At 66.7% G+C, this 57,671-nt stretch carries 52 protein-coding genes, 1 tRNA gene and 1 pseudogene (1 of these 54 running past the window's edge); 25 read left to right on the forward strand and 29 right to left on the reverse strand.

Annotated elements, in window-relative coordinates:
• Positions 1-358 precede the first annotated feature (358 nt).
• Positions 359-529, forward strand: a complete 171-nt coding sequence (locus A5759_RS25980; RefSeq protein WP_156616956.1) for a hypothetical protein — start codon at positions 359-361, stop codon at positions 527-529.
• 1,044 nt (positions 530-1,573) lie between these two features.
• Here the strand turns inward: A5759_RS25980 and A5759_RS16785 are convergent.
• A complete protein-coding gene (locus A5759_RS16785; protein WP_068199597.1) occupies positions 1,574-2,023 on the reverse strand; it encodes a hypothetical protein in 450 nt (149 codons plus the stop codon).
• 316 nt (positions 2,024-2,339) lie between these two features.
• Between A5759_RS16785 and mobF the strand changes: the two genes are divergently transcribed.
• From mobF to A5759_RS16800, 4 genes are all read left to right on the forward strand, one after another.
• Positions 2,340-8,159 carry a MobF family relaxase gene (gene mobF / locus A5759_RS16790; protein ID WP_197506085.1) on the forward strand — a complete coding sequence of 1,940 codons (5,820 nt, stop codon included), beginning with the start codon at positions 2,340-2,342 and terminating at the stop codon, positions 8,157-8,159.
• 259 nt (positions 8,160-8,418) lie between these two features.
• Positions 8,419-8,766, forward strand: coding sequence for a hypothetical protein (locus tag A5759_RS16795; protein WP_197506081.1), 348 nt, complete (start codon positions 8,419-8,421; stop codon positions 8,764-8,766).
• A 360-nt stretch (positions 8,767-9,126) separates the two neighbouring features.
• On the forward strand, positions 9,127-9,267 hold the full coding sequence (locus tag A5759_RS26475) for a helix-turn-helix domain-containing protein (RefSeq protein WP_255392533.1): 141 nt from the start codon (positions 9,127-9,129) through the stop codon (positions 9,265-9,267).
• A 196-nt stretch (positions 9,268-9,463) separates the two neighbouring features.
• Positions 9,464-10,654, forward strand: a complete 1,191-nt coding sequence (locus A5759_RS16800) for a tyrosine-type recombinase/integrase (protein WP_068199604.1) — start codon at positions 9,464-9,466, stop codon at positions 10,652-10,654.
• 78 nt (positions 10,655-10,732) lie between these two features.
• Here A5759_RS16800 and A5759_RS16805 read toward each other — a convergent pair.
• The 3 genes from A5759_RS16805 to pgm form a co-directional block, all read right to left on the reverse strand.
• Positions 10,733-10,805: transfer RNA gene (locus A5759_RS16805), tRNA-Ala, on the reverse strand.
• A gap of 55 nt (positions 10,806-10,860) precedes the next feature.
• The gene (locus tag A5759_RS16810) at positions 10,861-12,183 is read right to left on the reverse strand and encodes an MFS transporter (RefSeq protein ID WP_068199606.1); all 1,323 of its coding nucleotides are present in this window, start codon (positions 12,181-12,183) and stop codon (positions 10,861-10,863) included.
• Positions 12,180-13,814 carry a phosphoglucomutase (alpha-D-glucose-1,6-bisphosphate-dependent) gene (pgm, locus tag A5759_RS16815; protein ID WP_068199608.1) on the reverse strand — a complete coding sequence of 545 codons (1,635 nt, stop codon included), beginning with the start codon at positions 13,812-13,814 and terminating at the stop codon, positions 12,180-12,182. Before pgm ends, A5759_RS16810 begins: the two co-directional genes overlap by 4 nt.
• A 60-nt stretch (positions 13,815-13,874) precedes the next feature.
• On the opposite strand from pgm, the gene crcB (A5759_RS16820) reads away from it, so the two are divergent.
• The 6 genes and pseudogenes from crcB (A5759_RS16820) to mbtN all read left to right on the forward strand — a co-directional run bounded on the left by crcB (A5759_RS16820) (position 13,875) and on the right by mbtN (position 18,773).
• Complete coding sequence (crcB, locus tag A5759_RS16820; protein WP_068199610.1) at positions 13,875-14,273, forward strand: fluoride efflux transporter CrcB; 399 nt, start codon at positions 13,875-13,877, stop codon at positions 14,271-14,273.
• Positions 14,270-14,635 carry a fluoride efflux transporter CrcB gene (crcB, locus tag A5759_RS16825; protein WP_068199612.1) on the forward strand — a complete coding sequence of 122 codons (366 nt, stop codon included), beginning with the start codon at positions 14,270-14,272 and terminating at the stop codon, positions 14,633-14,635. The genes crcB (A5759_RS16820) and crcB (A5759_RS16825) overlap by 4 nt, the downstream gene beginning before the upstream one ends.
• A complete protein-coding gene (locus A5759_RS16830) occupies positions 14,632-15,699 on the forward strand; it encodes a DUF190 domain-containing protein (protein WP_068199613.1) in 1,068 nt (355 codons plus the stop codon). Before crcB (A5759_RS16825) ends, A5759_RS16830 begins: the two co-directional genes overlap by 4 nt.
• 56 nt (positions 15,700-15,755) lie before the next feature.
• Positions 15,756-16,025 (forward strand): acyl carrier protein, encoded by a 270-nt coding sequence (locus tag A5759_RS16835; RefSeq protein ID WP_082693853.1) that lies wholly within the window; start codon positions 15,756-15,758, stop codon positions 16,023-16,025.
• Positions 16,026-16,054: 29 nt separating this feature from the next.
• Positions 16,055-17,601: pseudogene (gene mbtM, locus A5759_RS16840) on the forward strand (long-chain-fatty acid--ACP ligase MbtM).
• Positions 17,598-18,773: a mycobactin biosynthesis acyl-ACP dehydrogenase MbtN gene (gene mbtN, locus A5759_RS16845; protein ID WP_068199616.1), complete on the forward strand. Its 1,176-nt coding sequence runs from the start codon at positions 17,598-17,600 to the stop codon at positions 18,771-18,773. Before mbtM ends, mbtN begins: the two are co-directional and overlap by 4 nt.
• A 27-nt stretch (positions 18,774-18,800) precedes the next feature.
• On the opposite strand, the gene A5759_RS16850 is transcribed toward mbtN, so the two are convergent.
• The 3 genes from A5759_RS16850 to A5759_RS16860 all read right to left on the reverse strand — a co-directional run bounded on the left by A5759_RS16850 (position 18,801) and on the right by A5759_RS16860 (position 20,570).
• A complete protein-coding gene (locus A5759_RS16850; protein WP_068199617.1) occupies positions 18,801-19,409 on the reverse strand; it encodes a GNAT family N-acetyltransferase in 609 nt (202 codons plus the stop codon).
• A gap of 64 nt (positions 19,410-19,473) precedes the next feature.
• Complete coding sequence (locus tag A5759_RS16855; protein ID WP_068199619.1) at positions 19,474-20,169, reverse strand: proteasome protein; 696 nt, start codon at positions 20,167-20,169, stop codon at positions 19,474-19,476.
• Between the two features lie 32 nt (positions 20,170-20,201).
• Positions 20,202-20,570, reverse strand: coding sequence for a DUF488 domain-containing protein (locus tag A5759_RS16860; RefSeq protein WP_068199622.1), 369 nt, complete (start codon positions 20,568-20,570; stop codon positions 20,202-20,204).
• 19 nt (positions 20,571-20,589) lie between these two features.
• On the opposite strand from A5759_RS16860, the gene A5759_RS16865 reads away from it, so the two are divergent.
• A complete protein-coding gene (locus tag A5759_RS16865; RefSeq protein ID WP_068199624.1) occupies positions 20,590-20,784 on the forward strand; it encodes a hypothetical protein in 195 nt (64 codons plus the stop codon).
• 2 nt (positions 20,785-20,786) lie between these two features.
• On the opposite strand, the gene A5759_RS16870 is transcribed toward A5759_RS16865, so the two are convergent.
• Together A5759_RS16870 and A5759_RS16875 are read right to left on the reverse strand one after the other, a co-directional pair.
• On the reverse strand, positions 20,787-21,326 hold the full coding sequence (locus A5759_RS16870) for a TetR/AcrR family transcriptional regulator (protein ID WP_068199627.1): 540 nt from the start codon (positions 21,324-21,326) through the stop codon (positions 20,787-20,789).
• Positions 21,310-21,765, reverse strand: coding sequence for an SRPBCC family protein (locus A5759_RS16875; protein WP_068199629.1), 456 nt, complete (start codon positions 21,763-21,765; stop codon positions 21,310-21,312). Before A5759_RS16875 ends, A5759_RS16870 begins: the two co-directional genes overlap by 17 nt.
• 72 nt (positions 21,766-21,837) lie before the next feature.
• Between A5759_RS16875 and A5759_RS16880 the strand changes: the two genes are divergently transcribed.
• On the forward strand, positions 21,838-22,557 hold the full coding sequence (locus A5759_RS16880) for a TVP38/TMEM64 family protein (RefSeq protein ID WP_068199632.1): 720 nt from the start codon (positions 21,838-21,840) through the stop codon (positions 22,555-22,557).
• Here the strand turns inward: A5759_RS16880 and A5759_RS16885 are convergent.
• The 5 genes from A5759_RS16885 to A5759_RS16905 are packed head-to-tail and all read right to left on the reverse strand — an operon-like array spanning position 22,554 to position 26,452.
• Complete coding sequence (locus tag A5759_RS16885) at positions 22,554-23,156, reverse strand: carboxymuconolactone decarboxylase family protein (protein WP_068199634.1); 603 nt, start codon at positions 23,154-23,156, stop codon at positions 22,554-22,556. The two genes, A5759_RS16880 and A5759_RS16885, sit on opposite strands and share 4 nt — an antisense overlap.
• A gap of 1 nt (position 23,157) precedes the next feature.
• Positions 23,158-24,021, reverse strand: a complete 864-nt coding sequence (locus A5759_RS16890) for a TIGR03619 family F420-dependent LLM class oxidoreductase (protein ID WP_068199635.1) — start codon at positions 24,019-24,021, stop codon at positions 23,158-23,160.
• Positions 24,018-24,848 (reverse strand): TauD/TfdA family dioxygenase, encoded by an 831-nt coding sequence (locus A5759_RS16895; RefSeq protein WP_068199636.1) that lies wholly within the window; start codon positions 24,846-24,848, stop codon positions 24,018-24,020. Before A5759_RS16895 ends, A5759_RS16890 begins: the two co-directional genes overlap by 4 nt.
• On the reverse strand, positions 24,849-25,172 hold the full coding sequence (locus A5759_RS16900) for a hypothetical protein (RefSeq protein WP_068199637.1): 324 nt from the start codon (positions 25,170-25,172) through the stop codon (positions 24,849-24,851).
• On the reverse strand, positions 25,169-26,452 hold the full coding sequence (locus tag A5759_RS16905) for an SRPBCC family protein (protein ID WP_068199714.1): 1,284 nt from the start codon (positions 26,450-26,452) through the stop codon (positions 25,169-25,171). The genes A5759_RS16900 and A5759_RS16905 overlap by 4 nt, the downstream gene beginning before the upstream one ends.
• Before the next feature lie 130 nt (positions 26,453-26,582).
• Here A5759_RS16905 and A5759_RS16910 point away from each other — a divergent pair, with 130 nt between their 5' ends.
• The 4 genes from A5759_RS16910 to A5759_RS16925 all read left to right on the forward strand — a co-directional run bounded on the left by A5759_RS16910 (position 26,583) and on the right by A5759_RS16925 (position 29,629).
• A complete protein-coding gene (locus tag A5759_RS16910) occupies positions 26,583-27,500 on the forward strand; it encodes a LysR family transcriptional regulator (RefSeq protein WP_068199638.1) in 918 nt (305 codons plus the stop codon).
• A gap of 147 nt (positions 27,501-27,647) precedes the next feature.
• Entirely contained in the window at positions 27,648-28,361 is a 714-nt protein-coding gene (locus tag A5759_RS16915) for a Crp/Fnr family transcriptional regulator (protein WP_068199717.1), read from the forward strand.
• A gap of 47 nt (positions 28,362-28,408) precedes the next feature.
• On the forward strand, positions 28,409-28,612 hold the full coding sequence (locus tag A5759_RS16920; protein WP_156616957.1) for a hypothetical protein: 204 nt from the start codon (positions 28,409-28,411) through the stop codon (positions 28,610-28,612).
• Positions 28,613-28,765: 153 nt separating this feature from the next.
• Complete coding sequence (locus tag A5759_RS16925; protein WP_082962173.1) at positions 28,766-29,629, forward strand: SigB/SigF/SigG family RNA polymerase sigma factor; 864 nt, start codon at positions 28,766-28,768, stop codon at positions 29,627-29,629.
• 6 nt (positions 29,630-29,635) lie between these two features.
• On the opposite strand, the gene A5759_RS16930 is transcribed toward A5759_RS16925, so the two are convergent.
• Positions 29,636-30,067 carry a Zn-ribbon domain-containing OB-fold protein gene (locus A5759_RS16930; RefSeq protein WP_068199639.1) on the reverse strand — a complete coding sequence of 144 codons (432 nt, stop codon included), beginning with the start codon at positions 30,065-30,067 and terminating at the stop codon, positions 29,636-29,638.
• Between the two features lie 89 nt (positions 30,068-30,156).
• Here A5759_RS16930 and A5759_RS16935 point away from each other — a divergent pair, with 89 nt between their 5' ends.
• A complete protein-coding gene (locus tag A5759_RS16935) occupies positions 30,157-31,350 on the forward strand; it encodes a thiolase family protein (protein WP_068199719.1) in 1,194 nt (397 codons plus the stop codon).
• Between the two features lie 2 nt (positions 31,351-31,352).
• Here the strand turns inward: A5759_RS16935 and A5759_RS16940 are convergent, their stop codons facing one another.
• The 3 genes from A5759_RS16940 to A5759_RS16950 form a co-directional block, all read right to left on the reverse strand.
• Positions 31,353-31,736, reverse strand: coding sequence for a DUF4267 domain-containing protein (locus A5759_RS16940; protein WP_068199640.1), 384 nt, complete (start codon positions 31,734-31,736; stop codon positions 31,353-31,355).
• Between the two features lie 58 nt (positions 31,737-31,794).
• Positions 31,795-32,223, reverse strand: a complete 429-nt coding sequence (locus A5759_RS16945) for a VOC family protein (protein WP_068199724.1) — start codon at positions 32,221-32,223, stop codon at positions 31,795-31,797.
• 69 nt (positions 32,224-32,292) lie between these two features.
• Positions 32,293-33,135 carry a PHB depolymerase family esterase gene (locus A5759_RS16950; protein WP_231984676.1) on the reverse strand — a complete coding sequence of 281 codons (843 nt, stop codon included), beginning with the start codon at positions 33,133-33,135 and terminating at the stop codon, positions 32,293-32,295.
• Between the two features lie 219 nt (positions 33,136-33,354).
• On the opposite strand from A5759_RS16950, the gene A5759_RS16955 reads away from it, so the two are divergent.
• Positions 33,355-33,888 (forward strand): GAF domain-containing protein, encoded by a 534-nt coding sequence (locus tag A5759_RS16955; RefSeq protein ID WP_197506083.1) that lies wholly within the window; start codon positions 33,355-33,357, stop codon positions 33,886-33,888.
• Positions 33,889-33,926: 38 nt separating this feature from the next.
• Here the strand turns inward: A5759_RS16955 and A5759_RS16960 are convergent, their stop codons facing one another.
• Positions 33,927-35,258 (reverse strand): APC family permease, encoded by a 1,332-nt coding sequence (locus A5759_RS16960; RefSeq protein ID WP_068199642.1) that lies wholly within the window; start codon positions 35,256-35,258, stop codon positions 33,927-33,929.
• A 237-nt stretch (positions 35,259-35,495) separates the two neighbouring features.
• On the opposite strand from A5759_RS16960, the gene A5759_RS16965 reads away from it, so the two are divergent.
• A complete protein-coding gene (locus A5759_RS16965) occupies positions 35,496-36,929 on the forward strand; it encodes a DUF4185 domain-containing protein (RefSeq protein WP_068199643.1) in 1,434 nt (477 codons plus the stop codon).
• A gap of 15 nt (positions 36,930-36,944) precedes the next feature.
• Here the strand turns inward: A5759_RS16965 and A5759_RS16970 are convergent, their stop codons facing one another.
• The 5 genes from A5759_RS16970 to A5759_RS16990 all read right to left on the reverse strand — a co-directional run bounded on the left by A5759_RS16970 (position 36,945) and on the right by A5759_RS16990 (position 45,517).
• Entirely contained in the window at positions 36,945-37,265 is a 321-nt protein-coding gene (locus tag A5759_RS16970) for an STAS domain-containing protein (RefSeq protein ID WP_068199652.1), read from the reverse strand.
• Complete coding sequence (locus A5759_RS16975) at positions 37,265-41,431, reverse strand: SpoIIE family protein phosphatase (protein ID WP_068199654.1); 4,167 nt, start codon at positions 41,429-41,431, stop codon at positions 37,265-37,267. The genes A5759_RS16970 and A5759_RS16975 overlap by 1 nt, the downstream gene beginning before the upstream one ends.
• The gene (locus tag A5759_RS16980; RefSeq protein ID WP_068199656.1) at positions 41,428-41,778 is read right to left on the reverse strand and encodes an STAS domain-containing protein; all 351 of its coding nucleotides are present in this window, start codon (positions 41,776-41,778) and stop codon (positions 41,428-41,430) included. The genes A5759_RS16975 and A5759_RS16980 overlap by 4 nt, the downstream gene beginning before the upstream one ends.
• 109 nt (positions 41,779-41,887) lie before the next feature.
• Positions 41,888-42,556, reverse strand: coding sequence for a PAS and ANTAR domain-containing protein (locus A5759_RS16985; protein WP_082962170.1), 669 nt, complete (start codon positions 42,554-42,556; stop codon positions 41,888-41,890).
• Positions 42,557-42,607: 51 nt separating this feature from the next.
• The gene (locus A5759_RS16990) at positions 42,608-45,517 is read right to left on the reverse strand and encodes an RND family transporter (protein ID WP_068199658.1); all 2,910 of its coding nucleotides are present in this window, start codon (positions 45,515-45,517) and stop codon (positions 42,608-42,610) included.
• Between the two features lie 645 nt (positions 45,518-46,162).
• On the opposite strand from A5759_RS16990, the gene A5759_RS16995 reads away from it, so the two are divergent.
• Positions 46,163-47,800, forward strand: a complete 1,638-nt coding sequence (locus A5759_RS16995; RefSeq protein ID WP_156616959.1) for a hypothetical protein — start codon at positions 46,163-46,165, stop codon at positions 47,798-47,800.
• A 64-nt stretch (positions 47,801-47,864) separates the two neighbouring features.
• Here A5759_RS16995 and A5759_RS17000 read toward each other — a convergent pair whose 3' ends face one another.
• A complete protein-coding gene (locus A5759_RS17000) occupies positions 47,865-49,625 on the reverse strand; it encodes an amidohydrolase family protein (protein WP_068199675.1) in 1,761 nt (586 codons plus the stop codon).
• Positions 49,626-49,717: 92 nt separating this feature from the next.
• On the opposite strand from A5759_RS17000, the gene A5759_RS17005 reads away from it, so the two are divergent.
• Together A5759_RS17005 and A5759_RS17010 are read left to right on the forward strand one after the other, a co-directional pair.
• On the forward strand, positions 49,718-51,061 hold the full coding sequence (locus A5759_RS17005; RefSeq protein WP_068199677.1) for an aromatic ring-hydroxylating dioxygenase subunit alpha: 1,344 nt from the start codon (positions 49,718-49,720) through the stop codon (positions 51,059-51,061).
• A complete protein-coding gene (locus tag A5759_RS17010) occupies positions 51,036-51,668 on the forward strand; it encodes a TetR family transcriptional regulator (RefSeq protein WP_068199731.1) in 633 nt (210 codons plus the stop codon). Before A5759_RS17005 ends, A5759_RS17010 begins: the two co-directional genes overlap by 26 nt.
• Positions 51,669-51,672: 4 nt before the next feature.
• On the opposite strand, the gene A5759_RS17015 is transcribed toward A5759_RS17010, so the two are convergent.
• The 4 genes from A5759_RS17015 to A5759_RS17030 are packed head-to-tail and all read right to left on the reverse strand — an operon-like array spanning position 51,673 to position 56,539.
• Complete coding sequence (locus A5759_RS17015; protein ID WP_068199682.1) at positions 51,673-52,083, reverse strand: Zn-ribbon domain-containing OB-fold protein; 411 nt, start codon at positions 52,081-52,083, stop codon at positions 51,673-51,675.
• A 3-nt stretch (positions 52,084-52,086) separates the two neighbouring features.
• Complete coding sequence (locus A5759_RS17020) at positions 52,087-53,295, reverse strand: thiolase family protein (protein WP_068199683.1); 1,209 nt, start codon at positions 53,293-53,295, stop codon at positions 52,087-52,089.
• 20 nt (positions 53,296-53,315) lie between these two features.
• Positions 53,316-55,535 carry an acyl-CoA dehydrogenase gene (locus A5759_RS17025; RefSeq protein ID WP_068199684.1) on the reverse strand — a complete coding sequence of 740 codons (2,220 nt, stop codon included), beginning with the start codon at positions 55,533-55,535 and terminating at the stop codon, positions 53,316-53,318.
• The gene (locus A5759_RS17030) at positions 55,532-56,539 is read right to left on the reverse strand and encodes an NAD-dependent epimerase/dehydratase family protein (RefSeq protein ID WP_068199685.1); all 1,008 of its coding nucleotides are present in this window, start codon (positions 56,537-56,539) and stop codon (positions 55,532-55,534) included. The genes A5759_RS17025 and A5759_RS17030 overlap by 4 nt, the downstream gene beginning before the upstream one ends.
• A gap of 122 nt (positions 56,540-56,661) precedes the next feature.
• On the opposite strand from A5759_RS17030, the gene A5759_RS17035 reads away from it, so the two are divergent.
• The gene (locus tag A5759_RS17035) at positions 56,662-57,234 is read left to right on the forward strand and encodes a TetR/AcrR family transcriptional regulator (RefSeq protein WP_068199702.1); all 573 of its coding nucleotides are present in this window, start codon (positions 56,662-56,664) and stop codon (positions 57,232-57,234) included.
• Positions 57,231-57,671 carry the 5' portion of an alpha/beta fold hydrolase gene (locus A5759_RS17040; protein WP_082962174.1) on the forward strand. It continues 426 nt past the right edge of the window, so the window shows 441 of its 867 coding nt (coding positions 1-441); it begins with the start codon at positions 57,231-57,233; its stop codon lies beyond the right edge, outside the window. Before A5759_RS17035 ends, A5759_RS17040 begins: the two co-directional genes overlap by 4 nt.

Raw genomic sequence — 57,671 nt, forward strand, 5'->3', positions numbered from 1 at the left:
TCGCCCGAAGATCGCGTGACGAGTCACGGCAACCGGGAGTGAAGACAGTGATTCATCTGATGCAATATGCAGACAAACTTCGTGGATAACATTCGTTATCCATCAACCTCCTTCATGCGAGCGCCCCAACATAGCCATCGCGCCGTGCCCTACTACCTCGTCGAGATCACCGAGCTGCAACACCCCTCGCGCGATGGGAGAGCGGCCACGCAAGACGGATAACGCTACAACTGCCCCGTGAGCTTACGAGGGTGATCGCACCATCGAACAGCATCCCGAGCTGGACGGTTACCGCGAGCTATTCACCAATGATGGGATTCCCGAGCGCCGTCGAGCCTGCGATATCCACCCAGACGACTTGGCTGGTGACCGCAGTGACGACCTTCTCGAGTCGTTCCCCGCCAGCGCCAGCATCGCCTCCATCTACCATGCTGCGCACTACGCGCGCGTCGACAGCCTCACCCGGGGCCGACTGCCAACTGACTTGATCAGCCACAGCGACTCGCTGCGCATCCGCACCAAACAGTGACGGCTGGCACGAAACGATTGGGCAGCACCGCATCTGCTCGGCTCGCACGGCGTGCGTCTCCACCTGGCTGTGTGGTTCGACAACCACACGACACGTCCACCCCACACGCCGTGCTGCTCATGAGCGGTCCACGGCAGCCCCACCCACCGACCGCTTCTTCGACTTGCTCAGCTCATCGCTGCGACACCGGCCGCCACTCGGCTTCCACTGCCCGCCCAGGGGGCGGTATCCGACGCCCATACGCCAATCCTTCGCAGGCGCCCACATGCACCGCAGCATCGGCTGATCGCAAGCAGCGCCGCCTGCACCGCGGTTGCGGCCGGCCCGAGCCGTTTGATACCGCCTAGTGAAGTGCCACTGACGGTTGCCGCCGTACCCCCCCGACTGTCGAAGCGTCGCACCGCATAGCGTCCACGGTGCGACGCTTCTGCGACATGCGCTCCATGTTGTCGCCCTAAAACCTGAAAGGACATGCAGCCGTGCTGGCCTGTCGTGTGCGATCTTGACGCACGCCCGGGTTGCGGCCCTCGCGCGGCCCCAGCACGCGTCGCGACCACACCCTTCGATCATCAATACGTAGCGGCGCGAACACACACAGCCCCCCGACACGGGTGAGGTAGCAGCGCCTACAACCTCGGCAGTGATTGCACCTGCCAAGATTTCGCAATCGGAAGTCATTTGCCCGCATGCGACGTGACTGCGGATGCGGCCGTCTCACGGCATGCAAGACGTTGATCAATGATCGGCCTGCCCGCGCTCCTCGTTACCGCCGACTCTAGATCGCTGTTCTGACATCAGCCGTCTCAAACGACCACGAACACCACCGACGGAGGAGCGGCGGTGTAGGCGAACCGGCAGGGGTCCGGAAGCGTTCAGGCGTTACATCCCCAATCGCCCCTACGCGCACCATGAACACGCACTGCTGAGCGCGCCCGCCCAACCAAGCGAGGATGGATCGTGCTGCGCGAAGGAAACAGGCGCACCTCTGCGCCAGGTGTGCCCCTAGCGCCAACCACGGCCAGCGCCGGTCATGCCACGGCCACATCACGCAGGCGCGGTGCCGTCACCGCCATCCCTGGACCCCGCCTGGGCGCCATCGCAGCACGGTGCTTGCAAACCGCTACTCGCCGTGAGCTTTCGGGGTTTGGGTGCGTGCCGCAGCATCGCACGTATCTCTCCAATGCCGTCGCCAGTCAGATCAGCGATCGTCGTCAGGGTCTCACCATTGCCCTGCATGAGTTTGAGCGCCGCGCCGGCCTCAGCGCGATGAATTGCGCGCCGCCTGTTGGCCTCGGCCCGCACCTGGTCGCGGAGCTGGGTGAGCCGTTCGCGCTCCCACGGGTCAACGTCGGCCAGCTTGGTCTTGGCGACCATGTAATTCGCCGCGTTCTCGATGTTGGCTCGCTCCCGTGCGGCACGGGCCTCGTTGGCGCGCCGGGTCGCCTCACGTGCCCGTCGTCGCGCTTCCACTTTGGTCGAAGTGCTTGCTGTCATATCCGGGAGCTTAGAAGCGACCGAGCTGTCTTAGCCACTACCACAGCCACATTGGCACTCCGCGAATTTTTTTCAACGCAGACCGTGCACGCATCGCTCCGCCGCTGGCGAGCCCGACCGCAACGTCACGACCTCCTCTAGAGCCACTGAGCTCATCCGCTCACAGTCACTTCCCGCAGCGCCACCGACAGGCCACACACCTCTTGCACTCAGGAAGCCGTTGGTAACGGTTTGATAACAGCCTCCGGTTTGGTGGTGGCTTCGCTGCCCGAGGGATTCGTAGCGTGCGGCCCATGTGGACGTCTGGGTGCGTGTCATGGTGATGACGCTGCACAAGCTGACCGCCGGGGACGGATACCTGTACCTGGTGCGGCAGGTCGCTGCCGCCGACAGCACCGAGCGAGGCCGCTCGACGCTGGCCGACTACTACTCGGCCAAGGGCGAGACGCCGGGTCGCTGGCTGGGACGCGGTCTGGCGGGGCTGTCGGACACTGGGCGCTGCGAAGTCAACACGCAAGTGCGGGACGAGATTTGGAGCGTTGGGCCGGGATCGGATGTCAGCGAAGACCAAATGCGCGCCCTCTACGGATTGGGTCTGCACCCCAACGCTGACCGGATCGAAACCTTCGTGGCCGGCCGCGGCATGGCCGCCCAGCGGTCTGCCAGCCGTCTGGGGCGTGAGTTTCTGGTACACGATGGGGAACCGGAGTTCGCGCGGCGTGTGGCGGTGGCCTTCCGCGATCACAACGCCGAAGTCGGCGCGCATTGGAACGCCACCATCGCTCCGGAGATCCGCGCGCAGATCCGCACCCGCGTGGCCATGGAGCTGTTCTCCGAGGAGTACGCCCGCCCGCCCGCCGATGACCGCGAATTATCGGGGTTCATCGCTCGCAACACCCGCGCCCGTACCACCGCGGTCGCCGGCTATGACCTGACGTTTTCGCCGGTAAAATCGGTGTCGGCGCTGTGGGCCATTGCCCCGCTGACCGTGGCGGAGCACATCGAAGCCGCCCACGACGCGGCAGTCGCGGACGTCTTGGAGTGGCTGCAAGATCACGCCACGTTCACCCGCACCGGCGCCGGCGGTGTCGCCCAGGTCGACACCGAGGGGCTCATCGCCGCGGTGTTCACCCACCGCGATTCCCGCGCCGGTGATCCCGACCTGCACACCCACGTGGCAATCTCCAACAAGGTGTCCCACGTCGACGCCACCGGCGTACGCCGCTGGCTGGCGCTGGACGGCCAACCACTGCACCGAGTCACCGTGGCAGCCTCGGAGTTGTACAACACCCGACTGGAAGCCCACATGATCGCCGGCCTGGGTGTGCGCTTCGCCGAACAGTCCCGCGGACACGGCAAGCGGCCGGTCCGCGAGATCGCAGGAATGTCAGCGGAATTGATGTCGCGGTGGTCGAGTCGTCGCGCGGCGATCAAGGGCCGCACCGCCGAGCTGGCCAAGCAGTTTCAGACCGATCACGGCCGCGAACCCACCAACACCGAAATCATCGCGCTGGCGCAGCAGGCGACGCTGGAATCGCGCGAAGCCAAACACGAGCCGCGCTCACTGGCGCAGCTGCGCCAGACGTGGCGCACCCAAGCCGCTGAGGTGCTCGGCCGCAACGGTGTGCAACGGATGCTGACCGACACACTGGCCCACGCCGATCGCACACACCCGGGCACCAGAATCGATGACCGGTGGATACTGGCGCGTGCTGGCGAACTGATCGCCACCGTCAGCCAGGCACGCGCGATCTGGCAGCCTCACCACGTGCGCGCCGAAGCCCTCCGCATAGTGCGCCGCCACAACATGTCGCACGATGTCGCATTGGTCCAACGCCTCACCGATACCGCGCTCGGCGAAGCGTTTTCGGTGCCGCACGCCCGGATCTGCGACGGCGAGTTGGGCGAGCCTGTCGCATTGCGTCGCCGCGACGGCGCCAGCGTCTACAGACGCCACGGCGTCCAGCTCTACACCAGCCGCGACACGCTGGCCGCAGAACGGCGCATCCTGGTCGCTGTCGCACGCTTGGACGGGCGGTGCGCCAGCGACCGCGATGTCGAGCTGGCACTGGCCAACTCCACGGCACGCGGACGCACACTCAACGCCGGCCAAGCCGCACTCGTGGCAGAGATGGCCACCAGTGGACGCCGTGTCGCACTCGCGCTCGCACCGGCGGGAACCGGCAAAACCACAGCGATGGCCGCCCTATCGCATGCGTGGCGCCACTCAGGCGGACACGTCATCGGACTCGCCCCGACCGCCGACGCCGCGATCCTGCTCGGCGACGAGCTCGGCACCATCACCGACACCCTCGACAAATACGTCTGGTCCACCGACCCCTCCTCCCCTGCCGCGCGACCAGACTGGTTTCACCGCGTCGGGCCCGACACCCTGATCGTCGTCGATGAAGCCGGAAAGGCCGCCACCGCGGGCCTGGACGCCATGATCACCGACGCGCTGCACAAAGGCGCCAGCGTGCGCCTCATCGGTGACGACGGCCAGCTGTCGTCCATCTCGGCCGGCGGCATCCTGCGCGACATCGCCGAAGCCACCGACGCCCTCACCCTGAGCGAAGTCGTACGGTTCAAGTCACCGGCCGAAGCCGCCGCAGGCCTGGCGCTGCACGACGCCGACCCGGCCGGCATCGGCTTCTACATCGATCATCACCGCATCCACGTCGGCACCGACGAGACCGCCGCGGACATGGCCTATCAGGCATGGCGGGCCGACCTGGCCGCCGGCGCAGACTCCATCCTGCTCGCACCGACCAACGACATCATCAACGAACTCAACGCCCGCGCCCGCACCGACCGACTGGCCACCGAGCCCGAGGCGGCCGACACGGCCACAGTAGTACTGGCCGATCAGTTGCACGCTAGCGTCGGCGACACCATCCGCACCCGCAAAAACAACCGTCGAATCACCATCGGGCGCAACGACTTCGTGCGCAACGGCTACCGCTACACCATCACCGAAGTCCTCACCAACGGCGCGGTGAAAGCGCGGCATGTGCGCAGCGGACGCATCGTCACACTGCCGGCGGACTACCTCGCCGAACACGTCACGCTGGGCTACGCGGCCACCATCGACTCCGCCCAGGGACTGACCGCAGGACGCCGCGACACCACGGGAACCTGCCACATCGTCGGCTCCGACATGCTGACCCGCCAGCACCTCTACGTCGCCATGACCCGCGCCACCGACGAAAACCACCTCTACCTGTCCACGGCCGAAGGCGATCCGCACCGGCTGCTCTCCCCCAAAGCCACCCACCCCGACACCGCCGTCGACGTCCTGACCCGGATTTTGGCCCGCGACGGCGCCCAAGTCTCGGCCACCACCGCCGCCCGCCGCGCCGCCGACCCGGCCGCCCGGCTGCAGGCCGCCGCCGACATGTTCTACGACGCGCTGGGTGTGGCGGCCGAAAACCAGCTGGGAGCCGGTGCACGGGATCGCTTGGACGCCATCGCCGACGAGGCAATCCCCCGGTTGAGCCAGCGTGAGGCCTGGCCGGTCCTGCGACACACCCTGTCCGTCCTGGCCTTGAGCGGGGCTGATCCCCGCGAGCTGCTGATCGAAACGCTGGCCAAGGGCAGCATCGACGACGCCACCGACCCCGCCGCAGTCCTGGATTACCGCATCGCCCCCGCAGGTACCCACTCCGCAGGCATCGGGGTCCTGCGCTGGCTACCCGCCATACCGCCGGCACTGGCCGACGATCCGCAATGGGGCCCCTACCTGGCCCGCCGCGAGCAGCTCGTCCACGGCTTGGCTGACCAGATCCGCGCGCGCGCACGCAGCTGGACCAACGCCACCGCCCCCGCCTGGGCGCGGCCGCTGATCACCGTAAACGCGGCGCTGACCGCCGAAATCGCCGTATTCCGCGCCGCCACCGGCGTCGCCGACGCCGACACCCGTCTCACCGGCGCCCGCCAATACCCGGTGCGGACCCGCGCCGTGCAAGCCGCCCTGCAGCGCCACGCCGCCGCAGGCATCGGGCAGCGCAGCGCCGACACCACCCGCTGGAACGACCTCCTCGACGCCATCGACCCACGCCTACGCGCCGACGCCTACTGGCCACAACTGGCCGCCCATCTCGCCTACGCCACCCGCACCACACCAGACCTGCGCCAGGTCATCACCACCGCCGCCCACCAGAAGCCCCTACCCGACGAACTGCCCGCCGCCGCGCTGTGGTGGCGCATCTTCGGCGCAATCTCGACCACCGCCACCCTGGCCACCGCGCGCTCTCGGCTTCGGCCCGCCTGGATCACCGACATCGACGCCGTCTTTGGCGCCGTGCTCGCCGAAACCATTGCCGCCGACCTGCACTGGCCCGGCCTGGTGGCTGCCATCAACGCCGCCGACCCCCACACCTGGACACCCCGCGATCTGCTGCACCTGGCGGCCGAACACCTCGCCGATGCCGAAGACACCGACCACCCGATCCCGCCGGGCGACTACGCCCGCCTGATCACCTACACCGTCGATACCTATACCCACCGCCAGCACGCCGGCGACCCGTACAACATTCCTGATCCCCAGGACGCCCCACCAAGTCCGGACGACGAAGAGCGCTTCCCACCCGACCCCCGACACCCCGGATTCAACGAGGAGCCACCCGTCTCAGATGTCGACACAGCCTTGCCCGTCGACGTGCGCGCATTCGAAAACGGGACGGCTCACTTTGAGGGGCTGCGATTTGAGGAGCTCTCCACCCAGCGGCCATCACGCGAATTACCCATCACGATGGAGCTTTTCACCCAGTTAGGCCAGGAATACCGTTCGATCTGCAACGCCATCACTGCACTGGAAGCCGACATCGCCGCCGGTAACGGGCCATCCATGCGTGCGGCCGCCGACGACCTGCTCCGCATGCGTCAGCAGATTGATACCGACCGCCCATACGGCCACGCCGTCGCCGCGGTGATGGCGCAATGGTCGGACGCCGACGCCGTCTATAACGACAGCATGCTTCTCGTCGAGCATGCACGCACCCGTCTACTCGCACTCACATCCACGCCCGGTGCCGATGAGGTTGACATCGCCTCCGCCCGACAAGAACTCGCCTTCTACATTGCGCTGCTTCCAGACCAGCCGCCATCAACGCAGTACCAGCAGGCTCTCACCCAAGCGCAAGCCGCCCGCAGCGCAGCCGCCGGGGGACCGATCGTCACCGAGGCCGACATCACCGCCGCACGTGATGTCGCCGAGGCCGCCGACCGAGCAACTCTCCACGAACTGCGCACGCGCCGCAAAGCGCTGCGCGGCCGGCTGCAACGCGCCGAGCGCGATATCGCCGCAGCCTTCGCCACCGCACACACCCATACAACCCAGACCCTGGAACAGTTACTCGACACCGCGCATTCCGAGGTCAACCTGCTCGCATCCGCCCGCCATCTGGACACCCAACACGCCCCCCTGCTCATTCCCGAATCCGCACTTAACCAACACGATCCGGCCATCGCCGCACGAGTCAAAGGGCTTGCGGCCCAGCCCTATCGACTCGGATACGTCCACGCCGACAGCACTGACCCTGACACCACCGCAGCCCTGCAGACGCTACGTACAGCAGCCAACGAAAATAATCGAAACATATTGTTTATCAGTGCATCTGATAATATCGTGGCCACAGCACGAGATGCTGAACTGGCCGACACCTACACCACCTTTGATGACGATCTCGCCGACAAACTATGGTCATCGGGACCCGACGCGATCGTCATCATCGACAACCCCGCCACCATCGACCCCGAACAACTCGCCACCACCACCAACTACATCACCATCAACGGCGCCCGCGCCATCATTCTCGACCCCGCCGACGGACACATCGGTCCCGCCACCTCCGCGCTGCACCTCCTAGCTACCACCCTCCCCTGGAGCACAACCCTGACCGCCACCCAGGCTGCCGCCCAGGACCGTCCCGACACCCCAACGCCAGCTGTCACAATGGCCGACCGCCTCGGCCGAAGCCATCTCGACGAACGCTGGCGCGTCCTACTCGCCCACTACGACGCAACAGCCCGTGCCATCCGATCCGCGCACCGGCTCCACCTCACCCTCACCTGGCACAACCACTCACACAACCGCGACGAACCCGTTCAATCGCGCAGCGTCGGCATCGACGACTGACTCGACAAGCAGTCCTGCCGAACCCCATCCCCGCACCGCACGACGCAATCCACGATGCGTAACGGCGAGCGACCGGACGAGGCCCTAAGTGGCTGACAGCCGGCATTTCGCCCCGGATTCCGGCGGACAAGCGAGTAACCTCAAAGCCAAGGACTCGTCCTTCTCCCCAGCCCAGAAGGAGGACCGAGTAATGAGCAGACCGATCCGACATCGGGTAGCCACCAGGATGAGACGGGCTCGCATGTGCACCGTCGAGTACATGCCACTAGAGACCGACCCGAGCATCCTGCACGCCGTAAAGACAGTCTACACAACCGATCTCGGACTACCCGACGACTGGACCGACGCACAACGAGCTGAGTTCATCGTCGCCGAGGCTGAAAAAATCACGTGGATGGTGCGGGCAGAAGCGAGCGCCCTCGGCGACCAAAGCATCGAGCAATGGACGCGGCGACACGACGGCCGTGCGCCCGACCCAAGGGTTCGAAGCGCGTTGAGAATTGCGGCACGAGCCCAAGCGCTTCACATCGTTCTAAATACCGAGCTTTACGAACTCATCGCCTCAGACACCGAAGACGAATATCCGGAGCGAGTCCGGACAGCATGATTACTGGCGAGGGTAACTCTGAATTGTCGTGACGTAGATGCGCACTCAATGGCGTTGTTCGGGGCCCTACGGAACAACAATCAGCTCCCACCGTTACGAGGGATACGTTGTCCTCATTGTCTCGATCTAATGCGGACAAACGACGAAATCCGGAATAGCTCAGGTATTTCGAAACAACCTTGCTTCTAGTAGTGGACTCGGCTCGTCGGCCGTCATACTTTGGAAGAAGCTGAACGGGCCTTTCGAAACGCTCCGAAGCCAACAGCTGAAGACCGAGGCGCCTCGCCGCCTTGGTGGACCTTGAGGAGGTGAATAGCGTTGACTCTTAGTCCTTTCGATGATCTCCCCTTCCTGCTGCCGGTGCCCCGCGCCGCGGTGCTGCTGGGGATCAGCCGCGCTTCGGCGTATCGACTCGTGGCTACCGGCGAACTGCCGTCGAGACGACTTGGCGGGCGCGTTTATGTCGTTACCGCGGAACTGCGTCAGATTGTTGCGGCATAATCAAACTGACCGCTCGCCGTGGCGCGTCACTGCTCGCGTCGAGCGCGAACTTTGGTACGCAGCGGCGAGCAGGTGATGGTTCGACCCGACAGCCAGGAGAATGAACGCCACAGGCGCGCCTGCTTGGCTACGACAATGTGCTGCGGACAGAAGACCGGCAGCAAAACAGGGACCGTCGCAGCCAAGGAGGACCCTAGTGAACGACGCGCAATCCACACGTCCGCCCCAGACGCGCAGCGAACGGACCGACAGCTCAATCAAGCGACTGCCCAACGGCGCTGGCTGGCGGGCGCGGCCGACACTCGGGACCGACCCCGTGACCGGTAAGCAGGTCAGGCCCACCAAGGTGTTCGCCACCAAGAAGGCTGCGCTCGACTGGGTGACCGAGCAGCGCCAGCAGTGGAGGTCGTCGACGTGGGCGCCGAAGTCGAGGCAAACCTTCGACGAGGTCGCCGATCACTGGCTTACCGTGCGAGAAGCAAACCCATCGATCGGGCCGAATACCGTTCGGGCCGACCGAGAGTCGCTGGCTTACGCCCGCCGGGCCTTCGGCGCGGTCCAGGTGCAGAAACTCACTCCCGCGACGCTGGCCGACTGGTCGGCCGCCCTGAAGGGTAAGGACGGCAACACGCTGGCGCCGGCCACCAAACGACGCGCGATCATTCGATTGAAATCCGTAATGGCTCATGCCCGCAAGATGCGCTGGCTCACCTACGATCCCGCGGCCGAGCTCGAGTCACCAGAACAGAAGTCAATCACCGCCACCGACGCGGGCGACATCTGGACGGCCGAGCAGATGGGCCAGTTCCTCGATCACGTCGCCGCCCACCGCCTCGCCGGCTGCTTCGCTCTCACGCTGCTCGGGCTGCGCCGCGAGGAAGTCGGCGGGCTGCGCTGGTCCGACCTCGACCTACATACCGGCGCTCTGCACATCCGCCGGGCCCGCGTAGACGTAAACGGTAAAGACACCGTCGTCCCAACGAAGACCGACAGGTCCGCGCGCGAGTTACCCCTACCAACACGCGAGCTCGCGATGCTCAAAGCGATGCGAACGGTCCACCTGCGCGAGCGGCGGGCCGTCGGCCGACCACTCGACGACGGCGACCTACTGCTTTCGCGGGAAGACGGCACGTGGCTGCCGGTGCGCGACTACTCGCGCGAGTTCGCCGTCCAGCGCAAGGCTGCTGGACTACAGGCGATCACACTGGGCAAGCTGCGGCATTCCAACATCTCGCGGATGCGCGCGGCGGGGGTCGCCGCCGATGTCGTCGCCGCATGGCACGGCCACACCGAGCGCATGACGCAGGCGGTCTACGGCCGGGTGACCGACGACCGCCTGACTGCGGCGTCGACGGTGTTCTCCGCACCAGCGGTAGGACAGAGTTAGGACAGAGAACCGAACCGTGAAGCCTCCAGCGAATCCGGGAAACGGCTACATCAGAGTTCAAAGCCGTACGGTGTCAAGTGGAGCTAAGGGGACTCGAACCCCTGACCCCCACACTGCCAGTGTGGTGCGCTACCAGCTGCGCCATAGCCCCTGAAGTCGTGCCCATCGAAGTTACACCACCTGCCGGAAGCGCTCAAAATCGCTGGTTACGGCACTTCCCCACCGGCCTCGGGGCCGATTGCCCGCGCCGGCGTGTGCTCGGCGGGCCGGCCCCGCGTCTCCGGGGCGAACACCCATCCCAGCGCGGCCAACCCCAGGATCGCCCCGCTGACCACGAACGCCGCGCCGAACGAGGTCTGCTCGGCGATCTGGCCCACCACAAGCGATCCGATGATCGAACCCAGGTCGGCCATCATCTGGAAGACCGCGACCGCGGTGCCGCCACGCGCCTTGTTCCCCACGATGTCGGCCACCGCGGCCTGCTGCGGCGAGACGAAGATGCCCGTCGCCGCACCCGTGATGTACGCGGCGACCAGGAAGATCGGCAGCGACGTCGTGAAGCCCACCAGAATCGTCGACACCGCCGACACCGTCAGCCCGACGATCAGCAGCTTGCGCCTGCCGATCCGGTCGGACAGATACCCGCTGGGAATCACCACTGAGACGTTGCCGATCGCGAACGTCGCCAGCGCCAAGCCCGCCGCACCCGCCCCGTAGCCGAGGCCCTCGACCACAAACAGCGGCACCAGAGCGATGCGCAGCCCGAACGCCGCCCACCCCGTGCTGAAGTTCGAGAACAACGCCGCACGGTAGGCGCGGTGGCGCAGCACCTGACGTATCGAGACCGCCGCCTCCGCCGTCTCCTCCGGCGCCGCCAGGGTGCTGCCGCGCAGGCTGACGAACACCACGCCCGCCGCGACCAGCAGCGCCGCACCGTAAATCACAAACGGCGCCGCCAACCCGAAACCCGCTGTGAGGCTGCCCAGCACCGGCCCGCCGACCGAGCCGACCAGAAACCCCGTCGAGAACAGGCCCGCCACCCGTCCTCGCGCGTTCTCCGGTGAGATCCGGATCATCAGCCCCAGAGACGACACCGTGAACATCGCCGAGCCCAATCCGCCCAGCGAGCGGAACGCCAGCAGCTGCCAGTACGTCTGCGCGAACGCGCACGCCCCGGTCGACAACGCGACGATGATCAGGCCGCTGATGTAGACCCGTCGCTCCCCCAGCCGCTGCACGAGCAAGCCTGCGGGCGGCGCGGCGATCAACCGCATCAACGCGAACGCCGTGATGACGAATGTGGCCGCGCTGATGCTCACCCCGAAGTGACGGGCGTACTGCGGCAGCACGGGCGCCACCACGCCGTAGCCGAGCGCCACCACGACGTTGGCGCCGACGAGCAGCCAGACCTCGCGCGGGAGCTTCGGCTTGGCCTCCGTCTCGTTGGCCCCAACCTGGTTGGCCCCAGTCCGGTCGGCCCCCGCCGCATCGGGCCCCGTCGAGCTGTCGCCCTCGGGTTCAGAACTCACCCGATGACCTTATTGACCACCTCGCGCGCCGCTTCCTGCACCTCCGCCAGATGCTCGGGCCCCTTGAACGACTCGGCGTAGATCTTGTAGACGTCCTCGGTGCCCGACGGCCGCGCCGCGAACCACGCGTTCTCCGTCGTCACCTTCAACCCGCCCAGCGGTGCCCCGTTGCCCGGCGCCGTCGTCAACTTCGCGGTGATCGGTTCACCGGCCAGCTCGGTCGCCGAGACCTGCTCCGCCGACAGCTTGGACAGTCGCGCCTTCTGCTCACGGTCGGCCGGCGCGTCGACGCGCGCATACGTTGGGGCGCCGTACTTCTCGGCCAGCTTGCCGTAGCGCTGCGACGGCGTCTCACCCGTCACCGCCAAGATCTCCGAAGCCAGCAGCGCCAGGATGATGCCGTCCTTGTCGGTCGTCCACACCGACCCGTCGTGGCGCAGAAACGACGCCCCCGCGCTCTCCTCACCGCCGAAACCGATTGTCCCGCTCAGCAACCCGTCGACAAACCACTTGAACCCGACCGGCACCTCGACCAGTTCGCGACCCAGCCCGGCGACCACCCGGTCGATGATCGACGAACTGACCACCGTCTTGCCGACCGCAGTCGACGCCGGCCATGACGGCCGGTGCGAGAACAGGTACTCGATCGCGACCGCCAGGTAGTGGTTGGGGTTGAGCAGCCCGCCGTCTGGGGTGACGATTCCGTGCCGGTCGGAGTCCGCGTCGTTTCCGGTCCCGATTTGGTACCGGTCTCGGTGCGCGATCAGCGATGCCATCGCGTTCGGCGAGCTGCAGTCCATCCGGATCTTGCCGTCGGTGTCCAGCGTCATGAACCGCCACGTCGCGTCGACCAGCGGGTTGACCACCGTCAGATCGAGGTTGTGGCGTTCGGCGATCGCGCCCCAGTAGTCGACGCTCGCGCCGCCGAGCGGGTCGGCGCCGATGCGGATCTTCTCGGCGCTGATCGCGTGCATGTCGACGACGTTGGGAAGATCCGCGACGTAGGCGTCGAGGTAGTCGTGGCGCTGCGCGCTCTGCAGCGCCCGCGCCAGCGGCACCCGCTTGACCCCTTTGAGCCCGTCACGCAGCAGTTCGTTGGCCCGATTGGCGATCGCACCCGTGGCGTCGGTGTCGGCGGGCCCGCCGTTGGGCGGGTTGTACTTGAATCCGCCATCCCGAGGCGGGTTGTGCGACGGCGTGACGACGATCCCGTCGGCCAGGCCACCCTCGCGACCGCGGTTGAACGTGAGGATCGCGTGGCTGACCGCCGGCGTCGGCGTGTACCGATCGGCCGAATCGATCATCGCCACAACGTCATTGGCTGCCAGCACCTCCAACGCCGACACCCAGGCCGGTTCGGACAGCGCATGGGTGTCGCGGCCGATGAACAGCGGACCGGTGGTGCCCTGCGCGCCGCGATACTCGACGATGGCCTGTGTGGTGGCCACGATGTGCGCCTCGTTGAACGCCGCGTCGAGGCTGGACCCGCGATGCCCGGACGTGCCGAACGCCACCTGCTGGTCGACGTTCTCGGGGTCCGGTTCTCGGGTGTAGTACGCCGTCACCACCGAAGCGATGTCGATGAGGTCCTCGGGCTGGGCCGGCTTTCCGGCTCGGGGGTGGGGCGCCATGTACCCGATTCTGCTCCTTGCTGCCATGCGGCGTGCTCGGGTGCGGCCATACTTTGCCTTGTGCTTGGTTATGACGGCCGCGAACTGCTCGCCGTGTTCGTCGGCGGTGCGCTGGGCACCCTCGCCCGCGCCGCGATCGAGACGCTCCTCGCGCCCGAACCCGGGCACTGGCCGTGGCCGACGTTCGCCGTGAACATCGTCGGCGCATTCCTGCTCGGCTACTTCACCACTCGACTGCTCGAGCGGCTTCCGCTGTCGAGCTACCGTCGGCCGCTGCTCGGCACCGGGCTGTGCGGCGGTTTGACCACGTTCTCCACCATGCAGGTCGAGATCGTCAGGATGCTCGAGCACCGCCACTACGGGCTGGCGGCCGGATACCTGACCGCCAGCGTCGCCGCCGGCCTGATCGCCGTGTACACCGCGACCGCGCTGGTGCGGCGGGTTCGGGTGCAGGGATGACCGTCGCGGTGTGGGCGGGTGTCGTCGTGCTCGGAGGTGTGGGCGCGGTGCTGCGATTCATCGTCGACCGCACCGTGTCGGCACGGGTGGGTGGCGTGTTCCCGTACGGCACGCTGGTGGTCAACGTGAGCGGCGCAGTAATCCTCGGCGTGCTGTCCGGCCTCGCCCTGAGCCCCCACCTCGCGCTGCTGTTCGGCACGGCATTGATCGGGTCCTATACGACGTTTTCGACCTGGATGCTGGAGACGCAGCGCATCGGCGAAGAGCGGCAGGGCCTGCCCGCGGCGGCGAACATCGTCGTCAGCCTGGCGCTCGGCGTCGCGGCCGCGGCCTTCGGCATGTGGTGCGGGGGCAACCTGTGAACGTCGACTACCTCAAGCTGACCACCTATTTCGGCGAGCGCCAGCGCGTCGGCGACCGCTTCCTCGCCGACGCGCTGCTCGATCTCTACACCGATGCGGGCCTGGCGACCAGCGCCGTGCTGCGCGGCATCGCCGGGTTCGGACCACGCCACCAGGTGCGTACCGACCGGACGCTGAGCATGTCCGAGGATCCGCCTATCGCGGTCGCGGCGGTGGACGTCACCGACAAGGTCGCTCCGCTCGCGGACCGGGTCGCCGCGATGACATCTCGTGGCCTGGTCACCCTCGAACGCGCGCGATTCACTGGCGGTGCAGCCGCCTCCGCGGTGGCGCTACCGGAGACCACGAAGCTGACCGTCTATGTCGGCCGCCAGGACCGCATCGCCGGCCGACCAGCGCATCGGGCGATCTGTGACACGCTGCACGATCTCGGCTTCTTCGGCGCCACCGTGTTCCTCGGCGTGGACGGCACTTGTCGTGGTCTGCGCAAGCGGGCCCGGTTCTTCAGCAGGAACGTCGATGTGCCCGAGATGATCATCGCGACGGGCGGGGCGGCACAGGCGCAACGAGCGATCGAGTATCTCGAACGAGAACTGCCCGCTCCCCTCTACACGGTCGAGCGGGTGCAGGTCTGCAAGCGCGGTGGGCTACTGCTCGCCCGCCCGCCCGCGCTGCCGCAAACCGACACGGCCGGGCGTCAGCTGTGGCAGAAGCTGATGATTCACACATCGGAAGCGACCCTGCACGGCCGCGTGCCCATCCACCGAGCCCTCGTGCGCCGGCTGCACGAGGTGGAGGCGAGCGGCGGCGCGACGGTGCTCCGCGGCATCTGGGGATTCCGGGGCGGACAAAAGCCGCACGGGGACCGGCTGATTCAGGCCGCCCGCCAGGTGCCTGTCACCACGATCGTCGTTGACAGCCCCGCCAGAATCGCGGCAGCCTTCGACATCGTCGACGAGTTGACCACCGAAGACGGGTTGGTCACCAGCGAACTGGTTCCGGCCCTGGTAGCGATCGACGGTGGCGAACGTCGCGGAAGCCTACAACTGGCCCGATACCCCTGACTTGCAGCGGGGGTAAGCCTAGCCTTACCTGATCCGACGTAGTACCGTCGCGTGCCGTGAACCCGTCTACTCCAGAAGCCGTCAGCGTCGCGCTGGCCGAGATCCTGCGCGACGACATGAACGTCGACGTCCGACGAGTCACCCGCGACTCCCGCCTGATCGACGACGTCGGCCTCGACTCGGTCGCGTTCGCGGTGGGGATGGTGGCCATCGAGGACCGGCTGGGCGTGGCGCTGAGCGAAGAGGACCTGCTCAGCTGCGACACGGTCGGCGATCTGGAAGCGGCCATCCTGGCCAAATCGGCTGCCGCATCCACGAACTCGTGACCGAGCTCGCCGCAGCCCTGTCGGCGGCGATGTCGGGGGCCTCGACGACGTTGTCCGTCCTCGACACGGAAGCCGGCACGTGGGCACACCATCCGTGGCAGGAGGTCCACGCGCGTGCCGAGAACGTGGCCGAGCGGATCGCCGACGACGAATCCAAAGCCGTCGGCCTGGTCGGTGAACCCACCGTCGAGTTCGTCGCGGCCATTCCCGGCGCGTTCTTCGCCGGCGCCGGGTTGTCGATCCTGCCCGGACCCATCCGGCGCGCCGACCCCGAACAGTGGGCGCAGACCACGCTGGACCGGTTCGCCTCCATCGGCGTGACGTCGGTGTTCAGCCACGGTGACGAACTGGCGCTGTTGAGCAAGCACGCGGACACGATCGCCGTTCACGACCTCCTCGAGGTCGGCCACCCGCACCGCTCCACATCCTTCCGTGGCCCCGGCACCGCAGACGTCGCGATCCTGCAGGGGACCGCGGGGTCGACGGGAACGCCTCGCACGACACAGATTTCGCCAGCCGCGTCGCTGGCCAATCTGCGCGGGCTGATCGAGCGGGTCAACGTCAACGACCGGTCCCGACTGCACAGTTGGTTGCCGATCTACCACGACATGGGGTTGGCCTTCCTGCTGACCGCGACGCTCGGCCAGGCCGATCTGTGGCAGGCGCCCACGTCGGCATTCGCCGCTTCCCCGTTCAACTGGCTTCAGTGGCTGATGGAAAGCAAAGCCACGATGACCGCGGCGCCGAACATGGCCTTCAACCTGATCGGCAAGTACGCGGGCCTCGTCAAGGACCTCGACCTCAGTCACCTCGGTTTCACGCTCAACGGCGGAGAACCGGTGGACTGCGCCGGCTACCAGCGCTTCGCCGACGAAATGGCACGCTTCGGGTTCAACCCCAATTCCCTCGCCCCGTCCTACGGATTGGCCGAATCCACTTGTGCGGTCAGCGTTCCCCAACCGTTCACCGGCCTTCGCGTCGACGACGTACAGGTCATCAGCGACGGAGCGAGACCACGCGCCGCTTCGCCGTCCTCGGTCACGCCATCCCGGGCATGGAGATCCGCATCAACACCGACGCCGAGCACACCACCGAGGTGACCGGCCGCGAAGTCGGTGAGGTCGAGGTTCGCGGCACGTCGCTGATGACCGGATACGTCGGCGAGGCCCCGATCGACCGGAACGCGTGGCTGCCCACCGGAGATCTCGGCTATCTCACCGACGACGGACTGGTCGTCTGTGGTCGGGCCAAGGAGCTCATCACGGTGGCCGGTCGCAACGTGTTCCCCAATGAGATCGAGCGCATCGCCGCCGAGATCGACGGTGTCCGTGACGGTTGCGTGGTGGCCGTCGGAACCGGCGAGTCCTCGGCGCGGCCCGGGTTGGTGATCGCCGCGGAGTTCAAGGGCGACGACGAGCCCGGCGCCCGCAGCCAGATCGTGGCCCGCGTCGCGTCGCACTGCGGCGTGGTGCCCGCCGACGTGGTGTTCCTCAAACCCGGTGCGCTGCCCCGCACCTCGTCGGGCAAGCTTCGCCGGCTCGAAGTCAAGCGCACGTTGGAGGGAGCAAGCCGATGACGGCCACCGCCGACGCACCGGACGCACCGCCGCTCGAGGACTACCGCGACCTGCTCGAGCGGGTCTTCGACGATCGCGTCACCGTGTGGACGGCGGAAGCCGAAGAGACGGAACGGTTCCCGCGCAAACTCATCGAGTATCTTGGCGAGTCCGGCGTGTTTGCCGCCAAGTGGCCGCCGGGAGAACAGCATCCCGACGTCGCGAAGGTCATCGAGCTCGCCCGCAAGCTGGGTTGGCTGGGCTCGGCCGGCATCGGGGTCGGCGTGGGACTGCACGACTCGGCGATCGCGATCCTGCGCCGCTTCGGCAAGTCGGATTACCTGAAGGAGATAGCCGAGCAGGCGATCCGCGGCGAGGCGGTGCTGTGCATCGGCGCCTCCGAGCAGTCGGGCGGATCCGACCTGCAGATCGTGGGCACCGAAGTGCGTTCTGTCCGCGACGGTTTCGAGGTCAAGGGCATCAAGAAGTTCGTCTCGCTGTCCCCGATCGCCGACCACGTCATGTGCGTGGCCCGCAACGTCGACCACGACCCCAACAGCAAGCACGGCAGCATCGTGGTGATCGCAGTGCCGCTTGCCCAGTGCGAGATCCAGACGCCGTACCGCAAGGTCGGCGCCGGTCCCCTCGACACGGCCGCCGTGCACATCGACACCTGGGTGCCCGCCGACGCTCTGGTCGCCCGTGCCGGCATCGGCCTGGCCGCCATCTCCTGGGGGCTGGCCCAGGAGCGGATGTCGGTGGCGGGGCTGGTGTCGACGTCGGTACAGCGGGTCATCGGAATCACGCAGGCGCGCATGATGGTTCGCAGACAGTTCGGCAACAGCCTGTGGGAGCATCAGGCGCTGCGGCTGCGGATGGCCGACCTGCAGGCACGCGTCGACATGCTGCGCTACGCACTTGACGGGGTCGCCGCGACCGGAAAGCTCGACCTTCGCACCGCAGCCGCGATGAAGGTCAACGCCGCCCGCCTCGGCGAAGAGGTGATGAACGAGTGCATGCACCTCTTCGGCGGGTCCGGCTATCTCGTCGAGGAGACTCCGCTCGGAAGATGGTGGCGGGACATGAAACTGGCGCGCGTCGGCGGGGGCACCGACGAGGTGCTGTGGGAGTTGGTCGCCGCCGGGATGAAGCCCGACCACGACGGCTACGCCGAGTTCAACCAGCTGCCCTGAAACCGCTCGGTCGGGCGACCGTCGGCGCTACGCGCGCGGCAGTGCGTACAGCGCCATGCGCCTGTTCGACATGTCGTGCTCCCCGAGGAACTCGCAGCCGGCGTGTTCGCAGACATCGCGTGCGCCCTTGTTCCGGTGGTCCGGATCGAACATGATGCGGCGGCACTGCGGGTCGAGCTCGAAGATGTTGGCGGTCAACCGCGGTAACAGGATCGGCGCGATACCGCGGTTGACGAAGCGCAATTCCGCGATCGCCGCGTGCATCCCGATGTCGTGAGGTTCGGCGTCATATCGCGGAGCGATCGAATCCTTGGCGGCCCGGTACAACTCGACGTAGACGAAGGGTTGCCCTCGGAACGAGCCGACGAACGGCCTGGAGTACTCGCCTGCCAACTGTGCGCTCAGATACCGGTGCCACCGCTCGGGGGGCCAGTCGTACTCCCAGGCCTCGACAAGGTGCGGGCGGTTCATCCACTCCGAGATCATCTCCGCATCCGCGTCCGGATCGGCCAGCCGGACGAAGTACGGCTCGGCGAGCACCGGCGTGGGTGGTGCCGCGACATCACGTACCGCATCGGAAACGTCGGTCAGCTCCCGCGGAAGGACGGGCGTGGGTGCATCGTCGATCTCGGTCATCGCCCGCCGAGCCTACCGGAACGACTAAGGCAAGACTTACCTTCCCCGCCTGGACTTCTGCCCCTCAATTGAAGAGGTCGTCGAGGGCCCGCTGTTCGAGTTCGGTCCACCGGCGCACGTTGTCGCGGACCTCGGCGACGGCTTCCTCATCGAAGTGCCGGGCCCCGTCCGGCGTGATCCGGCAGAGGTCCATCGGCCCACCGACGCTCGGGGACGACGCGTCCAGCGCGTCGAGCACCCGCAGCGCGGCCACCAGGCCATAGTCGACGCTGCGTTCGCCCATCTCGAAGTGCGCCAGAAGCGCATGGGCCTGCTGAGCCATCGGCGATCCGCTGCCCACCGCATGGAAACCGATCTCCTCGTAGCGGCCGATCAACCCGTGTGGATCGATGTCGACGATGAACGGGTCTCCGTTCGCGTAGCCTGCGGCGAGAACGTAGGTGGCCGGGGTTGCGCCGGGCTTACCCGCAGGCACGTCTTCGATGAAGTTCGCGTAGTGGTGCTTGAGCACCGGCAGGACTCGACCCTGCAGGGCATGGCCGATGTCGGGCGCTTCCACGATCGCATCCGGTTCGTTGTCGAAGATCTGCTCGAGGTCGTAAAGCACCGCACGCGACCCGCTACCGCCCCACGCGGCGCGTTTTCCGAGCGGATGCAGCTTCTGAGCCGGATAACTGAGTCCCCGCCCGGGATCGGTGATCTGAGAGTCGGAGGCCATCGCGATCCCGTCGGCGCATCGGATGGCGAGTACGACGGTCATCGCGGCAGTTTCGACGGCATGTGCCGATCGTCTCACGCCGTCCGGGTCAGTAGGTCGCGCAGGACGGCCGCATGGCTTCCGTCGACGTCGCGGGTTGCGGTCGTGAGGACCACCGGACCTTCGGCCGCCAGGCCGCGCAGTTCGTCGAGCGCCCGCGCAGTCTCCTCGGTTTCCAGTTCGGCCGTGTAGCGGGCGACGAACTCGTCGAACCGTTCCTGCCGGTGCGCATACCAGCGCCGCAGCTCGGTCGACGGCGCCACCGCCCGCAGCCACTGCCCGACCCGCGGATCGTCCTTGCGGATTCCTCGCGGCCACAGCCGGTCCACCAGAACCCGGGTGCCGTCGTGCTCTCCCGGCGGGTCATAGACCCGTGCAACCTCGACGCTTGGCCGGCCACCCATGCGGTGAGATGGTAGGGGCATGGCGGTGGACCGAGTGGCGGATCTGCAGCGATGGCAGGACTCCGGCGCCATCTGGGAAGTGCGGATGCGACGCGAAGGCAGTGTGACCGTCGCGCTGCTGCGCTGCGACGGCGGCGAGGAGGTCGACGTGTTCACCTCCGAGGACCCCGGACTGCTCGCGTTCATCGGCGAGCGTCGAAGCAGTGAAGACTGACGTCATCGACGCTGTGCGCGGACCAGGTCGGCGAACGCGGCGGCCGCGGCGTCCACGCCGTCGAGGTCCTCGGTAGCGACGAGGTCCAGCAGCAGGCCGCGGGCCACTGCGAGGCCGAGCCGCATCATCGCCGGGTCAGCCGTGCCACTCGGATCTCGCGACAGCCAGTCCTCGACCGCGGCGGGCAGCATCCGCGCGAACGGTTCCTCGCCCTGCACCCCCCGCGCGTAGCACTCGAAGAACAGCCGCTCGAACGGGCGGAGATCGGGCCTTCGTAGATTGGCCCACATCGCCGCGATCGCCTCGGCGGGATCGGCCGGCAAGTCGTGGGCCAGCGCCATCTGGCGTCGCTCGACCTCGCCGACGATCGCCAACAGCAGTTCCTCACGCGACCCGAAGTGGTGCAGCAGCATGCGATGACTGGTGCCGACCGCGGCGGCGAGATCACGAAGCGGTCGGTCGCCGATGCCGTTGCGCGAGACCTCCGCGACGAGCCCGTCGAGCAGTTCCTGGCGACGATGGGCGTCAGGCGGACGGGCCATCGAGCCGGTGCAGCCGCTCGCAGCGTGCCTTCAACCCCTCGGCTTCGAGGTCGAGGTAGCGCTTCGTCATCGACCGCATCAGCAACCCGACCAGGGCTCCGACCCGGCCTCGTTGTTCGAGCCGTTGATGGATACGCGTACGCCCCTGCGAGTCGGCGCTGACGGGGCTGACGTCGTGGCGGGCCACCGTGAGCCCGCCTGGCGAGCGCTGCACCCAGGTCCACGAGGCGCCGGGCACCACCTCGGTGACCTCCCAGACCAGCTTCGGCATCCGCGGTTGCTTGATCTCGAACCTATTGCCCACGGCCAACTCTCGGCTGTCCAACGCCACGAGTCGGGTCACCGAGGCGGTCCACTCCGGCCAGCGCTCGACATCGCTGAACACGTCCCATACGACGGCGGCGGGTGCGTCGATCTCGGCGCCACACTCGGTAATCATGTACCAAATGGTACATCCGCTGCGTCACCGCGGGAAGTGTGTATCCGCGCGTGCGGCAAAATTGGCCTGGACATGACCCTCAGCGACCGCCCCGCGACCCGTCGGTGGCACATCCTCCGACTCGTGCTGTTCGTGGCGTTCCTACTCGGGTTGTTCTACCTGGTCGCCGTTTCCGGCGTGGTCGACGTCGACCATGTCCGCCGCACAGTGGCCTCCACCGGCCCGATCGCACCGCTGGTCTACGTCGTGGTGTCGGGGCTGCTGGGCGCGGTGTTCGTACCCGGGCCGATCCTCGCCGCCGCCAGCGGAGTGCTGTTCGGCCCGGTCGTGGGCACGTTCGCCACCCTCGGCGCGACGGTCACCACCGCGTGCGTCACCAGCCTGATCGGTAGGCGCGCCGGACGCGACAGCGCCCGGGCACTCCTCGGCGAGGAACGAGCGGGCAGGCTCGACGATCTCATCGCGCGCGGAGGCCTGTGGGCCGTCGTCGGCCAGCGCTTCGTTCCCGGCATCTCCGACGCGCTCGCGTCCTACGCCTTCGGCGCGTTCGGAGTTCCGTTGTGGCAGATGGCCGTCGGTGCGTTCATCGGGTCCGTCCCCCGCGCGTTCGTGTACACGGCGCTGGGGGCGTCGATCGCGGATCTGTCGTCACCGCTGGCGTTCACGGCGATCGCGGTGTGGTGCGTCACCGCCGTCGCCGGTGCGTTCGCCGCGCACCGGGGCGTACGGAGTTGGCGCAGACGCACTCGGCGCAGCGACGACGAACCGGCACCCGAAGCGGAGGACCCCTAGTCCGGAAGCGTCGCGCTGCCGGGCGGTGGGGCGAGCTGCCAGGTGTCGCAGGCCATCGCGAGCATCGCGTAGGTGCCGACGACGAAGATCAACTCCATCGCCTGGTGGGTACCGAGTTCGTCGACGAGACCCCGCCACCTGTCCGGGGTAGCGCGGCCGCGGGCGAGCAACTCGTCGGTCGTCTCGAGCACCAGCCGGTCCACTCCGTCGAACTCGGCGTTACCGCGTGCGATCCGGGCGATCTCGTCATCCGACAAGCCACCCGCCTTGGCGATCTTGACGTGCTCACCCCAGAAGAACGACGAGCGCCGCGCATGGGCGAGCCGCAGCACGGCCAGCTCGCGCAATCGCAGTGGCAGCTCGCCGCGATGAAGCAGAAACGCGTTGTAACCCAGGAACTTACGCGCCATCTTCGGGTGCCGGACCAGCACACCGATGATGTCGAAGTTGAGCGGATCCCTGGGCTCTCCCGAGCCGGCCCGTGGAACGTCGTCGCCTGGAACGCCCATCAGTGCGCCGACGGCGGCATACTCGTCGTCGCCCCATTCCTCGGCGGTCAGCGGCGTCAACAGCGGATGGCCGATCGCGTCTTGCGTCATGTCACCTCTCGTCGTCTTGGCGGTGTAACTCCGCGAGTGCGTGAATCTGCTCGAGGTAGTGCTCGAGCGACCGGTGGACGAACCGCGCGGACACGGTCGTGGTGCCCGCATCCGCCATCTCGCGCAGCGTCTTTCGAGTCCCATCGGGGTCGTCGACCGGGTCGAGCGGGCGGTCGGCGGCCAGCACGACCTCGAAGCCGGCCGGTATCTCGCGCGCCTTGAGCCACTCCCCTGCGGTCGCGACCGAGATGCCGAACGGCGCCCAGCCTTCGGCTAGCGTGAGTGCCCGCCGTAGCGACCGTTTGGTCCTGCCGCCCACCCAGATCGGCATATGGGACTGCAGCGCGCACGGGTCGACGATGAGCCCGCCGAACGAGTAGAACTCCCCGTCGTAGGAGGGCTCGTTGCTCGCCAGCGCGGCGCGCAAGGCGCGCAACGCGTCGTCGGCGCGCGGGCCGCGATCCTCGAACGGCGCACCGAGGAGGTCGAACTCCTCCTTGAGTGAGCCGACACCGACACCGAGGATGAGACGCCCACGGCTGACGTGATCCAGTGTGCCGTAACGCTTCACGATGGCCAGCGGATGGTGGTATCCCAGCACCAGGGTCATCGTGGCGAGCCGGATCCGTTCGGTGCGGGCGGCCACGTAACCGAGGGTCGCCAGCGGATCCCAGTACCTGGCGCCGCGCCGTCCAGCCTCCGATGCCGGGATGCCAATGTGCTCGCTGCAGGTCAGGTGGTGGTAACCAAGCCTGTCAGCCGCTTCGGCGACGCGGCCGATGTCCTCGACTCCTGCGTCGCGCTCCCACGTCAACGCCGCCCCGGCGACGTTGGTGACGACCGGTGTCGCGATGCCCAGCTTCAATTCAGTGGCTCTTCGCCCGCCAGGATGGTCCGGTGCATCAGGCGACCGCTGTCGGCGGCGTAGGGCAGGGCACGGTGCATGGTGCCGGTGTTGTCCCAGATCAACAGATCGCCGACTTCCCACTCGTGGCGATAGACGTATCGCGGTTGGGTGGCCCAATCACGAAGCCGGGCAAGCAGAGCGCGGCTCTGTTCGACGGGCATGCCGACCACGTAGTCGGCTGTCGCGCCGAGCAGCAGCGACTTGCGGCCGGACTGGTGCGTCCACACGATGGGGCACGCCTTGGTCGGGGACTTCTGCCAGAACGCGATCTCGTCGTAGCTCATCTCGGGTGTGACATAGTACTGAGATCGCTCGGCGCTGTGCACGACCCGAAGATCGGCGATCAGATCCTTATCGGATTGCGGTAAATCGTCGTATGCGGCGTAGGTGTTGCAGAACTCCGTATCGCCCCCGGTATCAGACAGCTTTATGGCTCTGAGCAACGTCGCCAAATTCGGATAGGGTTGCAGGGAGCCGTCGAAGTGCCAGAACAGCGAGCCCTTCAGGTATTTCGCGCGTTGGTTGACGTTCTCGTCGAGCGAGATCTTGTAGATCCCCTCCTCGCCCTCGTTGGCCACCACGGTGCCCAACGTTGCGGCGATCGCGACCTGTTGCTCGTCGCTGATCTGCAACCCGCGGAAGAACACTACGCCGCGTTGTTCCAGTGTGTCCCTAATCTTCTCGGCGGCGCGACCGCTCAACAGGGTGTCAAGGTCGGTTCTGATCTCGCTGCCGATCCTCGGGGTCAGGTCGACGACGTCCAGTTGTGCGGAGGTCAGGCTCACTCAGCTCACCCTCGTCAGTATCGTGTTGGCCGAATGTTTGACTCGCGGTTGGTTCCACAGCTCGACCGCGAGTGAGATCGTGATCAGCGAGTAGAGCAGGTTGCGCAGGTTGGCGACGTCTTCGGGCAGCGGCTCGGCGTAGTCGAACTTGTCGACGTAGGCAAGAGCTTCTTCGGCGTATGGGAAGATCTCGTCGTAGAAGGCCCGGATGTGTTCCATGGAACTGTTGACCCGCTTGACGTAGCGCGCGTGGCCGTCCTCGATGGCCCATTCGGGCACGAGGTGTTCGAGGTGCGAGAACCCCGGCGGCAGAGTCGTGTTCATCGCATCGCCTTCTGCTCTTCGCCGGCCTTGACGTAATCGCCAACGACCTTGTGGAAGTGGCGAAGCAGAATCTCCTCGTCGTTCATCGTGAAGTGGGTGAGCGCGCCGCTGTTCAGCATGGCCTGCAGACCCTCAGACGGGCTGGCGTCCTCGAGGATGATGTCGTTGAGGAACGTGACCGTCAGCTCCTGGCCCAGCCGCTCCCTGTGCGTTCTCGGCGGCTGGTAATAAGCCTCGGTTTCGAAGATGTGCGAGTGCGGCCCGGTGGGCCAGTGCGTGTGGACGGTGAATCCGGACGCACCGAAGATCAGCACGAAGTTCGGGAAGAACTGGAACGAGTCGAAGCCGTACTTCTCCGACCGTGTGGGGTTGATACCGGCAGGCATCGGCCCGCGGTCGGCCTTCTTGTTCCACGGCCCGGCCGCGCTGGCCTCGAAGACGCACTCGATCGGCTTGGAGTACGGCGTCTTGCGGGATGGTTCACCGGAGAACGAGAACATCCGGTGCGGGCCTTTGAGCCGATAGGCCAAAGCGTCGGTGAACGGATTCGGTTGGTCGAACGCGTCGCGGGCCTCGGCTGTGACCGCGCCGAACGAGGACGCGTGCAGGTACGGCCCGTGATAGCTCTCGGCGAACCCGTCGAGGAAGATCTTCCAGTTGCACTGCAGTTCGGCCTTGAGCTTGTAGACCTGATGCGGGCCGGCGAACGGGTACCCCTCGATCTCGTGCGCCAGCTCGCCCAGGAACTCGCGGACCGTCTCGGTGTTGTGCGGGTCGAGGTTGATGAAGATGAAGCCCTCCCACACCTCGCACTGGATGGCTGGCACCCGGCAGCTGTCCGCGTCGAAGTCGAGCAGCAGATCCTTGCGGGTGGCCGAGTGCAGTGAGCCGTCGAGCTTGTAGCGCCATCCGTGGAAGCGGCAGTACAGCAGCGGTGCGCGACCTTCGACCTCCTGGAATGGGTCGTCCTCCCACAGCATCTTGTTGCCCCGGTGCGGGCAGATGTTGTGAAACGCCCGGACCACGCCGTCCTTGCCCCGCACGATGATCACCGAGGTGTTGAGGAACGTCAGCTCGCGGGTGAAGTAACTGCCCGACTTGGGCACACGCTCGATGCGGCCCATGTAGAGCCACGTCTTCTTGAAGACGTGCTCGCGTTCCTTTTCGTAGAACTCCTCGGAAACGCAGTCCTGAAGCGACACAGGACCACGACCCAGCTCGGGGTAGGCGTCGGTCCAGTGTCCGCTGGCGGGCTTGGTCACCAGGCTGTCGTGACTCAACGGTCTCTCCTGCGTCGGGCTGAAGACGGTAGGGGTGAAGGTACCGCCGCCGATATGGCCGAAACAGGCCCGCGCGCGCAACACCCTGTTGCATATTTGGAACACCGCAGAGGGAAAGAACGCTAGAGCCATGGAACAGAACCTGCCCTTCGACGTCGACGCCCTGCTGATCTTCGGCAAGGTGGTGGAGAACCGAAGCCTGTCGAAGGCGGCCGCACTGTTAGGAATGCCGAAGTCGACCGTCAGCCGCAAGCTGACCAGGCTGGAGTCCGACCTGGGCATCAAACTGCTGCGCAAGAACACCCACCAGCTCACCGTCACCGATCTCGGCGAGCAGGTCTACGCCCACGCGGCCAACATCCTGACCGAGGCCAACGGTGTCCGCGCGCTCGTCGAGGGCAGCAGACAGGAGCCGCAGGGCGAACTGCGGGTGGCGATCCCGGTCTTCGTCGGCATCGACTACGCCTCCCGCGTCGGTGCGGCATTCCTTCAGCACTATCCGAATTCGCAGCTGGACATCCGGCTGGTCGACCGGGTGGTTGACCCAGTCCGCGACGGGTTCGACGTGGTGTTCAGCACCGGACCGCTACAGGACTCCACGCTGATCGCGCGCAAGGTCTTCGACCTCGAGCTGTTCTTGTGCGCGTCACCGGATTTCCTTGCCCGACTGCCCGAACCGGTCCGCGACCCCGCACAGTTGAACACGCTTCCGTTCATCGACTTCGGCTTCGGCGGACCTCGCAAGCTGACGGTCACCGCAAAGGCCGGCCTGCGCGAGCTGACACCGCCAGTCCGGGCGCGCGCCAACAACTTTCAGGTGTGTAAGCAGTACATCATGCAGGGCCTCGGGATCGGTGCGATGCCCACCCAGATCATCTGCACCAACGAGCTGCGCGAGGGCACCCTCGTGCCGGTGTTACCCGAGTGGCGCCTCGAGTCGCTCGACGTGCACATGATCTATCCGTTCGAGTTGTCCTTCTCCACCCTCATAAGCGCGTTCTACGAGACGGCATGCGAGATCATCGTCGAGAACTCTGCGCGCCAGTAGCCGCGGGTTGCCGGCCACACTTCGCCACGTGCATGCCCCGCCGTCACCCGCGGATGCGTAGTCCGATTTCGCCTACGACGCGGTAGCGTTTATCCCGGTCACAGCCGGGTAGCCCCGCACGCAACTGGGTTGGGAGTGGGCATGCTGATGGTCGCCGGCGCCACGGAAACGGGCGCGAGTCGTGGCAGTGAAGCCGTGCTGGCTCGCTCGGCGATCATGCGGGGGTTGGCGCCCGCGGACAAGGCGGCTCTGATCGACCGATTCGACTACGCCCGGTTCGGGCAGGGTGAGTGCATATATCCCGAAGGCCAGCCCGATCACCGGCTCTACGTCGTCATCGAGGGCAAGGTCAAGATCGGCTGGCGGTCGGCGGAGTTCCCCGAGAAACTGCTCGCCGTCCTGGGCCCCTCGGAGATCTTCGGCGCCGAGTCGATGTTCGATTGCGCGCCTCGCACCGGTTCGGCCACGGCGCTCACCGCGGTGCTCGTCGCCGTCATCGACCGTGATGCGTTGCACGATTGCATCGATGGCAACCCGCACATCACCGAGCAGCTGATGCGCCTTCTCGCGCGAAACCTACGACGCGCCGAAGACCTGATCACCGACCTGAACTTCACCGACGTTCCCGGCCGGATCGCCAAACAGCTTCTCCACCTCGCGCAACGATTCGGTGTCCGACAAGATCGGCAACTGCGCCTCGACCACGGCCTCACCCAAGCCGAAATCGCCCAATTAGTCGGCGCGTCAAGGGAATCGGTCAACAAGGTGTTGTCGGAGTTCGTCCAGCGCGGCTGGATCACCGTCTGCGGTAAGAGCCTGGTGATTCACCAGACCGAACTCCTCGCCCGCCGGGCACGCTGACGCGCGAGCAAACTTTTTCGCGGCCGGGGGCGTTGTAACGACCGTCGGTGGGTAACCACAACGGCATGGACCCCGACACGTTGGTGGCGATGGCAGGATTGACGGCGCTGGGCGCCGCGGTGTTCACAGGCGCGGTTTGGGACAGCCCGCTCGTCTCTGCACCCGCCCGGCTCGGCAGGCAGCAGCGACCGTATGGCAAGCACGCCATGCCCGTCAGCACACCCAGGAAAGCGCGAGAGTTCGCCGGTTGACCACGGGAGCGCCCGTCGACGGTTACGCTGGGCAAAGGTCCCCGATAGGCGAGGTTTCGACGAACCGTCCGAAAGGGTAAACCGCAGCAGCCACAGGTTCAGATCCGAGCCGTGTGATCCATACGGCAGGGTCGGAAGTTAGGAGCCTGTGTGGTGTCAGAGGCGATTTCTGAGTACGCAGACGTGACGGAGATGTTCCGCCGCCTCACAGCGCTGGACGAAGGATCACTTCCCTACCAGCGCCAGCGCGAGGCGATCGTCGACCGGACGTTGCCGCTGGCCGACCATGTCGCCCGGCGCTACCGCAACCGCGGTGAGCCGATCGACGACCTGGTGCAGGCGGCGCGGGTCGGCCTGGTCAACGCGGTCAACCGCTTCGACCCCGACAACGGCGCCGACTTCCTGTCCTTCGCGATCCCGACCATCATGGGCGAGGTACGCCGCCACTTCCGCGACTACGGCTGGGCGGTCAAGGTTCCGCGCAGGCTCAAGGACCTCCAGGGGCAGTTGGTGAAGGCCCGCGCGGAGTTGTCGCAGAACATCGGGCGCGCGCCGACGCCGTCCGAAGTCGCCGCCCACCTCGGCATCGAACGCGAAGCAGTGATGGAAGCGACGATCGCCAGCAGCAACTACTCCACGCTGTCGACCGACGTCCAGGCCTCGGCCGACGACGAGTTCCGCTCGGTCGGTGACACCCTCGGCGACATCGACCCGAACATCGACAAGGTGGTCGATCTCGAGACAGTACGGCCGCTGATCGCGGCGCTTCCCGAACGCGAGAAAACCGTGTTGCTCCTGCGGTTCTTCGAGAGCATGACCCAGACCCAGATCGCCGAACGGATGGGTTATTCGCAGATGCACGTGTCTCGTCTGCTCGCACAGGCCCTTCGCAGGCTCCGCGAGCAGGTGCTTGAACCGGGCGTCGGCGATGTCGGGGCCGAGGTGCCCGCACCACGTCGGCGACGCCGTTCACCTGTCCCGCCCGCGGCGGCGCGTCATCTCAAGCGTGGCGCCTGAGTCGCGTCAGCGCGGCGCGAAGACGGGTGCGAACACGATCTCGCCGTTGCGATCCTGACGTTCGAAGCGCACCGCGACCGGAAGACCGACGTGCACCGAATCGGGCCGACAGCCAACAATATTGGCCGCGATGCGCAGGCCGGGCTGGTCATCGAGCTCGACGATCGCGATGACGTACGGCACCGCGACAGCTGGGTTGAACGGCTGGTGGTTGACCGTGTAGGTGAACACGGTGCCGAGTCCGGATACCGGTTGTGGGCGAAGTCGTCCGCCGCATTCGGGACAGTCCCCGGCCGGCGGTGACACCCACAAATGGCAACGCTCACAACGGGTGATCAGCAGTCGGCCACCTCGTCCCCCGGTCCAGAAGGCCCGATTGTGCTCATCGAGAGCCGGCACCATCCTGGTCGCGGGCGGAGGTGACACGTCGTCGGACACGTCTAGCAAAGTACAGTCTGCAGCGGGCATCATCACAGGGACCTCCGCATGAGGGGCCCGAGGGACACGAAGGCGAGGCGGTGGCCGGGTTGAGCACGCTCGAGAACGACGCGATCATCAGCGGGCTCGGCATCTCCCGCATCGGGCGTCGCACCGGAATCCCTGGGGTCGATCTGACGATGGAGGCGGTGCGCGCCGCCGTCGCCGATGCCGGCCTCATGCCGGATGACATCGACGGCATCGTCACGTTCGGGGACACGCCGCTGTCCGAAGTCGTTGCCGCACTGGATGGTCCGGCTGTCGACCAGGGCTACGGTTTTCCGACCGGCGGCGTGTTGACCCCGGTGATGTCGGCGATGGTGGCGGTCTCCGAGCGGCGCGCGCGGCACGTGCTGGTGTACCGGACCGTGCAGATGCTCGGCGGAACTATGACGCAGGCACCGCCCACCTCCGGGACCAACCCGCTGGCTAATCCGCCGATCGAACCCCGCGCCCCCGGGTCCCGGCGCAAGCTCGCGCCGTTCGGCGACATCGATGAACTGCTGGCTGCGCACGCCTACTCCGCGGCCAACTGGCTGGCCATGCACTGCCGTCGGCATATGGAGCTGTACGGAACGACCAAGGAACAGCTGGGCTGGCTGGCGATCAACAGCAGACGCAATGCCGGGCTGAATCCCTCTGCCGCGTACCGTGATCCGATGACCATGGCGGACTACTTGGCGGCGCGGCCGGTGTCCACACCGTTCGGGCTGTATGACTGCGACGTGCCCATCGACGGCTCGGTCGCGTTCGTGATCTCGCACGCCGAGTACGCGCGAGACTGCCCCCAACCACCCGTGGCGGTGGAAGCCGTTGGCGGCGCTTATGGTTCGGGAGGCTGGTTTCACCGCGACGATTTCCCGAAGATGGCGTCGACGGACGCGGCCGCCGAGATGTGGTCGCGCACCGATCTGACGCCATCCGACGTCGACCTCGCCGAGCTCTACGACGGCTTCACCTTTCTGACGTTCGCATGGCTGGAGGCGCTGGGTTTTTGCGCGGACGGCGAGGCGGGTCCGTTCGTCGAAGGCGCGACGCGCATCGCGCTCGACGGCGAACTGCCGCTCAACACCTACGGAGGACAGTTGTCGGCGGGGCGGATGCACGGCTACTGGCTGCTGCACGAAGCCTGTCTTCAGCTGCGCGGGCAGGCCGGTGACCGGCAGGTGTCGCGCCGGCCCGAAGTGGCGGTCGCCGCGGCAGGCGGCGGGCCGATCGCCGGCTGCCTGCTGTTGACCCGCTGAGGTCAGTCCTCCGCACGCCGGGGCCGGCGCAGTGCGCCCCACAACCCGACGCCGATACCCATGATCGCGCCGCCGAGTCCGATGACCCGCTGAGAGCGTCTCATCTCGTGGTGCACACTCGAGCCGCCCAGCAGATCGGCGGCGTCGGCGCCGCCGGAGGCCAGAAACCAACCTCGGGTGTCGCGGCCCCGCAACGCCGATGTCAGCAGCAGACCGCCGATGAGCGCGTCGCGGTACCCCATCGAGCGCAGCAGCAGCTGCGTCGTCGGCGCCGGCTCATCCGGATCGCCCCACAGCCGGTTGGCCCGAAGGGGGTCGACCAGAAACGAAACACCGGACGCGAATCGGATGCTGCCCGCGACGAGCGCGGCGCGGTCGTAAGACATGGCCGCAGCCTAGGCCGCAGTCGTGTGCGACGAGCTACTTTCCCCCGGCCGAGCCTGCTCAGCCGATCGTGAACAGCTCGAGCTGAATGTTGTCGGGGTCGCGGAACACCACGGTCGCAAAGGGAAACGGCTCGTCGGCCGCACGGACACCGGAGTGTTCGATGCCGAGTTCGTCGAGCCGTCGCGTCCACGCGTCCAACTCGTCTCGTGACGCCACGTTCAACGCCACGTGGTCTAAACCGGTTCGGGCTTCGTCGAATTGGTTTCCGTCGTTGCCGGTGTTGGTGTGCAGCCCGATCACGACGCCGGAGCGCGGGTCGATCAGCAGTTCGCCGTATCCCGTGTCCTCGCGTTCGTAGTGGGGGAACTTCATCGGCAACCGGTCCGCCCCGAGCAGCCGTTGGTACCACGCCAGGCTGGCCTCGAGGTCGGTCACCGTGATGGAGATGTGGTGGATGCCGGTGATACCCGGGACGTCGTCGCTCATTCCGATCTCCTGTTCGTTTTCGCACCGGCTCCAGTCTGCCGTCACACCACCGTAGGCAGAAGCGTCAAATCACCTGCCGTGGGTTGCGAAGAACTGCCCGCTCGACTGGGAGGCGTCGAACGGGGCGAAGAAGCCGCCGGGCCAGACGTGGCCTCCGCCGTCGATCTGGACGAACACCACCTCGGTTCCGCCGGCACATCCGGCGGCGACGAACCGGTGGACGTTGCCCTGCACCTCCTCGACCGGTGCGGGGCAGCCGTCGATCTCACGCCAGCGCTGCGCCATCGCCGGCGCCGACACGATGTCGCTGGGCCCGCCGCGGCCCACCATCGGGCCGCCGGTGAATGGCACCACGGGATCGGCGGTTCCGTGCACCGCCAACACCGATACCGGCTGCGACGGCGCGCAGGGGAAACCTGACGCCAGCGTGCCGGCGACCGGTGCCGCGGCGGCGAAGACATCGGCGCGTTCGCACGCCAGCCGCGAGGCCATGAAGCCGCCCGCCGAGGTTCCGGTCACGAAGACGTGGCCGGCGTCGACGCCATACTCCTCGCGCAGCCGTTCGGCGAGTGCGACCAGGAACCCGACGTCGTCGGTGCCCTGGCGGTCCGGTACTGAGGCGCCGCGGCCGTCGGCCCAGCTCATATCGACGCCGTCGGGATAGGCGACGACGAACCCGTACTGATCGGCGATCGCGTTGTAGTTGGTGGCTCCGGCCTGCGCCGGTCCGGTCATCCCTGCGCCGTGCAGGTTGAGCACGAGCCCGGCGGGGCGGTCGAGGCCGGGCGGGGCGTGCACCGTGTAGGTGCGGTTCAGCCCGCCGATCGTCAACGCGCCCGCCACATCGCCTCCGGGGAACGCCGAAGCCTGTCCCCCGCCGAAGCCGAACAGCAGACACAGCGCCGCCAGCACGGCCGCCGTTCGTGTGAGGAGTGAGGCCGCGGGCCCCCCGCGATGAGCACCTCTCAGATAAGCCGATAGCCCCGCCATCGTTCGTCCCCCCTTTCGAACGGTCACCCCGCGCGAACGTAAACCACCGTCGCTTGCTGTGTTCACCTTTTATCCCGGGTCGGCCGTATGCATGCGTTTGGCCGCAAAGTCGCCGGGTATCTCGTGCGGAACCTTTTCCGGATGCCTATCGACGATCGGACAGTTTTGGTTACGTCACAGCTCACGTCGAGTCCCGCGGTCGCACGCCTTCATCAATGGCCCACGACGGTTGCGAAGTCGGTCACCGGAACGCTTCGGTTCATCGTGGACCGCGCCGCCGAGGAGGTCGGCGTCTCGGCCGGCGCCGGCGTCACCCTGCTGACCACGAGTGGGCGCCGAATCACGTCGGTCGCCACCGATGCCACCGCCGACCGGCTCAACGCGTTGTTTGACAGATCTCACGAAAACCCCGGCACGACAGCATGGTTCATGCAGACGGCGGTACAGGCGACCGGCTCACCTGAGGCCGAGCGGTGGCCGGAGTGGATTGGGCAGGCGGCCGAGGTCGGAGCCAACAGCGTGCTGTTCGCGCCGCTGCGGACACCGCAGCGGCTGCTCGGCACCTTGATGGTCTACTCGCGCGAAATCGACGCATACCGTCGCTCCGATGCGGACATGCTCGACCGCTACGCCTGCGATGCCGCCATCCTCATCGACGAAACCCAAAGCGCGTAAACGCAGTTCCTGCGGGGTGCCGTGCCCAAGCGCTGACGTCAGCGACGCGTGGCTACCCGGGCCCCCAGATACAGCACCGCGCCCACCGCGATCAGTATCGCGGCGAAGAGCCAGACCTTCGCGGTCTGCTGGGTCAGCAGCAGCGCACACGACGCGACGCCCAGCACCGGCACGGCCGTCCAGACCCGGAAATGCGGGTGATCGACCGGGTCGCGGCGGAGCACCAGCACCGCGATGTTCGTCGAGATGAAGACGATCAACAGCAGTAGCACCACGGTTTCGGCGAGCGTCGACAGGTCGCCGAGCAGACTCAGCACCATGGCGACGACGGTGGTCGCGACGATCGCCGTCCACGGTGTGCGCCTCTTCGGCAGCACGCGACCGAGCACGCTGGGCAGCAGGCCGTGTTCGGCCATGCCGTAGGTGAGCCTGCTGGCCATGATCATCGTCAGCAGCGCGCCGTTGGCGACGGCGACGAGCGCGATCGCGCTGAAGACCCAGTCGGGAACGCCGACGTCGGCCTCCGCGACCACATCGAGCAACGGTCCCGAAGACTTCGCGAGGTCCTCGGCCGGCAGGGCGATCGCGCTCGCCACACCGACCAGCGCGTAGAGCACACCGGCGGTGATGAGCGCGCCGAACAGCGCCGTGGGATACACCTTGCTCGGATCACGAATCTCCTCGGCCACGTTCGCCGATGTCTCGAAGCCGACGAACGAGTAGTACGCGACGATCGCTCCGCTCAGAATCGCCAACGCCGGCGTGGCGCCGTCGGGAAACTCGGTCACGCGGCTGACATCGCCCCGCCCGGCGCCGACCATCATCGACACGGCGATCACGGCGATCAGCAGACCGGTCAGTTCGATCACCGTCATCACGACGTTGCTCTTGACCGACTCGCTGATCCCCCGCGCGTTGAGGCATCCGATCAGTGCCAGGAACACGATGGCCGCCGGTACGGCCGGGACATCGATGAACGTCGTGAGATAGTCGCCGGCGAACGCGAGCGACAGACCGGCTGCGCTGGTCACCCCCGCGGCGAGCATGCAGAAGCCCACCAGGAACGAGATCACCGGTCGACCGAACGCCCGCTCCGCGAAAACCGCCGCACCGCCCGCCTTCGGATACTTGGTCACCAATTCGGCGTAGAAGCCGGCGGTCAGCAACGCGAGCAGCAGCGCCAGCAGTAGCGGCGCCCACAGCGCACCGCCGACATCGCCGGCGAGAACGCCCATCAGCGCGTAGATCCCGGCGCCGAGCACGTCGCCGAGGATGAACAGGAACAGCAGCGGCCCGGTGATCTTGCGTTTGAGCTTGCCCTCCGTCCCCTCGTCGGGTTCGCCGGTGTGCGCTTCGGCCGGGGAGGTCATGCCGGTCTTGATACCCCACGCGACCGGTAAACATTCCGCACCCCGGCGTGGCTTATGTGTGGAAAACATCGCTCAAAGCGATCGAGAACACTCACAGATCGCAGGGCTGGGAGGTTGCGACACGGTCACAGGTGGGTACCTATCCGCGCATCAAGATCGCACCCGTCACTTTCGTCACTAACGTCACATCCGCCCATCGCTGACGTCTCATCGGCGCCCGCCTCCGAAAGGTGTGACATGTCGCCGCCTCCGCGCATCGCCTCGTTGTCGGTGGCGTCCGCAACCGTGATCGCACTGAGCGCCGTGCTCGGCGTCGCCCCCTCGGCCACGGCGGAACCGTGCACCGGCGCCGCTGCGGCCGCACAACCGCCTGCCGCACCGAACACCGAAGCGACGCCGGCGCTGCCGGGTGGCCCGCCGGTCGGCCACCGGCCTCGCAACACCAACGACGAAGCGCCGTTGCCGCGACTCGGCCGACTGCCCGCCGAGATCCTCCAGTCCCTTTCTCCGCAGTCCGCAACCGTTGACCAGCAGGCCGCCGTCCGCCCCCCGCCACCGCAACCCGTGGCGGATCAGCCTGTCGCGCAGCAGGTTCCCGCTGCCGCCCCCGAGCCGCCTCCGCCGCCCGCGCCGCCGGGGACGACGCTCGTCGGGTGGGTCACCGGCCCCGAGAGCCCGAACAACACGATCGGACGGTTCGCGATCACCGGCACCGACCTCGGAATCATGTGGGACAACGGCGATGCCGGCAATCGTCAGGTTCTGATGGCGTTCGGTGACACCTACGGCTACTGCAGCGTGCGGGGAAAGCAGTGGCGCTACAACGCGTTGCTGCGCACCCAGGACGGGGCGCTGTCGAAGACGGTCGCCGTGCCCGACGGCGCGCTCGCCAACCGTTACTCCGGTTCCCCGCTGTGGGCGCCCGGCCTGTCCAAGCAGATCATCAACAGCACCAAGTGGGCGCCGAACGAGAAGGGCATCATTCCCACCGCGGGTGTCGCGGTGGGCGGCAACCAGTTCGTGAACTTCATGTCGATCAAGAGCTGGGACGCCGACGGCCGGTGGACGACCAATTTCTCGGCCATCGCGGTCTCCCCCGACAACGGCGAGCACTGGGGCGTCTACCCCGGCACGGTGCGCGCCGCGCGCGAAGGCGACGTCCCCGATGCGCGTTACGTTCGGGGCAACGAGAACTTCCAGCAGGGCGCGTTTCTCAAGCCGGGCGCGGATGATCCCTACCTGTACACGTTCGGGACGCCGGCGGGCAGAGGCGGCGCGGCGTACATCGCGCGCATCCCGCAGGGAGCGGTGCCCGACCTCAACCGCTACGAGTATTGGAACGCCGACCAAAACGCCTGGGTACCACGGGATCCGGGAGCAGCCACGGTGGTAATCCCCGGTCCGGTTGGCGAGATGTCGGCCCAGTACAACACCTACCTCAAGCAGTACCTGGTGCTGTACTGCAACGGCGCCAACGACGTGGTGGCCAGGATGGCACCCACTCCGCAGGGACCGTATGGTCCCGAGCAGTTGTTGGTTCGGTCCTGGGATGTCCCCGGCGGCATCTACGCGCCGTTCTTGCATCCGTGGTCGACCGGCAAGGAGTTGTACTTCAACCTGTCGCTGTGGTCGGCCTACAACGTCATGCTGATGCGCACAGTGCTCCCGTGACATCGCCGTAACCGATCAGTTGCCCTCTGCCGCTTGCACGTCGGCCACCGACGTCAGGCCGCTGATCGTCAGTACCGGCATCAGGATCGGGTTGGCGACGATCCTGCGGATCTGCGGCGCGTTTTCGAACAGCGCGTTGATCGCGCTGCTGTCGAGATATTCGATCGCGGTCAAATCGACCGTCAACCGCCCCGTCTCCTGGTTTCGCCTGCCGACGGCGTCGGCGATGGCCTCGGTGAACGTGTCGATATTGCTCAGGTCGAGTTCGCCTGCCGCGCTCAGCACTACGGTGCCGTCGACCCGACAGGCGGTGCGCACGGTGAGTGGTGCGGGCATCAGGCGATCCTGGCGTGCAAGTCAATCGTCGTGCCGGAATCGCCCGTCTCGATCGTGACGTCGTTCATCAGCGCCCGCATCAGCGCGATTCCGCGGCCGCGGTGAGACGCGGGATCGGCGACTGGCACTTTCCACACCCCGGTGTCGGCGATGGTCAGGTGAAGCCGGTCCGCAAACACGGTCGCGCGCAGACGAACGGCACCACCGGGACGGTCACGGTGCCCATGCTCGACCGCGTTCGCGAGCGCCTCCCCGGTGGCGATCAATACGTCGATAGTCTGGCTCGGGTCAACCCCCGCCCGCACCAACCACTTCCGCAGCTCGCTGCGCGTGCCTGCCAATTCAGCGGGATCGGCGCTGAACTCGATTTCCAGCGGCGCCGGTTGCCGGTAGAGCATGAGCGCGACGTCGTCCTGATATCCATGGATGGGTGTCAGCTGCGTCATGATCTCATCGGCCAGGGCGTCCAGCGCTGTGGCGGAATGGCTTTCGAGCACGTCGACGGCCCGGCCGATGCCCTTGTCCAGAGATTCGCGCCGACGCTCCACCAGGCCGTCGGTGTAGAGCAACAGTGTCGCGCGGGGCGGCATGACCTGCCGGCCCTCCGGACGAATGTGATCGAAGGGCAACCCGAGCGGGGTGACCGAGGCGTCATCGAGCAGTCGGCTCGTGCCGTCGGCAAGCACCATGACCGGAGGTGGGTGGCCGGCACTGGAGTACAGCAGTTCACCTGTATCCGGATCGAGCACGGCGCAGAATGCCGTCGTGCACCGTGCGCCGGGCAATCGGGCGGCGAATCGGTCGAGGGCAGTCAGGGCGGCAGCCGGTCCGGGGTGTTCGAGAAGCAGTGCCCGACACGCGCTTCGCAGCTGCCCCATCACCGTGGCGGCGGTCAATCCGTGCCCGACACAATCGCCGACGATCAACGCGATCCGGCCGTCGTCCAGATCGACGACGTCGTACCAGTCACCACCCACCTGCAGCGGGCGGGTGGCCGGCTGGTACCGCACGGCGAAGCCGCTCGAAACGGTGGGGCCGAGAATCGCGTGCTGCAGCGCGAGTGCGGTTTCGCGCTGCTGGTCGAGAAGGTGTACGCGCTGCAACCCCTGGCCGAGCCTGCCTGCCAAGACCGCCAGCAGCGTCTTGTCTTCGGGCGTGAACGGTCGGCGCTCGGGCAACTCGAGGTAGACGACCAGCACCCCGCGCGGATGCTGCAGGGCGATGCGCGCGGACCCGGTGTCCGACGCGTCGGCAACCAGTGAGTCTGCGGAGCGCAGCGAGGTGATCGCCAGCTTTGTGGCCGCGGGCAGGTCGCGCCACTGGGCCGGCTCGCCGGAACAGACCAATCCTGTCGGATCGATCGTCGTGGCGCCGTCGTCGACCGGAAACGTCAGGGCCAGGACGCGGTGCGCCCGCCACACCTCACGCAGCACGTCGATCACCGTGCGCACCGCGTCGTCGAGCGTATCCGCCTGCGCCAGTTGCTGATTGAGCGCCGCCAGCGCGGCCTCCCGCTGCACCGTGTAGTGCTCGGCGGTGACGTCGCGGAAGGTGCCGACCATCACGGGCCTGCCGGTGTCGATCTCCTCGATCTGGTTGTAGGTGAGAGTCACCCACAGACGGTGCCCGTCGCGGTGCGTAACCGGAACCGTGTGCCTGCCATGCGGTTCACGCAGAATCTGTGACAACAGCTGGTTGGCTTGGTGATGCGCTTCTGGATCCGACTCCGCCGTCGGCCACCACGGGTGTACAGGCTCGTACGGCAGTTCCTCGACGCCGTAGCCGAGGATGTCGGTGAACGCCGCATTGATCTCGATCACCGCGCCGCGCTCGTTGGCCACGAAGAACGCCTCCTGCAGCGAGTCGATCAGCGCGGTGCGCCAGCGGGCGTGATGATTGCGGATCCTTGCGAGTTTGACGTTCGCGCGCACGCGCGCCAGCAGTTCGGCGGCGGCGAACGGCTTGACGAGATAGTCGTCGGCGCCCGCCTGCAAACCCTCGATGGCGGCTTCCTGTCCGGCGCGGGCGGACAACATCAGCACCGGTACGGCCGCGGTGCGCGGGTCTGACCGCAAGGCGGCGACCAGTTGGAGACCGTCCAGACGCGGCATCATGACGTCGCTGACCACCATGTCGGGCAGCTCCGTGCGTACCACGTCCAGCGCTTGCTGACCGTCGGTGACGGCATCGACGAGGTATCCGTCGTTGCGCAGCATCCGGGCGACGTAATCACGCATGTCGGCGTTGTCGTCGGCGATGAGCACACGCGGTGTGGTGCCCGGAACCGGAGGCGAAGTGGGTGAGCCGGGCAGCTCCGAGGGCACATCGGGGGCAGGCCCTTCGCCGTCGGCGGGCAGCCACCGCAGCGCCTCCTGGAGGTAGGGCTCGGCACCTGCGGCCGCTGTCTGCGTGTCGTCCGCGGAGAAGAGCGCCGCGGCCGGTAGATGCGCGGTGCCGAAGTGCAGGCGGATCGCGAACGTGGTGCCGACACCTTCGCTGCTCTCGGCGGTGATGCTGCCGCCATGGAGTTCGACCAGTTCCTTGACCAAGGCCAGGCCGATCCCGCTGCCCTCATTCGACCGCGCCCGCACGTTCTCGATCCGGTGGAACCGTTCGAACAACCGGGGTATCTCCGCGGCGGCAATTCCGGCTCCGGTATCGGAGACGGTCACCACCGCGTCGTCGCCGTCGCGGGTCGCGTTGACCGAAATGCCACCGGTGAAGGTGAATTTCAGCGCGTTCGACAGCAGGTTGAAGATGACCTTCTCCCACATGTCGCGGTCGATGTATACCGTTTCGCCGAGAGGAGGACAGTCGACGGTGAACGTGAGGCCGGCACGCTCGATCGCCGATCGGAAGACGCTGGCGAGTTCGGCGGTGACGGACCCGAGCTCGACCGGCGCGAAGCTCGCCCGCATGCGGCCGGCTTCGATACGCGAGAAGTCGAGCAGCGTGTTGACCAGTTTGGCCAGCCGTAACCCGTTGCGCCACACGATGTCCAGCTCCTCGCGGGCGAGAGCGTCGAGGTCGGCGCCGCGGGTCCGCAGTTCGGCGACCGGATCGAGGATCAACGTCAGCGGGGTCCGGAACTCGTGGCTGATGTTGGAGAAGAACGCCGTTTTGGCACGGTCGAGTTCGGCGAGCTCTTCTGCGCGCTGCTGCTGAGCCTGGTAGTTGCGCGCACTGCCGACGCCCGCAGCGACGTGGCCCGCCACGAGCGACACGAAGCCGCGGTAGGTGTCGTCGAGCGGACGGTAGCGGTTGAGCGCGGCGACCAGGAAACCGATCGGGGAACCGCCCTGTTGTAGCAGTGGGACGATCAGCGCGTGTGTCGGTGGGTCGCGCCACCCACCGGCCGGCAGGTCCGCATACCTGTCGTCGTCGAGTGCGAGCAACGTCGTCTCACCGCGCGCAGGTTCGTCGAGCGGCCAACTGCCATCGCTGTCTGCGGCCACCCGTGGCGATGCGATCGGATGGTCGGCGATGCCCCCGGTGGATCCGGCAAGACGTGCAGCGTGGTCGGCGTCGAACAGATAGATCAATGTGAACGGCAGGTCACGCAGGTTCTGACCCAGCTGGCGTTCGGCGAACGCCATGATCTCTTCTTCGGTACGCACCGCGCTCGGGTCCGATCCGAGGTCGCGCAACGTCGCCATCTGGCGCTCGCTGATCACCTTCTGGGTGTCCTCGCTGACCACACACAGCATGCCCACGACCAGCCCTTCGTCGTCGCGCAGCGGGCTGTAGGAGAAGGTGTGGTAGGTCTCCTCCTGATAGCCGGAGCGCTCGAGGAACAGGAGCAGTGCCGAGTCCCAGGTCGCCTCTCCGGTGGAGAGCACGAGATCGATTCGCGGGCCGATATCGGGCCAGATTTCGGCCCACACCTCGCGCGCCGGCCGGCCGAGGGCCCAGGGATACTTGCGGCCCAACGTGTCCCGTCGGTAGGCGGCATTGCAGAAGAACGTCAGATCGGGCCCCCACGCCATCCACATCGGGAATCGTGAGGACAGCAGGATGTTGACCGCGGTTCGCAGGCTCTGCGGCCAGCCGTCCGGCGTCCCCAGGGGCGTGGCGGCCCACCGAACCGCGGCCAGATCGGGACCGACCTCGCCGTCGGCATCGAAAACCGTGGTCAACCGAGTCTGCGGCCCGCTCGGGTCACTCATGCGTCGACCGCATCGGCCACGGATCCGTACGGCCGCAGAACCGTGTCGAGCTTGGTGACCTCGATCGGGCGGACCACCTCGGGGTTGGCGGCCACCAACCGCACCGTCACCCCCGCCGCCAAGCCCTTCTCGTAACACTCGAGGAGGGCGTTCAGGCCCGCACTGCCGAAGTAGCCGACCCTGGACAGTTCGACGATCAGCAACTTGGCCGGATGCTCGTCGGCGGCCTCGACCGCGCGGTCAAGATGTGGCTGCAGCGATCCGACGCTGTTCGAGTCGATCTCGCCTGCTACCGACACCACCACCGCGGTGTCGCGCACGTCCAGGCTCACCTCTAATTGCGCCACGTCATCCCACCCGTCAGTGGCGGAGCGGTGCGAGCGTCTGATCCGTCATGCCGTGGTGATACCCCGGCGGCGAGTTCTGTTACCACGCGCATCCACGGCCCTCGATCACCTACTCGGCGCGGGTGTGCGCGGTGAGCAGCAGATGGTCGAACTGCCTTCGCAGGTCGTCGCGCTGGGGATCGATCGTGCCGAGTTCGGTGACGATCTGCGTGGCCAGGGAGCGCAACTTCGTGTTGGTGTGCTGTGAGCGCCACATCAGCAACTCGAACGCGGCTTCGGCGTCGATGCAGTAGACGAGCATCAGGGCGCCCTTGGCTTGCTCGATTGCCGCTCGGGCCTCGAACAATTCGGGCAGCGACTCACTCAACGCTTGGCGGCGGGTCTGGGCGAACGTGTCGGTCAGGTCGATGTAGTAGCCCTCGGTGCCGACCACCGCACCCTTGTCGTCGAGCATCCGGTCGCCGATCACGATGACGGTATGCAACCTGCCGGCGGTGTCGATGAACCGGTGGCGGCTGGAGAACGAGCCACCCAGATGCAGGGCGTGGTCGAGTAGGTCCTGGACGTGCTGTCGGTCGTCGGGATGTTTGTGCGACAGCAGCAGTTCGGTTGTCGGCACGACGGTGCCCGGTTCGTACCCGTGCATCCGCGCCACTTCGTCCGACCACTCCCAGCGCTGCCCGACGAACCAGAACCGGAACGTGCCGACATTGCGGTCCGCAATAGCCCAAGCCGAGGCAGACGGTAGTGGGCTGTCCGCCACGTCGGGGTTCGACATCTGCCCATCATGGCACCACAGACCCCGAAGAAGGAGCGCGTTCGGAAAGCTCTATGACTCCGGTTCTGCTCGGCCGCGGACACTGGTTCCCACCGCCGCCCGCTCCGGAAACACGGCGGCCATCCTGCGCTGTGATGCCGGGGTGAGCACCCTCTGCGGCCACCAGAACCAACGGCCGAGCAGGGCGGCGATGGACGGTGTCATGAACGCGCGCACGATGAGGGTGTCGAACAGCAGACCCAACGCGATCGTGCTGCCGACCTGGGCGATGCTGCGCAGATCGCCGACGACGAACGAGGCCATCGTCGCGGCGAACACCAGGCCCGCCGAAGTGACGACCTTCCCCGAACCGGCCATCGCACGGATGATCGCGATTTTGAACCCGTGGTGCAGTTCCTCCTTGAACCGGGAAACCAGCAGCAGGTTGTAATCCGAGCCGACGGCCAACAGCAGGATCACCGACATCACCAACACGATCCAGTGCAGCTTGATGCCCAGCAGGTGCTGCCAGACGAGCACAGACAGTCCGAACGACGTGCCCAGCGAAAGCAGAACCGTTCCGACGATGACCGCAGCGGCTACCACCGCCCGCGTGATGATCAGCATGATGATGAAGATCAATGCCGCAGCGGACAATCCGGCGATCATCAGGTCGTAGTTGGAGCCGTCGCGCATATCCTTGTACGTTGCCGCGGTTCCGCCGAGGTAGATGGTGGACCCCTCCAACGGGGTGCCTTTGATGGCTTCCTTGGCCGCGAGCTTGATCGCGTCGATGTGGTCGATGCCTTCTGGGGTGGCGGGATCACCCTCATGCTCGATGATGAAGCGCACCGACCTACCGTCCGGTGAAATGAAGTTTTCCATGCCGCGCTGGAAGTCCTTGTTCTCGAATGCTTCTGGCGGCAGGTAGAACGAGTCGTCGTTCATCGATGCGTCGAACGCGTCGCCCATGGCGTGCGAGTTCTCCTGCATCGCGGCCATCTGATCCTGCAGTCCCTTCTGCGAGGAGTGCATGGTCAGCATCATCGTCTTCATCGTCTTCATGGTTTCGATCTGCTGGGGCAGCAGCAGGATCAGCTGAGGCATCAGGCTGTCGAGGTGTTCGAGATCGGGCACGAGGTGCTCGATGTCATCGGTCAGCGTGTCGATGCCGTCGAGGGTGTCGAAGATCGAGCGCAGCGACCAGCAGATCGGAATGTTGAAGCAGTGCGGTTCCCAGTAGAAGTAACTGCGGATGGGTCGGAAGAAGTCGTCGAAATCGGCTATGTGGTCCCGTAATTCAGCAATGTCGACCGTCATCTCCTTGGTCTTTCGCACCATGCTGTGGGTGGTGTCGGCCATCTGCTGCATCAGGCTTGCCATCTTTTCCATCTGGTCGATGGTCGATTGCATCTCGTCGGCCTGGACCAACATGTCGGCCATCCGGTCCTGCAGGTACTTCTGATTGAGCTGGTTGGTCGTGCCCTGCATGCTCAGCAGAAACGGGATAGTGGTGTGCTCGATCGGCTTACCCTGCGGCCGGGTGATGGTCTGCACGCGGGCGATGCCGGGTACGCGAAAGACCCCCTTGGCGATCTTGTCGATCACCAGGAAGTCGGCCGAGTTGCGTAGATCGTGGTCGCTCTCGACCATCATCAGTTCGGGGTTCATCCGGGCGGCGTCGAAATGCCGGTCGGCGACGTCGTATCCGATGTTCGCCGGGGTGTCAGCGGGAAGGAAGTGCCGCCCGTCGTAGTCGACCTTGTATCCGGTCAGCGCCAGCAACCCGACCAGCGACAGGGCGCAGGTCGCGACGAGAACCGGCCCCGGCCACCGCACGACCACGACGCCGACCCGTCGCCATCCGCGGGAGTTGATCGGTCGCTTCGGTTCGAAGAATCCGAACCGGCTACCCACGACGGTGACAGCCGGGCCCAGCGTCAAGGCGGCGATCACCGCGACGAGAACGCCCACCGCGCACGGCACCGCCATGGTCTGGAACCACGGCAGCCTGGTGAACTTCAGGCACAACAAGGCGCCGGCGATGGTCAGACCGGAGCCCAGCACCACGTGGGCAGTGCCGTGAAACATGGTGTAGTAGGCGGTTTCCTTGTCCTCGCCGGCCTGGCGGGCCTCTTGATACCGGCCGATCAGGAAGATCGCGTAGTCGGTTCCCGCGGCGATGGCGATCAGGGTCAGCAGGCTGGTGGCGAATGTCGAGAGCCCGATGAGTCCGGTGTTGCCGAGGAAGGCGACGATGCCACGGGAGGCGCCGAGTTCGACGAACACCATGAACAGGATCAGCACCATGGTGGCGATCGAGCGGTAGACGATCAGCAGCATCACCGCGATGACGATCAGCGTTGCGACAGTTGCTTTGACGGCTCCCTTGTCACCCGCGACGCGCTGGTCGGCGTTCAACGCCGCTCCGCCGGTGACGTACGCCCTGATTCCCTGCGGGGCAGGGACTTCCGCGATGATGTCGCGGACCGCTTGGATCGATTCGTTCGCGATCGTCTCGCCGATGTTCCCGCGCAGATAGATTTGCACATACGCCGACTTGCCGTCGGCGCTCTGCGCCCCCGCTGCGGTCAGCGGGTCGCTCCAGAAATCGGCGACGTGCTCGACGTGTTCTGGGTCGGCGCGGAACCTCTCGATCAACTCGTCGTAGTAGCGGTGTGCTTGTGCGCCGAGCGGTTTGTCACCCTCCAGGATGACCATCGCGTTGCTGTCGGAGTCGAACTCCTGGAAGTTCGCGCCGATGCGCTGCATCGCGATGAAAGCCGGCGCGTCGTGGGCGTTCATCGAGACGGTGTTGGCCTCGCCGACCTTCTCCAACGACGGGACGAACACGTTGGTTACCGCGGTCAGCACCAGCCAGCCGATGATGATCGGCACCGAGAGCACCCGGATGGCATGCGCAATGCGCGATCGTTCTGCCTGCGTTCCCAACGGACTGCGGGCTGGTCGAATTGCGGTCATCCCATGACCCTTCGGTGGCGCGCGTGTCGCAGGCCGACCGTGTCCCCATGACCCTGTCCACCGTGCGTGTCGTATATCTAGCCTGTCGAACTATCGGCTGTCAATCTTTGAAGACCAGCTCGTGGCAGGTTTCTGGGAGGACGCGGTGTCGCCGGCTTGCTCGGGTGGGACGGCGGCGCTGCGCAGGCAGGGCCACCGCAACGCTCGCCGTCAAGCGGGCTGACGGAAGAAGCTCAGGCCAAGCTCTTTGCCCACCGCGAGCACTTGCGCGGAAGGATGCGGCTCGGGCGAAGTCCTTGCGCTCCGGTCGCCAGAAGGCCCCGACAACCTGATAGTCGACCTCCAGCAACTTCTCGACCGACCCTCAGCAGACGATCGCTCTGATGTGTCACAGGTCACGGCGCCTGCGGAGAGGTAGCTCTGGATGACGGCTGACTCTCGTGTAAGTTTCCTTACAATCGCTGCGTGCATGTGCAAGTACCATGCTTCATCTGCGATATGCCGAGTTATGGCGCGTCTGTGACAGTGCAGGACCGGCCAGCATAGTTCACCCTGCTTAGTGGGACGAATCACTTGCCTCTTAGGTTAGGCTCAGCTAATCTTCAGCTGCCATTTGGCAAATTCACATGCTCAACAGGAGAAAACGTGCAACTAGCAGTTCAGGCCGGTCCGCCGGTTCAGGACCTCCCACCCAGTTACTCGCCATCGAGTCGGCGCAACTCCAAGCTGTTGGTTGCTGGCGTCGCAATGGCCAGCGCCAGCGTGATCGCGGTCAGCCCGGTAGCCCCCCCGATGCCCACTGTTCAGGATGTCCAGGAGCGCGTCGCGCACGCCGCGGTCCAGCTCACGGCGGCCAGCAATCCGCTCCTCGTGTGGGGACAGGCCATCGCCGACACGTTCGGAAGCCTGGAGACGCTGACCGGAGACTCCGCCGGCGCGACGGAAAACCTCTTGAGGCAGCTGAGCACCGGCTACATCTTCCGCGAGACGGCCAATGTCCTGATTCAGAACACCCTGAACCCGGGTCCTCTGCTGAATGAGGTTCTCAACTTCAATTCGAAGTACGGACCCACCATCGAGACGGCGATCTCGGGGACCATCGAGGCGATGAGGCTGGCGGCTGAACAGCTTCCCGGTGTGATCAGCGAATCACTGACCTACCTGTCGCAGGGACAGTTCTTCGAGGCTTTCTCGAAGGTCAACGGCTGGTTCGTGCTCAGGTTCCTGGGCGGGATGCGGCCGCTGATCCCGATCCTCTCCATCCCCTCGCAGTTCGTGGGGGCGCTGCCCGGCGCGGAGAAGTTGCCTGCACTGCTCGATGTCGTCTCTGAATTCGCGCTCACCAAGGCGATTTTCGAACCGATCGTCGGCTCGATCGTGCAGTCGACGGAGATCTTCGACGCCACACGCGAAGCGTTGGCCGCAGGCAACATCGCCGACGCCGTCACCAACCTGGTGAACCTGCCGGTGCTGGCGCTCAGCGCTCTGGTCAACGGATTCCAGCCCGCCGCCTCCCCCTCGGAGTGGCAGGGTCTGCTCGACCGTGGTCTGTTCACCTATCTCGCGGTCACGCTGCCCAGCCAGATCGCCAACGCGATCGCGCCTCCTGCTGCGTCGACCCTGAGCGCGCCGGGTGGCCCGGGCGAGTTCAGCTTCGGTGGTGACACACTCGCGATCAGCCTCGCCAACGACGGCGAGGGTGACGACGAAGGTGCCGGCGAAGGCGAAGGCACCGAGGAAGGCGAAGGCGCCGGCGAAAGCACGGGCGAAGCCACCAAGGAAGCCGAAGGCGCCGAGGAAGGCCCCAAGGAGGGCACCGACGAAGCCACCAAGGAAGCCGAAGGCGCCGAGGAGGGCACCGAGGTAAGCACCGGCGCCGAGGAAGGCTCGGACGCTGGTGACGATGCCGGCGACAGCATTACCGACGCCGAGAGCACCACGGGCTCGAACACCAACACCGGCAGCAACACCTCGGGCATCAGCACCAGCCGGAGCGGCAGCACCGGCAGCACCAGCGGTTCCGGCACCACCACCGGTGCCGGCAGCACGACCGGCTCCGGCAGCACCGGTTCGACCGGCAGCACCGGCTCGACCGGCAGCACCGGTTCGAGCAGCAACACCGGCACTGGCACGGGCAACACCACCGGTTCCGGGAGCACCGGCACCGGTTCGGACGGCAGCACCGGCTCGGCCAACGGCTCCGGCAGGACGGGCTCCGGCTCGAGCAGCGGTTCCGGCTCGGGCAGCGGCTCCGGCTCGGGCAGCGGTTCCGGCAGCAACTAAGTAGGTACGACGATGACGGCCCCCTCGGCAACGAGGGGGCCGTCTCTCGTCTGCGGATCCGGGATCAGCGAGCGCCGCGCACAAGGCGCCCCGGGCGGGCGCCCGTGTCGACGCCGTCGCGGCGCGTCACCACGCCGCTGACGATCGTCGCGGTGTAACCGGAGGCGCCCTGCACCAACCGCTGTCCCCCCGCGGGCAGGTCATAGGCCATCCGCGCGGGATGCAGTGTCAGCGCCTCCATATCGATGACGTTGACGTCGGCCTTCTTACCTACCTCGATGACGCCGCGATCGGTCAGCCCGAACAGCTGCGCGGTGTCGTGGGACTGTTTGCGCACCACGTATTCCAGCGGAAGCTTGTCACCGCGGTGGCGGTCTCGCGCCCAGTGCGTGAGAAGGAACGTGGGATACGACGCGTCGCAGATCATGCCGCAATGTGCGCCGCCGTCGGACAACCCGACCACACCCGCCGGATGCAGCAGCATCTCCCGGATCGCGTCGTGGTTGCCGTAGAAGTAGTTGTAGAACGGCAGCATCAGCATCGCCGTTGCGTCGTCCTCGAGCATCAGGTCGTACAACGTGGTCAGCGGGTCCTCACCGCGGTCGCTGGCGATCTTGTCCACGGTGCGTTCGACCGTCGGTTCGTAGTCGGGCGGATCGCCCAGCGCATAGATGCGACCCAGCGAGTACTGCACGAGCGCGAACATGTTGTCGAACAACACATTCGGATCGGGCGGCAAGTCCTCCTCGGCCAGGATCGCGGCCTTGACCGCCGGGTCCGCCAGGCGCGCGGCCAACTCTTCGCGGCTGCATTCGGCCTTCAGCTTGCGGAAGGTCGGCCGGTGGGTGAAGGCGTGATGGCCCGGGAAGCCGAACAGCATCCCGAACGGGCGCGCGGCGATCTGCGGATAGAGTTCACTGCCTGACGCATGGGCCTCGGCCGAGATGTCGAGCTGTTCGCGCCACAGGTCCGGCGCCGCATCGACCTGGATCATCCCGAACGAGATGGGTCGGTCAATCTCGGCGGCGAGACGCTTCATCCATTCCAGTTCCTTCTTGGGCGCGATGATGTCCTCGCCCGCGACCCCCTGCGGCGCCAGCTCGAACACGGCCCGCCCGCCGGCGGCCATGGCGCGGCCGAGGCCGAACAGTTCGTCTTCGGCGGCGAAGGTGCCCGGAACCGGTTCACCGTCGATGGCCCGGTGCCCAAGCGTGCGCGACGTCGAGAAGCCCAGCGCACCGGCCTCGATGCCCTGCTGCACGAGGCGGGCCATCGCCGCGATGTCCTCCGGTGAGGCGGGCTCGTTGCGGGCTCCGCGCTCCCCCATCGCATACGCGCGCACCGCGCCGTGGGCGATCTGGCTGCCCACATCGATGGCGAAGTCCTGCTTTTCGACGACATCGAGGTATTCGGGATAACTCTCCCACCCCCACGAGATGCCCTCGGTGAGCGCGGTGCCCGGGATGTCTTCGACGCCCTCCATCAACCCGATCAGCCATTCCTCGTGGCCTGGCCGCACCGGTGCGAACCCGACGCCGCAGTTGCCGGTCACCACGGTGGTCACCCCGTGGCCGCTGGAGGGCTCGAGCAAGCTGTCCCAGCTGACCTGCCCGTCGTAATGGGTGTGGATGTCGACGAAGCCCGGTGCGACGACTTTCCCGGTGGCATCGATCGTCTCGGCGGCTTCGCCCTCCAGCGGAGCGTCGCCACGTCCGCGGCGACGGACTTCGACGATCTTGCCGTCCCTGATGCCGATGTCGGCGGTGTACCGGTCCGCTCCTGTGCCGTCGACGACGGTTCCGCCGGTGATTTTCAGGTCGAACACGATTACTCCTCCGCATCCGGATGTCAGCCGCTAATGTCGGGCACTGTAACACCGTTACAGACGCTTCGCGGCGACTTCGGAGAGGACCGTTCGTGACGCACACAGCGCAAGAAGTCCGACGCGAAGATGCGATCGGCACCCCGCCCGCGCGGCCCACCCTGGTGCCCGCTGAGCGGTACTATTCGCCCGCATTCGCTGCTCTCGAGATCGAACGCATGTGGCCCAAGGTGTGGCAACTGGCCTGCACGACCGATCACGTCGCCGAGCCTGGCGACTACTTCGAATATCGCTGCGGCACATACTCCGTGCTGATCGTCTGCGGCGACGACGGCGTTCTGCGGGCGTTTCAGAACGTGTGCCGGCATCGCGGCAACTCACTGTGCTCCGGGGCGGGCTCGGGTCTGCGCGAGCTGCGGTGCGGGTACCACGGCTGGACGTGGGATCTCGGCGGATCGCTGCGGCGGGTACCGAACCGCAAGGGGTTCGGCGCATTACACATGTCCGAGCTGCCGCTGGTGCCGGTCGCCGTCGACACCTGGGAACGGCTGGTCTTCGTCAACCTCGATGTCGACGCGATGCCGCTGCTCGACTACCTCGAGGCGATGCCCGCCGACGTCAAATGGTGCAGGCTGGCCGACTTCCGCTGCTACGCCACGATGACGATCGACGTCGACGCCAACTGGAAGACGATCGCCGACGGCTACAGCGAGACCTACCACATTCAAACCCTGCACCCTGAGTTGCATCGCTGCATGGACGATGTCTACGCCCCACAGACGATCTGGGGACACACGGGCAAATCCGAACAGCTGTACGGGGTGCCGAGCCCCCACTTGAAACAGTCGGTCAGCGACGACGAGGTGTGGGACGCGTACGTGTGCACGCAGGGCGCATTGATGGGCGTCGAGGAGGGCACCCCGCTGCCCGACGACCGCGAAGCCGGCGCGTCGGTCGCCGATGTCATCGCCGCCCGCACACGCGCATTCGCCGCATCCCGCGGCGTCGACCTGCAATGGGCGGACACCGAGCAGATCATGCGGCTGCACCAGTACAACGTGTTCCCGAACATGACGCTGCTGATGAATGCCGACCACCTGACGGTGATGACGTCACATCCGGGATCCGATCCGGACCGCGGCGAATTGGTGATGCTGCTGTGGACACGGATGGCGCCAGGCTCGCCACGTACCAAGCCCGTCGATGTGCGCACGACGGCCGACGAAGCCCACCCCGGACTGGTTCTGACCCAGGACATCTCGGTGTTGGCGAGTTTACAGCGGGGCCTGCACCAGCCGGGCTTGAAGCACCTGACGCTGTCCAACGAGGAGCGCCGCGTGATCAACATGCACCGCAACCTCGAGCGCTACCTCGACCTGCCCGAGTCCGAACGGATGACCGGGGGTGAGCCCGGTGGCGACACGACGGACGGCCGCTAGGGTCCAGGAGGCGGTCAACGCAGAGGTCATCCTCGACGCCGCCGCCAGGGTGATCGAACTGCACGGGGTGGACGGCTTCACCATGCGCGGGCTGGCCGAGCAACTCGGGGTGGCGGTGACCTCGATCTACTGGCACGTCGGCGGCCGCGACAAGCTGTTCGACAGTCTCGTGGACCGGCTGCTCGACGAGATGGCACATCTGCCCACCGAAGGCGACACCGCGGTCGACCGCATCGCCTCACTCGCGCATGCTCAGCGGCGGGCACTCATCAGCAGACAACACCTGCTCGCCATCGCCCACGAGCGCGACCAGACACCGCGGTTGTTCCTGCCGGTTCAACAGGCGCTGGCGGCCCAACTCGCCGAGCTCGGGGTGACGGGCCAGGACGCTGCCCTGGTGCTGCGCGCGGTGGAGGTGCATGTCATTTCGTCTGCGGTGATGCAGTTTTCGGCCGTGCGCGGCGAGAAACACGACGAGGAGGACCCGTCGCTGTGGACCGACGACTGGCCCGACCGTGCCCTGGTGCAAGCGCTGCAGTCACCGACCGACTATGACGCGGTGTTCGCCTACGGCCTCGAAGCGCTGCTGGCCCCGCTGCGGCGCTGAGCGACTATGCGGGGGTGTAGCGCAGCATCGTCACGTCGTGCTCGGGGTAGTCGAAGAACACGGGTTTGACCCGCATCCCGACTCTCAGGTCGCCGGGTTCGACGTCGACCAGCTCGGTGGAAAACCGCGGTCCCTCATCCCATTCGACGATCGCCAGCAGCTGAGGCACCGCATCGGCGAAGTGCGGCCCGACGGGCCGGCGCGCCACCGTGTACGAGTACAGCGTGCCCATCCCAGAGATCTCGCGCCACTCGAGGTCGTCGGCGAGGGTCTTCGGCGCTCGGACCCTCGGATAGAACACGTACACATCCGATGACGGCGAATACTGGATCCGAATGCGGTGCTGGGCCAGCGCATCCCAAAAAGGCGCAGTGGTCGGGGTTTTCACCGGCATGGGCCGCTCGAAGGTGGTCACGGGTCAGTCTCCCTCGAGGATCAGGGCGGTCTGCTCGGACAGGATTCCGCCGTTACCGGACACGAACGCGCGATTGCAGTCGGGCACCTGTGCGGCGTCGGCTCTGCCCATGATCTGGCGCGTCGCATCGCAGACGTGGTGCATTCCGCCCGCCAGACCGGCCTGGCCGAAACCGAGTTGGCCCCCGGCGGTGTTGAGCGGGAAGTCCCCGCGGAACGTGAGGTCGTGGTCGGCGACGAACTGCATGCCCTTGCCCTTCTCGCAGAACCCGGCGTCCTCCAGCGACAGCAGCACGGTGATCGTGTAGCAGTCGTAGATCGAGACCATGTCCATATCGGTGCGGGTCAGATCGGTCATGCCGAAAGCGGTTGCGGCGGCCTCCGCCATCGGGGTGTGCAGGAGATCGGCCGCGTACGTGGGGGTCTTGAACGGGACATGCTCGCCGAAACCCTTGATCCACACCGGCCTGTTCCGCGCTCGCCTGGCGATGTCCGCGCTCGCGACGACCACCGCTGCGCCGCCCACACACGGCATCACGATCTCGAGCATGTGCAACGGGTCGGCGATGATCGGGCTGTCCAGCACGTCGTCGACGGTGAGTGGCTTGTCCTTCCAGATCGCGCCTTCGGTGTGATTGGCGTTGACGCGCTGATCGACGACGATCTTGGCCATCGCCCGCTCGTCGTACCCGTACACAGCACCGTAGCGGGTGGCCACCTGACCGTATGGCCCGTTCTGCCCCAGGTTGCCGTACGGGATCTCGAATTCGGCCTGCGGAGAACCGTACTGATTGCTCGATGAACCGAAGAACACGGCGTCCACCAACGGTTTCGGCTTCTTCTCCGACATCGGCGTGATGTAGCGCGCCGGCAGCGCACACAGCACCACGTCGCACAAGCCGAGCTCGACCGCCGCGGCCGCCCGCCACACCATCGCCGCCGCGCTCGCCCCGCCGAGGTCGACGAGCTCGGCGAAGTTGGCTCGCACGCCCAGGTATTCGGCGATCGTGGACGGTACGAAGATCTCCGACTCGGCCAGGTGCGAGGTGACGATGCCGTTGACGAGTTCCCCTGAGAGACCGGCGTCCTGCAGCGCAGCCGAGGCCAGCTCCGCCCACTGCTCAAGGGTGAACGGCGCCGGGGTCGCCTTGTTCAACCGCTCGGGCGGCAGTTCGACGTAGCCGACGATCGCGGCTTCACCACGTAGTCCCATGGGTGTCCTTCTTCAGTTGATCACTTGCGCGGGAGCCCGAGGATCATCTGGGCGATGATGTTGAGCTGAATCTCCTTGGTGCCGCCTCCGATCAGCTCGGCGGGCACTCGCAGATACGGCTGTACGACGTCGGATTCGGCGGCCATCGCCGATCGGCCCGCCGAACCGAGGGTTACCGGGAACGTGCGTCGCAGAAGCACGTTCATCGCGACCTTGGCGATGCTGGACGCCGCGCCCGAAGCCTGCCCGTCGAGCAGCCGGATGGTCTCGCGGACACCGAGTGCTTTGATCGCGTTGGCGTAGGCGTCGAGTTCCCCGAGCTCGCGCAGCGCGTCCTCGCGCGGCCTGTCGGGTGCCGCGGCGCTTCGACGCAGTGGCGCGGCCCGGTCGTACTGCACGTAACCACTGATGGCCGAACGCTCTTCGGCCATGGTGGCGATGGCCAGCGCCCACCCCCCGGTCGGCTCGCCGAGCAACATCCCGTCAGGGACGAAGACGTCGTCGAGGAAGACTTCGTTGAACTCCTGTTCCCCGCTGGCCTGCTTGATCGGCTGGACTTCGATCCCGGGTGAGCGCATGTCGATGATGAAGTAGCCGATGCCGCGGTGCTTCGGGGCGCTCGGATCGGTCCGGGCAAGTAGCGCTCCGTAGTCGGCCCGGTGCGCCGATGAGGTCCAGATCTTGTGCCCGTGGATGCGCCATCCGCCGTCGACCTTGGTTGCCCGCGTGGCCAATGCGGCGAGATCCGAACCCGCACCCGGCTCGCTGAACAGCTGGCACCACGCCAGTTCGCCGCGCTGGGTGGGCGTGATGAGCTGCTGCTGCAGCTCTTTGGAGCCGGCCTTGATCAGTGAGGGCAGGATCCACTCGGCGATGCCCAGCGACGGTCGTACCGCCGAGGGCCGCTTGCCGAACTCCTCGTCGATGATCAGTTGGTGCAGCGGGCTGGCGTCGATTCCCCAGGGCGGCGGCCAGTGCGGGGCGATCAATCCCGCATCGGCGATGGCGGTGCGCTGCGCGCCCGTGGCGAAGTGCTCGTAGTCACCCTGGCGGCCCGGGCCGTCGTTGCGCAACGCCGCGGCCTCCTCGAGGGTCTCGGCGATCCGGGCCCGGAACGCGGATTCGGCATCACCGAGGTCGACCGAGAAATCGCGTTCACCAGTGGCGGTCAGTTCACCCAGCCGCTTGGCCCAGCGATTCCTGTCCCCGATCGACGCGGACAGGCTGGTGGCCCGCCGCCAGTAGAGGTGCAGGTCGTGTTCCCAGGTGAAGCCGATGGCTCCGAACATCGTCAGCGTGTCCAGGGCAAGGTCCGGGCACGGCGCGACGGCCATCAGCGCAGCACCGGCCGCGGCCATCGCGTGTTGGTCGATCGGCTCGGACGCCGCGCGCACCGCGTCCCAGGTCGCCGCGCTGGCCAACTCGCTGTTGACCAGAAGCATTGCGGCGCTGTGCTGCAGCGCCTGGAACGTGCCGATGAGCTTGCCGAACTGTTCGCGCGTGCGCAGATGCGCGGTGGCGGCTTCCACACACCACTGCGTGATGCCGACGGCCACGCTCGCTGTCAGCGCGGTGGCAAGGTACTCGGCCCGCTGGGCGTCGATACCGTTGAGAACGTCGGTCTTCTCGACCGGATAGTCGGCAAGACGCAACCTGCCGAGGTCGGTCAACAGGTCGGTGCCGCGCACGGATTCGACGGCCGCCGCGGGATGCGTCGTATCGATGGCGAGCCAGATGTGGTCCCCGCGGTCTCCGACGGCACAGACCAAAGCCGTTGTTGCCGCACAAATCCCCGCGATCAGATCCGAGTCGCCGTTGATCGACCACCGGTGGCCGTCGTCGCGGGCAGTGAACGTCGAGTCGCCGGGCAACGCCAACGCGGCCGCGTCGCCGTCGGCGAGGCGGGTCAGCAGCGCTGTGGCCGAAGGGGTCGGTTCGGCCAACAGGGTGACCGCGCCCGTCGCCACGGTCGGCAGCAGCGGTCCGGGAAGCGATGTCCTGCCCGCCGCCTCGAGCACGCAGGCGGCGTCGAGCAGGGCGCCGCCTTGACCGCCGTAGCTCTCGGGCAGGTGCACGGCGTGAAATCCGTTGGCAACGAACTCCTCCCACCAAGACGGCAGGCGGCCCTGCGCAAGCAGGTCGAAGGATTCGCGGGTGCCCGACACCGGGGCGCGCCGCGCCGCGAACTGCGCGACCGACTCGCTGAGTTCCCGTTGTTCGGGGGTCAGGGCCAGGCTCACCCGGACCCCCTGCCGGACCGACGTGATGTCCGGAAGAACTGCGCGGCCGCCGCGATCGCGTCGGGCGTCGGCGACGGCTCCCAGCCCAACTCGCGTACCGCCTTCGAGTGGTCCATTACAGACATGATGTTCATCAGCCGGATGTTCAGCGGTGTCAACAAGGTGTCACGGCCGCGGAGCCGGGCGATCCAGCTGCTCGGGTAACTCGCGGCTGCCATCAGTGCTATCGGGACGCCGCGTCGTGGGGGCTCGACTCCCACTGCGCCACAACCGGCTTCGAAGATCTCCCGCGCGCTCATCCACCGCTCGGAGACGATGTAGCGCTCACCGATCCGGCCGCGCTCACCCGCGAGGATCATCGCCCGCGCGGCATCCTCGATGCCGACGGTCTCGCTCTCGAAACCGTCGATGTAGAACGGCAGCTTGCCGCGCACGGCCGCCGACAGCAGCGCCCCGTGCGGGGTCGGCAGCCAATCCCCCGGCCCGTAGGTGTTCGAGACGCACATCGCGACGGAGGGAAGACCCTTCTCGGCGGCGTAGCGCAGCACCATCTGCTCGGCCTGCACCCGGCTGCGGACGTAGTCGCCGCCGATGTCGAGCCAGTTGTGAGCGGTGGTTTCGTCGACGGGGCCGTCGCTGGAGCGGCCGATGGTGGCGATCGAACTGGTGAACACGAAGCGGTGCAGTCCCGCGTCGACGGCGACATCCAGCACGGCTTGTAAGCCGTCGACATTGGTGCGCCACATCGGCGCGGGGTCGAGCAGCCACGGACGCGCGTCGACGACGCAGTAGTACACGACATCGCATCCACGCATCGCGGAGCGCACCCCGTCCGCGTCGAAGATGTCGCCGCGCCGGATGTCGACCGGCAAGCCGTCGATGCCGCGGGTCGAACTGGTCGGACGGAGCAGCACACGCACGTCGTCGCCGCGGGCGACCAGTTGCTTGGTGACGTGGGAACCCAAGAAGCCGCTGGCGCCGATGACGAGCTTCTTGGGCGTCACCGGTGGCCGGCCAATCGCGTCCCTCTCTCCCACTCACACGAGACGCAACGTCTCGTCTTGCCAAAGATTATGCATCCTGTCACCATCTGTAAAGCCGACCCCCTCAGATGCGGAGTCAACCGATGGTCACCGAGGCGAAAGCGCCCCGCCGCCGCAGCGAGCGGTCCCGCACGGCGATCATCTCGGCCACCAAGGAACTGCTACTCCAGCGCGGGTTCGACGGGCTGAGCATCGAGGCGGTCGCGGCGCGCGCCGGTGTCGGCAAGCAGACGATCTACCGGTGGTGGCCGAGCCGCCCGGCTCTCGTCGCCGATGTGCTGCTCGAGGATGCGGACAAGATCCTGCGGCCCGTCGGGCACACCGACGACCTCGTGGCTGACCTGAGCCGATGGTCGACCAGCCTCGCGGCCACGCTCACGGGCGAGCGCGGCAACGCCATGCTGCGCATCCTCACCGTCGCGGGAATGGAGCATGAGGACACCAAGGCACGCATGCAGGCCGGCTTCAGCGACCCACTGCACGAGGGCGTCAGAGCGCGGTTGGCGGCCGACGGAATCGACGACGCCACATCGCAGGCGGCGGCCGACGCCATCGTCGGCGGAATCGTCTACGCGATCCTCACCGAGGGGCGGTCGTTTCGCCGGAGCCGGGCCGAGGCGATCACTCGGACCGTCATCGCCGGGATATGCCGATGACCCTGGCTCCCAATGTTTTTCGTGTCTCTACTAACGACGGCGTGACGATCGTCGCAGACCGCATCGGCGATCCGGCCGCGCCGGCTGTGGTGTTCTTGCACGGCGGCGGACAAACCCGGCGGTCATGGGGCCGAGCCGCGGCCGCGGTCGCCGAACGCGGGTGGCAGGCCGTCACCGTCGACTTTCGCGGACACGGCGAGTCCGACTGGTCGGCCGACGGCGACTATCGCGTCACCACGTTCGCCGGGGACGTGCTCGAAGTGCTCGGCGAGCTCCCCGACCGGCCCGTCATCGTCGGCGCTTCCCTTGGTGGGTTCACCGCGATGCTGCTCGCCGGTGAACTCGCGCCCGGTACGGTGCGCGCGATCGTCCTCGTCGACATCGTGCCGGATATGAACGAGTCCGGCGCGTCACGCATCCACGACTTCATGGCCGAG

Source organism: Mycobacterium sp. 852014-52144_SCH5372336 (assembly GCF_001665615.1).
GTDB lineage: Bacteria > Actinomycetota > Actinomycetes > Mycobacteriales > Mycobacteriaceae > Mycobacterium > Mycobacterium neumannii_A.

Coding starts and splice junctions, on each gene's coding strand:
- A5759_RS16855 (WP_068199619.1), bottom strand. CDS start 20,169: ATGACCGTCGTACTCGCCATCCGATGCGCCGACGGGATCGCGATGGCC.
- A5759_RS16955 (WP_197506083.1), top strand. CDS start 33,355: ATGCCTATCGACGATCGGACAGTTTTGGTTACGTCACAGCTCACGTCG.
- A5759_RS16860 (WP_068199622.1), bottom strand. CDS start 20,570: ATGGGTGGCCGGCCAAGCGTCGAGGTTGCACGGGTCTATGACCCGCCG.
- A5759_RS16985 (WP_082962170.1), bottom strand. CDS start 42,556: ATGTCGAACCCCGACGTGGCGGACAGCCCACTACCGTCTGCCTCGGCT.
- A5759_RS16885 (WP_068199634.1), bottom strand. CDS start 23,156: ATGACGCAAGACGCGATCGGCCATCCGCTGTTGACGCCGCTGACCGCC.
- A5759_RS16850 (WP_068199617.1), bottom strand. CDS start 19,409: ATGACCGAGATCGACGATGCACCCACGCCCGTCCTTCCGCGGGAGCTG.
- A5759_RS16940 (WP_068199640.1), bottom strand. CDS start 31,736: ATGTCTTACGACCGCGCCGCGCTCGTCGCGGGCAGCATCCGATTCGCG.
- A5759_RS16975 (WP_068199654.1), bottom strand. CDS start 41,431: ATGAGTGACCCGAGCGGGCCGCAGACTCGGTTGACCACGGTTTTCGAT.
- A5759_RS16910 (WP_068199638.1), top strand. CDS start 26,583: ATGGAACAGAACCTGCCCTTCGACGTCGACGCCCTGCTGATCTTCGGC.
- A5759_RS16990 (WP_068199658.1), bottom strand. CDS start 45,517: ATGACCGCAATTCGACCAGCCCGCAGTCCGTTGGGAACGCAGGCAGAA.
- A5759_RS16970 (WP_068199652.1), bottom strand. CDS start 37,265: ATGCCCGCACCACTCACCGTGCGCACCGCCTGTCGGGTCGACGGCACC.
- mbtN (WP_068199616.1), top strand. CDS start 17,598: ATGACGGCCACCGCCGACGCACCGGACGCACCGCCGCTCGAGGACTAC.
- A5759_RS16965 (WP_068199643.1), top strand. CDS start 35,496: ATGTCGCCGCCTCCGCGCATCGCCTCGTTGTCGGTGGCGTCCGCAACC.
- A5759_RS17035 (WP_068199702.1), top strand. CDS start 56,662: ATGGTCACCGAGGCGAAAGCGCCCCGCCGCCGCAGCGAGCGGTCCCGC.
- pgm (WP_068199608.1), bottom strand. CDS start 13,814: ATGGCGCCCCACCCCCGAGCCGGAAAGCCGGCCCAGCCCGAGGACCTC.
- mobF (WP_197506085.1), top strand. CDS start 2,340: ATGGTGATGACGCTGCACAAGCTGACCGCCGGGGACGGATACCTGTAC.
- A5759_RS16900 (WP_068199637.1), bottom strand. CDS start 25,172: ATGAACACGACTCTGCCGCCGGGGTTCTCGCACCTCGAACACCTCGTG.
- A5759_RS17020 (WP_068199683.1), bottom strand. CDS start 53,295: ATGGGACTACGTGGTGAAGCCGCGATCGTCGGCTACGTCGAACTGCCG.
- A5759_RS16880 (WP_068199632.1), top strand. CDS start 21,838: ATGACCCTCAGCGACCGCCCCGCGACCCGTCGGTGGCACATCCTCCGA.
- A5759_RS16870 (WP_068199627.1), bottom strand. CDS start 21,326: ATGGCCCGTCCGCCTGACGCCCATCGTCGCCAGGAACTGCTCGACGGG.
- A5759_RS16875 (WP_068199629.1), bottom strand. CDS start 21,765: ATGATTACCGAGTGTGGCGCCGAGATCGACGCACCCGCCGCCGTCGTA.
- A5759_RS16960 (WP_068199642.1), bottom strand. CDS start 35,258: ATGACCTCCCCGGCCGAAGCGCACACCGGCGAACCCGACGAGGGGACG.
- A5759_RS16865 (WP_068199624.1), top strand. CDS start 20,590: ATGGCGGTGGACCGAGTGGCGGATCTGCAGCGATGGCAGGACTCCGGC.
- crcB (WP_068199612.1), top strand. CDS start 14,270: ATGACCGTCGCGGTGTGGGCGGGTGTCGTCGTGCTCGGAGGTGTGGGC.
- A5759_RS16785 (WP_068199597.1), bottom strand. CDS start 2,023: ATGACAGCAAGCACTTCGACCAAAGTGGAAGCGCGACGACGGGCACGT.
- A5759_RS16795 (WP_197506081.1), top strand. CDS start 8,419: ATGCCACTAGAGACCGACCCGAGCATCCTGCACGCCGTAAAGACAGTC.
- A5759_RS16945 (WP_068199724.1), bottom strand. CDS start 32,223: ATGAGCGACGACGTCCCGGGTATCACCGGCATCCACCACATCTCCATC.
- A5759_RS16915 (WP_068199717.1), top strand. CDS start 27,648: ATGGTCGCCGGCGCCACGGAAACGGGCGCGAGTCGTGGCAGTGAAGCC.